The sequence below is a fragment of the Hymenobacter convexus genome (assembly GCF_030580955.1).
Lineage (GTDB): Bacteria > Bacteroidota > Bacteroidia > Cytophagales > Hymenobacteraceae > Hymenobacter.
This window is the reverse complement of the sequence record NZ_JAUQON010000004.1, coordinates 1-57671: the sequence shown is the minus strand read 5'-3', so window position 1 is coordinate 57671 and position 57671 is coordinate 1. Positions and strand designations below refer to the sequence as shown.

General features: G+C 63.4%; 47 protein-coding genes, 1 pseudogene and 1 riboswitch (1 of these 49 running past the window's edge). Of the genes and pseudogenes, 24 read left to right on the top strand and 24 right to left on the bottom strand.

Features of this window, described 5'->3' with window-relative positions; genetic code table 11:
- Positions 1-1460, bottom strand: the 5' portion of a protein-coding gene (locus Q4S41_RS09475; RefSeq protein WP_305030878.1) for a DUF349 domain-containing protein. 1006 nt of this gene lie to the left of the window's left edge; 1460 of the gene's 2466 nt are visible here — the first part of the coding sequence; the start codon lies at positions 1458-1460; the stop codon falls past the left edge of the window.
- Between the two features lie 90 nt (positions 1461-1550).
- Positions 1551-2108, bottom strand: a complete 558-nt coding sequence (locus Q4S41_RS09470; protein WP_305030877.1) for a YqgE/AlgH family protein — start codon at positions 2106-2108, stop codon at positions 1551-1553.
- 235 nt (positions 2109-2343) lie between these two features.
- Here Q4S41_RS09470 and pdxH point away from each other — a divergent pair, with 235 nt between their 5' ends.
- From pdxH to Q4S41_RS09450, 4 genes are all read left to right on the top strand, one after another.
- Positions 2344-2994: a pyridoxamine 5'-phosphate oxidase gene (gene pdxH, locus Q4S41_RS09465; protein ID WP_305030876.1), complete on the top strand. Its 651-nt coding sequence runs from the start codon at positions 2344-2346 to the stop codon at positions 2992-2994.
- 101 nt (positions 2995-3095) lie between these two features.
- Positions 3096-4430, top strand: a complete 1335-nt coding sequence (locus tag Q4S41_RS09460) for a DUF1015 domain-containing protein (protein WP_305030875.1) — start codon at positions 3096-3098, stop codon at positions 4428-4430.
- Positions 4427-5041 (top strand): Maf family protein, encoded by a 615-nt coding sequence (locus Q4S41_RS09455; protein WP_305030874.1) that lies wholly within the window; start codon positions 4427-4429, stop codon positions 5039-5041. Before Q4S41_RS09460 ends, Q4S41_RS09455 begins: the two co-directional genes overlap by 4 nt.
- Positions 5042-5097: 56 nt before the next feature.
- Positions 5098-6828: a hypothetical protein gene (locus Q4S41_RS09450; RefSeq protein ID WP_305030873.1), complete on the top strand. Its 1731-nt coding sequence runs from the start codon at positions 5098-5100 to the stop codon at positions 6826-6828.
- A 3-nt stretch (positions 6829-6831) separates the two neighbouring features.
- On the opposite strand, the gene Q4S41_RS09445 is transcribed toward Q4S41_RS09450, so the two are convergent.
- The 7 genes from Q4S41_RS09445 to sdaAB all read right to left on the bottom strand — a co-directional run bounded on the left by Q4S41_RS09445 (position 6832) and on the right by sdaAB (position 13337).
- Entirely contained in the window at positions 6832-7257 is a 426-nt protein-coding gene (locus tag Q4S41_RS09445; RefSeq protein WP_305030872.1) for an EamA family transporter, read from the bottom strand.
- An 11-nt stretch (positions 7258-7268) separates the two neighbouring features.
- Positions 7269-8141 (bottom strand): glycosyltransferase family 2 protein, encoded by an 873-nt coding sequence (locus Q4S41_RS09440; RefSeq protein ID WP_305030871.1) that lies wholly within the window; start codon positions 8139-8141, stop codon positions 7269-7271.
- Positions 8142-8166: 25 nt separating this feature from the next.
- On the bottom strand, positions 8167-8478 hold the full coding sequence (locus Q4S41_RS09435) for a hypothetical protein (RefSeq protein ID WP_305030870.1): 312 nt from the start codon (positions 8476-8478) through the stop codon (positions 8167-8169).
- Entirely contained in the window at positions 8475-9464 is a 990-nt protein-coding gene (locus Q4S41_RS09430) for an NAD(P)H-dependent glycerol-3-phosphate dehydrogenase (protein WP_305030869.1), read from the bottom strand. Before Q4S41_RS09430 ends, Q4S41_RS09435 begins: the two co-directional genes overlap by 4 nt.
- Positions 9465-9568: 104 nt before the next feature.
- On the bottom strand, positions 9569-10960 hold the full coding sequence (locus Q4S41_RS09425) for an efflux RND transporter periplasmic adaptor subunit (RefSeq protein ID WP_305030868.1): 1392 nt from the start codon (positions 10958-10960) through the stop codon (positions 9569-9571).
- Between the two features lie 101 nt (positions 10961-11061).
- Complete coding sequence (locus tag Q4S41_RS09420) at positions 11062-12588, bottom strand: TolC family protein (protein ID WP_305030867.1); 1527 nt, start codon at positions 12586-12588, stop codon at positions 11062-11064.
- A 68-nt stretch (positions 12589-12656) separates the two neighbouring features.
- Positions 12657-13337, bottom strand: a complete 681-nt coding sequence (gene sdaAB / locus Q4S41_RS09415; protein WP_305030866.1) for an L-serine ammonia-lyase, iron-sulfur-dependent subunit beta — start codon at positions 13335-13337, stop codon at positions 12657-12659.
- Positions 13338-13605: 268 nt separating this feature from the next.
- On the opposite strand from sdaAB, the gene Q4S41_RS09410 reads away from it, so the two are divergent.
- From Q4S41_RS09410 to Q4S41_RS09400, 3 genes are read left to right on the top strand one after another with little or no spacing between them, the layout of a single operon-like run.
- Positions 13606-14598 carry a tryptophan 2,3-dioxygenase family protein gene (locus Q4S41_RS09410; protein WP_305030865.1) on the top strand — a complete coding sequence of 331 codons (993 nt, stop codon included), beginning with the start codon at positions 13606-13608 and terminating at the stop codon, positions 14596-14598.
- Positions 14599-14635: 37 nt separating this feature from the next.
- Entirely contained in the window at positions 14636-15409 is a 774-nt protein-coding gene (locus Q4S41_RS09405; RefSeq protein WP_305030864.1) for a M23 family metallopeptidase, read from the top strand.
- Between the two features lie 44 nt (positions 15410-15453).
- Positions 15454-15741 carry a hypothetical protein gene (locus Q4S41_RS09400; protein ID WP_305030863.1) on the top strand — a complete coding sequence of 96 codons (288 nt, stop codon included), beginning with the start codon at positions 15454-15456 and terminating at the stop codon, positions 15739-15741.
- 6 nt (positions 15742-15747) lie between these two features.
- Here the strand turns inward: Q4S41_RS09400 and Q4S41_RS09395 are convergent, their stop codons facing one another.
- Entirely contained in the window at positions 15748-17070 is a 1323-nt protein-coding gene (locus Q4S41_RS09395) for an MFS transporter (protein WP_305030862.1), read from the bottom strand.
- A gap of 198 nt (positions 17071-17268) precedes the next feature.
- Here Q4S41_RS09395 and Q4S41_RS09390 point away from each other — a divergent pair, with 198 nt between their 5' ends.
- Both Q4S41_RS09390 and Q4S41_RS09385 read left to right on the top strand, forming a co-directional pair.
- On the top strand, positions 17269-18837 hold the full coding sequence (locus tag Q4S41_RS09390; protein ID WP_305030861.1) for an NAD(P)/FAD-dependent oxidoreductase: 1569 nt from the start codon (positions 17269-17271) through the stop codon (positions 18835-18837).
- Positions 18838-18954: 117 nt separating this feature from the next.
- A complete protein-coding gene (locus Q4S41_RS09385; protein WP_305012162.1) occupies positions 18955-19314 on the top strand; it encodes a CoA-binding protein in 360 nt (119 codons plus the stop codon).
- Between the two features lie 73 nt (positions 19315-19387).
- Here the strand turns inward: Q4S41_RS09385 and Q4S41_RS24640 are convergent, their stop codons facing one another.
- Together Q4S41_RS24640 and Q4S41_RS24635 are read right to left on the bottom strand one after the other, a co-directional pair.
- Positions 19388-19597, bottom strand: a complete 210-nt coding sequence (locus tag Q4S41_RS24640) for a TOBE domain-containing protein (protein ID WP_449271965.1) — start codon at positions 19595-19597, stop codon at positions 19388-19390.
- 306 nt (positions 19598-19903) lie between these two features.
- A pseudogene (locus Q4S41_RS24635) lies at positions 19904-20365 on the bottom strand (ATP-binding cassette domain-containing protein); the annotation flags it as partial.
- 312 nt (positions 20366-20677) lie between these two features.
- On the opposite strand from Q4S41_RS24635, the gene Q4S41_RS09375 reads away from it, so the two are divergent.
- The 5 genes from Q4S41_RS09375 to Q4S41_RS09355 all read left to right on the top strand — a co-directional run bounded on the left by Q4S41_RS09375 (position 20678) and on the right by Q4S41_RS09355 (position 27431).
- A complete protein-coding gene (locus tag Q4S41_RS09375; protein WP_305030859.1) occupies positions 20678-22945 on the top strand; it encodes a heavy metal translocating P-type ATPase in 2268 nt (755 codons plus the stop codon).
- A gap of 65 nt (positions 22946-23010) precedes the next feature.
- Positions 23011-23085, top strand: a riboswitch (Fluoride riboswitch).
- Positions 23086-23132: 47 nt separating this feature from the next.
- Complete coding sequence (locus tag Q4S41_RS09370; protein ID WP_305030858.1) at positions 23133-24428, top strand: chloride channel protein; 1296 nt, start codon at positions 23133-23135, stop codon at positions 24426-24428.
- Positions 24429-24557: 129 nt separating this feature from the next.
- Complete coding sequence (locus tag Q4S41_RS09365) at positions 24558-25112, top strand: RNA polymerase sigma factor (protein WP_305030857.1); 555 nt, start codon at positions 24558-24560, stop codon at positions 25110-25112.
- A gap of 51 nt (positions 25113-25163) precedes the next feature.
- A complete protein-coding gene (locus tag Q4S41_RS09360) occupies positions 25164-26237 on the top strand; it encodes a hypothetical protein (protein WP_305030856.1) in 1074 nt (357 codons plus the stop codon).
- A gap of 24 nt (positions 26238-26261) precedes the next feature.
- Entirely contained in the window at positions 26262-27431 is a 1170-nt protein-coding gene (locus Q4S41_RS09355) for an outer membrane beta-barrel protein (RefSeq protein WP_305030855.1), read from the top strand.
- A gap of 49 nt (positions 27432-27480) precedes the next feature.
- Here Q4S41_RS09355 and Q4S41_RS09350 read toward each other — a convergent pair whose 3' ends face one another.
- On the bottom strand, positions 27481-28239 hold the full coding sequence (locus Q4S41_RS09350; RefSeq protein WP_305030854.1) for an RNA methyltransferase: 759 nt from the start codon (positions 28237-28239) through the stop codon (positions 27481-27483).
- Here Q4S41_RS09350 and tamL point away from each other — a divergent pair.
- Entirely contained in the window at positions 28230-30875 is a 2646-nt protein-coding gene (gene tamL / locus Q4S41_RS09345; RefSeq protein ID WP_305030853.1) for a translocation and assembly module lipoprotein TamL, read from the top strand. The genes Q4S41_RS09350 and tamL overlap by 10 nt on opposite strands.
- A 90-nt stretch (positions 30876-30965) precedes the next feature.
- Here the strand turns inward: tamL and Q4S41_RS09340 are convergent, their stop codons facing one another.
- Positions 30966-33020 (bottom strand): alpha-ketoacid dehydrogenase subunit alpha/beta, encoded by a 2055-nt coding sequence (locus Q4S41_RS09340; protein ID WP_369811288.1) that lies wholly within the window; start codon positions 33018-33020, stop codon positions 30966-30968.
- A gap of 282 nt (positions 33021-33302) precedes the next feature.
- On the opposite strand from Q4S41_RS09340, the gene hemF reads away from it, so the two are divergent.
- From hemF to Q4S41_RS09325, 3 genes are read left to right on the top strand one after another with little or no spacing between them, the layout of a single operon-like run.
- Positions 33303-34235: an oxygen-dependent coproporphyrinogen oxidase gene (gene hemF, locus Q4S41_RS09335; RefSeq protein ID WP_305030851.1), complete on the top strand. Its 933-nt coding sequence runs from the start codon at positions 33303-33305 to the stop codon at positions 34233-34235.
- Positions 34236-34287: 52 nt separating this feature from the next.
- The gene (locus Q4S41_RS09330) at positions 34288-34893 is read left to right on the top strand and encodes a phosphatase PAP2 family protein (RefSeq protein WP_305030850.1); all 606 of its coding nucleotides are present in this window, start codon (positions 34288-34290) and stop codon (positions 34891-34893) included.
- A gap of 43 nt (positions 34894-34936) precedes the next feature.
- A complete protein-coding gene (locus tag Q4S41_RS09325; RefSeq protein ID WP_305030849.1) occupies positions 34937-35518 on the top strand; it encodes a flavodoxin family protein in 582 nt (193 codons plus the stop codon).
- Positions 35519-35543: 25 nt separating this feature from the next.
- Here Q4S41_RS09325 and Q4S41_RS09320 read toward each other — a convergent pair whose 3' ends face one another.
- The 7 genes from Q4S41_RS09320 to Q4S41_RS09290 all read right to left on the bottom strand — a co-directional run bounded on the left by Q4S41_RS09320 (position 35544) and on the right by Q4S41_RS09290 (position 42362).
- A complete protein-coding gene (locus tag Q4S41_RS09320) occupies positions 35544-35744 on the bottom strand; it encodes a hypothetical protein (protein WP_305030848.1) in 201 nt (66 codons plus the stop codon).
- A gap of 57 nt (positions 35745-35801) precedes the next feature.
- The gene (locus Q4S41_RS09315; RefSeq protein WP_305030847.1) at positions 35802-36398 is read right to left on the bottom strand and encodes a riboflavin synthase; all 597 of its coding nucleotides are present in this window, start codon (positions 36396-36398) and stop codon (positions 35802-35804) included.
- 160 nt (positions 36399-36558) lie between these two features.
- Positions 36559-36873 carry a hypothetical protein gene (locus Q4S41_RS09310; RefSeq protein ID WP_305030846.1) on the bottom strand — a complete coding sequence of 105 codons (315 nt, stop codon included), beginning with the start codon at positions 36871-36873 and terminating at the stop codon, positions 36559-36561.
- A gap of 143 nt (positions 36874-37016) precedes the next feature.
- A complete protein-coding gene (locus tag Q4S41_RS09305) occupies positions 37017-38696 on the bottom strand; it encodes a S8 family serine peptidase (RefSeq protein ID WP_305030845.1) in 1680 nt (559 codons plus the stop codon).
- Between the two features lie 54 nt (positions 38697-38750).
- A complete protein-coding gene (locus Q4S41_RS09300) occupies positions 38751-39572 on the bottom strand; it encodes a hypothetical protein (protein ID WP_305030844.1) in 822 nt (273 codons plus the stop codon).
- Between the two features lie 34 nt (positions 39573-39606).
- Positions 39607-40764, bottom strand: a complete 1158-nt coding sequence (gene mnmA / locus Q4S41_RS09295; protein WP_305030843.1) for a tRNA 2-thiouridine(34) synthase MnmA — start codon at positions 40762-40764, stop codon at positions 39607-39609.
- A 176-nt stretch (positions 40765-40940) separates the two neighbouring features.
- The gene (locus tag Q4S41_RS09290) at positions 40941-42362 is read right to left on the bottom strand and encodes a sugar transferase (RefSeq protein ID WP_305030842.1); all 1422 of its coding nucleotides are present in this window, start codon (positions 42360-42362) and stop codon (positions 40941-40943) included.
- Between the two features lie 155 nt (positions 42363-42517).
- On the opposite strand from Q4S41_RS09290, the gene Q4S41_RS09285 reads away from it, so the two are divergent.
- The 6 genes from Q4S41_RS09285 (at position 42518) to Q4S41_RS09260 (ending at position 51642) form a co-directional block, all read left to right on the top strand.
- The gene (locus Q4S41_RS09285; protein WP_305031287.1) at positions 42518-43180 is read left to right on the top strand and encodes a protein-L-isoaspartate(D-aspartate) O-methyltransferase; all 663 of its coding nucleotides are present in this window, start codon (positions 42518-42520) and stop codon (positions 43178-43180) included.
- A 139-nt stretch (positions 43181-43319) separates the two neighbouring features.
- Positions 43320-45533: a M43 family zinc metalloprotease gene (locus tag Q4S41_RS09280; RefSeq protein WP_305030841.1), complete on the top strand. Its 2214-nt coding sequence runs from the start codon at positions 43320-43322 to the stop codon at positions 45531-45533.
- Between the two features lie 160 nt (positions 45534-45693).
- Entirely contained in the window at positions 45694-47844 is a 2151-nt protein-coding gene (locus tag Q4S41_RS09275) for a M43 family zinc metalloprotease (protein WP_305030840.1), read from the top strand.
- A 170-nt stretch (positions 47845-48014) separates the two neighbouring features.
- Entirely contained in the window at positions 48015-50177 is a 2163-nt protein-coding gene (locus tag Q4S41_RS09270; protein WP_305030839.1) for a M43 family zinc metalloprotease, read from the top strand.
- A gap of 159 nt (positions 50178-50336) precedes the next feature.
- Positions 50337-50855, top strand: coding sequence for an acyl-CoA thioesterase (locus Q4S41_RS09265; RefSeq protein ID WP_305030838.1), 519 nt, complete (start codon positions 50337-50339; stop codon positions 50853-50855).
- Between the two features lie 52 nt (positions 50856-50907).
- Entirely contained in the window at positions 50908-51642 is a 735-nt protein-coding gene (locus Q4S41_RS09260; RefSeq protein WP_305030837.1) for a hypothetical protein, read from the top strand.
- A gap of 176 nt (positions 51643-51818) precedes the next feature.
- Here the strand turns inward: Q4S41_RS09260 and Q4S41_RS09255 are convergent, their stop codons facing one another.
- The 3 genes from Q4S41_RS09255 to Q4S41_RS09245 form a co-directional block, all read right to left on the bottom strand.
- Positions 51819-53234: a T9SS type A sorting domain-containing protein gene (locus Q4S41_RS09255; RefSeq protein WP_305030836.1), complete on the bottom strand. Its 1416-nt coding sequence runs from the start codon at positions 53232-53234 to the stop codon at positions 51819-51821.
- 166 nt (positions 53235-53400) lie between these two features.
- The gene (locus Q4S41_RS09250) at positions 53401-54903 is read right to left on the bottom strand and encodes a hypothetical protein (protein WP_305030835.1); all 1503 of its coding nucleotides are present in this window, start codon (positions 54901-54903) and stop codon (positions 53401-53403) included.
- Positions 54904-54964: 61 nt separating this feature from the next.
- Positions 54965-57671 (bottom strand): tail fiber domain-containing protein (locus Q4S41_RS09245; protein WP_305030834.1); only part of this gene is annotated, 2707 nt, incomplete at its 5' end.

Here is a 57671-nt window from a genome sequence, read left to right as displayed (position 1 = left end):
AACTCCTTGCGGCGCTGGTGCAGCACGTCGGAAGCGGCAATGAAACGCTGCCAGAGCGGCTCGCGCTGGTCGTTCGGCACCGGGCCGATGTTCTTCCAGTCGTCGTGCAGCTTGGTCAGCTCATCGAGGGCTTTGTTGATGCCGGGGGCATCGGCCAGGGCTTCGGCACGCTTAATAAGGCCTTCCTTGGCCTCCAGGTTACGGCGGCGGTCCAGGTCCTTCATCTGCAGGAACTGGCCCTGCTTGCTGTAGTAAATGTCGAGCAGGCCGTGGTAGGTGTCCCAAATCGACTGGCTGTCGGTTTGCGGCACGGCGCCGGTGGCCTTCCACTCGGCTTGCAGGGCCTTGAGCTTGGCTGAACTGTCCTTGGTTTCGGCCGCTTCCACGAGGCCGCGGAGCTGGTCGAGCAAGGCGCGCTTTTTAACGAGGTTGTCGCCGCGGCTGGCGTCTTCGGCTTTGGCGTCCTTGGCGCGGTTCTCGCGGAATTCCTGCAAAGCTTTGTTCAGCTCCTGCTGGCCTTCGGGCTGCTGGAATGCGAAGGCTTCGGCACCTTCGCCCCCGGCAGCAAACTTCTCGCGGGCGGCCGTGCGGGCCAAGCCCACGTTGGTCTCGTACTGGCGCGTGAGGTCCTGAATCTGCTTGCGGTTGCGGCGCGCATCGGGACGGCGGATAAGCTCCACCAGGTAGGCGGCCTGCGCGGGCAGGTCGAGGGCCGTGAAATCGGGGGCCGGCGTTTCAGAAACGTAAGTTTCTTCCGTTTCAGTGGATTCGGTCTCGCCGGTGGGCTCCCCTCCTGCCTCAATGGCGGCCACATTAGCGGGCGCGGCATTCAGCGGGGTTTCTTCCGAAGTGCTGAGGTGCGCCACGCCTTCGGGGGCATTTTCCAGGTCTTCGGCTGAATGCACCGTAACCGTAGGGACGGCCGGCGCGGAGTCTTCAACCGTCGTGGGCTCGCCCGTACCGCTGAGGCTGGTTTCGGGGTCGGCAATGGGCGCGGGGGTGGCGCTGGCAATCTGCTCCTGGGCGGGCAAGGCTTCGGGCATTGGGGTTTCAACCACGCTGGCGGCCATATCGGCGCCATAGTGAGCCACGGCGCGGGCTTGCGGAGCCGACATGTCATGGCCATCCACCGTGACCTCGTCGGGTACGTGGTGCGCCGTTTCTTCGGCCGCCTGGGCTTCGGGCGTACCGGGTGCGGGGGCACTGCCGGGCGCCGGAGCTGCCGGTGCTTCGGCAGGCGCTTCGGCCGTGCCGGCGCCTTCGGGCTCGTTGCCCGGGAGGGCGGGCGTGCCCTGGGCGGGTAGTTCGGTCTGGCCTTCGGCCGGCGCGGCTGGCGCAACAGCCTGGCCCGAACGGCTCTGAATTTCGGCCAGACGGCGTTGCAAAATGGTCATCCGGTCTTCGGCAGACTCGTTGGCGCCGCCGGCTTGCGGGGCAGTGGGGTTTTCTTCAGCAGCCATAAATCTTCGTAAAAGCCAGCCCAGGTACCGGGCCAGAGGAGCGCGCAAAAAAAAGTGGGAATGAAACTACAAAGAAGCCTCGGGGCGGCATCAATTCAAACGAGGGTCGACGGGGTAGTTGGCCAAAACCTTGAACCGCCCGCCTTTCTCCCGCAGAATGTCGCGCCAGAAGGCATCCGATGCCAAAGTAAACACTTTCCCGGCGCTTGCAAGGTGACGTATCCAACTCTGGGCCTGCATTTCGCCGGCCAACTGCCCCGCCGACCAGCCGGAGTAGCCGGCAAACAGCCGCACGTCATCGCCCGCAACCGCGCCGGTACTCATCAAGCCGAGCAGCAACTCAAAGTCGCCGCCCCAGTAAACTTCCTGACCCAAATCCTGCGCGCCGGGCAAATCGGAGCGGCGGTGCAGGTAATGCAAGGTGTTGGGCTCGACGGGGCCGCCCAGATAGATGGGCAGCTCACCCGCCACGGCCGACAGCTCGGGCGGCAGGTCGAGCACATCGCCCAGGGTGAGATTGGTGACGCGGTTGAGGACGAGGCCGAAAGTACCGTCCTCGGGTTCGTCGCGGCACAGCAGCACCACGCTCCGCTCAAAATTGGGGTCGCCAAGGAAAGGCTGGGAGATAAGCAGGGTTCCGGGACGCATGGCATGAAGATAAAAAGGTGAGGCAACGCAGCCCGGGGGCACCGCCGGGCCAAGCAAGGATAAGCCTTCGCAGCCGGTCGTAACTTGCGGCGACATTGCTGGGCGGCGTGCGCCCAGTGGGATTTAGTTAGACTGTGGGCCGGGCAAATTTGTTCCGTTGAACATAGCCGCTGAGGCGGCCCATTTAAGGTTGCGCGGCTGGCCGCACCACTCCCCATTTAAGATTCCTTGCTTCATGAACGACTCGCAGCTCGCCGATTTACGCAAAACCTATTCGCAGCGCACCCTCTCGGAGGCCGATGTGCTGCCCGATGCAGTCCGCCAGTTTCGGCAGTGGCTGGATGAGGCCCTGGCCGCCAAGCTCGACGAGCCGACGGCCCTGACCCTGAGCACGGTGGATGCGGGCGGACAACCGTCGTCGCGGGTGGTGCTGCTGAAAGGTTTGCCGGAGGATGCGGGCTTTCTGTTTTACACCAATTACGAGTCGCGCAAGGGGCAGGAACTGGCCCGGCAGCCGCTGGCGGCCCTCAACTTTTTCTGGCCCGGGCTCGAACGGCAGGTGCGCGTGGAAGGCCGGGTGGAAAAAGCGCCGGCCGAGATGTCGACCGAATATTTCCAGAGCCGGCCGCGCAGCAGCCAGCTCGGCGCCTGGGCCTCGCCCCAAAGCCAGGTAATTGGCAGCCGCGAAGAGCTGGAGGCGCGTGAACATGAGTTTGCCGAAAAGTTTGGGGCGCAAGACCCGCTGCCCCGGCCCGAAAACTGGGGCGGCTACATCCTGCGGCCGCACCGGGTGGAGTTCTGGCAGGGCCGCCCCAGCCGCCTGCACGACCGCATCGTGTATGAGTTGGAGGGCAATGCTTGGAAGCTTGCCCGGTTGGCACCCTGACAAAGAGGTTAGTTTGCGTGTTCACTGAGTACGCCACTCAATTTTACTGCCTTTCCGCAGGCCGGTAATCTTACCATTCATCCCGCAATACTTTTTTTCCATTGGCTGAAATTCAACCCGTGCGCGGCTGGCGCTACAACCCAACGCTAAGCGCCGACATTGACGCGTACGTATCGCCGCTGTTCGACGTGGTTTCGGACAAACAGCGGGAGGTGCTGTACCAGAATCCGCTGAATTCGATTCACCTCACCGTGCCGCGCGCCGATGACCCGGCTGAAGCGGCTGCCGAGCGCCTGGCCGAATGGAAAGCCAGCGGCGTGCTGCGGCAAGATGAATTGCCCGGCATTTATGCCTATTACCAATACTTCCGGCTGCCCGGCAGCACGTGGGAGTACTGCCGGAAGGGCTTCATGTGCCACATCCGGGCGTATGGCTGGGATGAAAACGTGGTGCTGCGCCACGAAAACACCCTGCCGGCGTCGGTGAATGACCGGGCCGAACTGCTGGCCCGCACCCAATTTCAGACCAGCGCCACCCACGGCCTGTACCGCGACGACGATTTTGAATTGGAAGCTTACCTGGATGAAGCCATGCGCTCGCCCCTCTACGAAACCGTGGAGGACTACCAGGGCGCGCGCGACGTGCTGGCCGTGATTCAGGACGCCGCCATCATCCGGCGGTTCCAGCAGGTGCTGGCTACGCGCGAGGTGATTCTGGCTGACGGCCACCACCGCTACGAGGGCTCGCTGGCTTACCGCCAGGCCCGCGAGCTGGCCGCCGACGGTACGGCCACCGGCCGCGAGCCCTGGAACTACCACCTCATGTACCTCACCAACGCGGCGGCCGACGACCTGCGGATATTGCCCACGCACCGCCTACTGCTCGAAATGCCCAACGGAGGCACCGTGGCCGATTTGGTTCGGGAAATGGAACCCTACTTTGTGGTGCAGCCCAAGGAAGACGCCCACGATTTGCCCGACATCATTGCCGGCAAGCAATGGGCTTTCGGGCTGTACGCGGCGGGCCGGGCCTACAAGCTGCGGCTGCGCCCCGAAGTTCACGCGCTGTTGAACTGGCCCACCACTGCGGAAGTAAAAGACCTGGACCTGACGGTTCTTCATTTCTTCGTTTTTCAGCAGGTGCTGGGCGTGATGGGCCTAGATGCCCAGCGGGCCTGGCCGGGCGTGGCTTATGTGCGCAGCCTACTCGACTGCCTGCAGCGCGTGGACCGCGGCGAGGCCGTGGCCGCCTTTATTGTGAATGAAGTGACCATGGCCGAGGTGGAAGCCGTGTGCCATTCCGGCGCTGTGATGCCCCCTAAGTCGACGTTTTTTTATCCCAAAACCATTGGCGGCTTTCTCTTCACCAGCATTGCCGACGACGAAGCGGGCAATCCGTTTGTCGAATTTTTCCAAGCCCCTGCCCTCTCCGCGTGAAACTCATTTTAGCTTCCAACTCCCCGCGCCGCCGTCAGCTGCTGACTGACCTGGGCTTGCGCTACGCAACCCGCCTAGTGGACGTGGACGAGGACTTCCCGGCCCACCTGCGCCGGGCCGAAGTGGCCGAGTACCTGGCCGCCCGCAAAGCGGCCGCCTACGTGGCAACCCTCGCCGCGGACGAAATTGTGCTCACCGCCGATACCATTGTGTGCCTCGACGACGACGTGCTGAACAAACCCGCCGACACGGCCGAAGCCACCGCCATGCTCACGCGCCTGCAAGGACGGGCACACGAGGTGTTCACGGGTGTGTGCCTGCGCTGCGGCGACGGGCGCGAAGTGGTGTTCTCCGACCAGACGACGGTCCACTTCCGCCCCCTTTCCCCGGCCGAAATCGCCCATTACATCGCCACGGCCCAGCCCTTTGACAAAGCCGGCGCTTACGGCGCCCAGGACTGGATTGGCATGGTGGGCGTGACGCGGCTCGAGGGTTCCTACTTCAACGTGATGGGCCTGCCGGTACACCGGGTGTGGACGGAGCTGGAAAAACTGATTGGCCCACCCGCGGCCTTGCAGGGTGCAGCCAGCCCCGAAACCAGCCAGCTTTAATGGACGAGCAGCTACCTATTCGTTTCCCATTTTGGCTACTGTTGGGATTGTTGGTCTTGGGCAGCTGTGCCGGCTACGCGGCCTTGGTGCTGAGCACCGTCGACTGGGGTGAAGCCCGGTCGCTGGACTTCATTTTCCCATTTTACGGGTGGCGCACCCGACCATTCACAGCTGCCGATTTTAACCTCTTGCGCCAGAGCCTGGGCCTGACGGCAACCGTAGGGGCCGTTGTGTTAGCGGCACTGGTAAGCAACGCTGCGGCCCGCCGTGAGCTGCAGCAGCTGCGTGGGGAAGCGGCTGTAAGCTGGTGCCACCTACGCCAGGGCTTGCAAATGACTGGCCGGGAGCGACGCTGGGCAATGGTGCTTTTTGCCGTGCTCACCGTGTTGCGGCTTTATTTCAGCCTGACCAATCCGGAATACGATGACGCCGTTTCTTACGAGGTTTTCGTCAATAAGGGACTATTTGCGACCACCGCTTACTACCCCATTCCGAACAACCATGTGTTCTCCAACACCATCAGTTGGGTGTTTTATCAGGTCAGCGCTGATTTCTGGTGGTGCATGCGCCTGCCCGTCTTACTCATCAGTACCGTGGCCACGCTGGGGTGGTTTGCCGCCCTCAAGCCCCGTATTGGGTTTCGGGCTGCCACTATTGCCACCGCGGCCTTTGCCTGGCTGCAGCTCAGCCTGTACCATGCCGGAGTCGGGCGCGGGTATTGGTTGGTTATCGGACTGGCAGGCATCGTCTTTTTTTGCACCCTGCGGCTAACGGAGGCCACACCCCGGCCCCGCGCGGCTTGGGTGGCGCTGGCAGCGGCGGGCATTTTGGGTTGCTACACCGTGCCCACATTTGCTTACGTGCTGGCCTCGGCATTTTCATGGCTGGGGCTTTGTTTCATCCGCAAGGGACGTTGGCGTCAGCTGTTCTTTGCGGGCTTGATTGGCGGGCTGATTGGCCTCGGCACTGCACTGCTTTACGCGCCGCTGCTGCTCGTTTCGGGCTTCGACAAGTTTGTGGGCAACGGCTACGTGGCCGCTTTGGAACCGTCGGTTTTCTGGGCGGGCCTGCCGGCTTACATCTGGCACAATGAAGGTTTTCTGGCCGGGCAGCGCACGCTGGGGGCGCTGATAACCTTGCCCATTCTGGCACTGACTGGGTTGCTGTTTTACCTGGCTCATACTGGCCAGTTGCCAGCGGAGCACGCCCAACGGCTGCGGCGGGTGGGCCGGCCGGCTTTGTGGTTTGTGGCCCTGCCCTACGGGGTAATCCTTTTTCAACACGTTTTCCCGCCCGAGCGGGTAATGCTCTATAAGGCCTGCTTTTTCTTTATTCTGCTCGGCCTGGTCGTGGATTGGTTGCTGCTACGCTGGCCTGCTTCCCAGCCGTTGCGCCGGGCACTGGTAATGCTTGCCATCGGCTTTGCGGCTTACGAATCCTACTCGGTTATCCGGGTGAACCCTGCCGCCCGCAGCACCAATGGCGCCTACTACGCCGCCCTGCACTGGCTGAGCACCCAGCCTGCCAGCACGGTGCTGGTACCCGAGCCCACCCACAATCTGTTCTTCCGGTTTTACGCCCACTCCCGGGAGCGCCAGCGCCCCTGGCACTTCGACAACCTCCAGCAGCCCCACGCGCGCTACCGCTACGTGGTGGCATTCCCTAACGACCGGGGATTCTTTAAGCCCCGGTTTCCGTTTGCGCCGGCCTACCACAACTCCGAAGTCGACATTTACGTGGTTCCGCCGAATTATCCCCTTCAAGCCAACGCCTGGCGGCACGACTAGCACCTAACCCCGCGCAACCAAAGCAATACCGGCCACAATCAGCACCAGCCCACCCAACTGGGCCAATGAAAGGGTTTCGCGCAGAAAGGCCAGGCCCATCAGCGCCGTGAGCAGCACCGAGCCCCCCACAATAATGGGCGTGCCCACCGACGCGTTTACGCCGCGCTGAAACACCGCGAAGGTCAGGATTTCGGCCAGCCCCACCCCCAGCCCGGCCAAAGCCGCCAGCCCCAGCCCGCGCGGGCTCAGCGGCAGCGGCGCGCCTTGCAGCTTGAGGTGCAGCAGCCACCCGGCTCCCAATGCGGCGGCCACCAGCTGCAATACCACCGCGCCCACGGCCGGCGGCAGATGATTAGAAGCCAGCTTAATGAACAGGTTGTAGAGCGCTAGGCAAAAAGCAGTGAGCAGGGCAAGCGGCAGCCAGTTCATACGCGACGGAATTAAACCAGTTGGTAATTGCGGTATTCGCCCAGGCGGTAGCCGGTGGCTTGCTCCAACCAGTGCTTCAGCCGGTCTTTGAGGCGGTAGCGGTTGCGGGACATGTCGTGGTCATACTGCCAGTTTTGCTCCCGAATGCGGCCCGCCATCACGGCCGGATGGGTGCCGGTGAAGCGCTGCAGCGAATCAACCTGGCTGTAGTCGAACTCGGCGGCGGGCGCCACGTTCTGGGCCACCCAGTCGTCGGAATGCCACAGTTTATTGAAGGTTTCCTGCTTGCGCTGCATGGCGGCGGGCGCCTTCACCCAGCCGTAATGGTGTACGGTGGCGTCGAGGAGTTTCACGCACAGCTTTTGGTTATCGGCCTTGCGGAAGCCCTGCGCGTCGCGGTACGAATACACGCCGATGCCGGGCCGCACGATGCGAATTTCGCGGCGGTACCAACGGTAGGAGTCGCCCACGTAGTCGTAGGAGCCATAAAAGTGGCGGTAGTTCAGCAGCAGGCCATCCACGGTTTTATCGTTCTTCCACCGCTCCATGCCGGCCCGGATGGCCGGGTAATCGGCCTCGTGCAGCACCTCATCGGCCTGCAGGTAAATGGCCCAGTCGGCATCGGCGGGAACGGCGGCCAGGGCCTTGTCGGTTTCCACGGCCAGCACCCGGCCGCCCTCGCGCAGGGAGTCATCCCAGGTGGTTTCGATGATGCGGATTTTAGGAGAATTGAGGCCTCTGACCAGGGCTAGGGTTTCGTCTTCAGAATTGCCGACGGCTACGACTACTTCATCGCACAGCGGCAGCAACGAATTGATGCTTTCGACGGCTGGATAATCGAATTTAACGGCGTTGCGGATGAAGGTGAAGCCGACGACTCTCATAAGCACTTCTTCTAACTGTATGTCATCATTTAGTGGTATCCCACTGGTAATATCGGCGAGGAAATCCCTCTTTCTCATAACGTTTTTGCATCAGGTGCTGTAAGCCAGAGCCATAAACAAGAAACGTGAGTATCAGAAAAAACACGGGCAGCAACATGCGCAATACTGTGTTTCCAACAAGCGAGGCGCGAAGGCAAACAATTGCCAGCACAAGCCAAACCGCCAACGCAGCAAACGCCATAACCGGAGCCATCCCAGTGATTAAACTGACATGAGTTCCAAGTAGCGCCATGGCCAAAGCAAGCGCTATTGCCGCTCCGGCGAGTAACTTTCTCACCGCAGCTTCTCTTTCAAAATCTCGAGCTCCACGGCCGGCGAAATCCGCTCATACAGAATGTTATAAGCCGCTTCCGTAATCGGCATGGTCACCTTGAGCTTTTTGTTTAGCTCGTGGATGGACTTTACGGCGTAGTAGCCCTCGGCCACCATGTTCATTTCCAACTGCGCCGATTTTACGGAATAGCCCCGGCCCACCATGCTCCCGAAAGTGCGGTTGCGCGAAAACTGCGAGTAGGCCGTCACCAGCAAATCGCCGAGGTAGGCCGAGGCCGACAAGTCGCGCGGCTGCGGGTTCATGGCCTGCAGGAAACGGCGGATTTCCTGCACCGCGTTGCTCACCAGCACGGCCAGGAAGTTGTCGCCGTAGCCCAGGCCGTGGGCGATGCCGCCGGTGAGGGCAATGATGTTTTTCATCACCGCGCAATACTCGATGCCGTCGAGGTCGGCGGCCGGGTGGGCGCTCACGAAACGGTTACGCAGCAGCTCGCAAAACTCCAAGGCCAGCCCCGCGTCGGGCGAGCCGATGGTGAGGTAGCTCTGCTTTTCCAGCGCCACTTCTTCGGCGTGGCACGGCCCGGCGATGACGCCCAGCTGGTGCCGCCCCAGCCGGAACCGCTCGGCCACGTAGTCGGTCACGAGCTGGTTTTTACCCGGAATCATGCCCTTGATGGCCGACACCACGCGCTTGTGCTTCAGCGCGTCGCGGTCGAGCTTATCGAGCACCGGCTGCACGAAGGCGGCGGGCACGGCCAGCACCAGCCAGTCGGCCTCCTCAATGGCATCCTCCAGGTCGGTGGTGGGGTACACGCGGTTCAAATCGAACTGCACCGCCGAGAGGTAGCGCGGGTTGTGGCGGGTGCGCAGCAGGTGCTGCACGTCGTCCTTCGAGCGCAGCCACCAGTCGACGCGCGCGCCGTTTTCGCTGAGAATCTTCGTAAGCGCAGTGGCCCAGGAGCCGCCGCCGAGCATGGCAATTTTTTCCAAGAGAAGAGCAATTGGGGTGGGAAGTCGGACGCAAAGAAAGCACGAACGTCATGCCGCGCGGCGCACAGCATGACGTTCGGGGCAGGCAGCAGGCCGGTTGGGCCTTATTTGTCGGCGTCGGGGCTATCTTTCAAGGCCTCTTTGTTCAGCGTCTTTTCATCCTTAATGTCGACCACTGCTTTGTCCTTAAGCGTCTTGGACACGGCCCGAAACGGCCCGCTCACCACCTGGTCGCCGGCCTGCACGCCGCTCAGGATTTCAATGCTCTGGAAGTCGCTGATGCCGGTTTTCACGGGCGTCATCACCGCCTTGCCGTCTTTCACGAGAAACACCACTTCCTGAATTTCGGCTTTGGCCGTCGGCTTTTCCACCACCCGGCCCTTGGTGGGGCCGGCCTCATCAGCCTTCTTTTCCGCCTTTAGGGCCGCCGAATCGGAGCGCGTCGTCACAGCGGCCAGCGGCACACTCAACACACCGTTTTTGCGGTCGGTAATGATGTCGACCGAAGCCGTCATGCCCGGGCGGAACGGCACGATGGTTTGGCCGCGCACGGTGCGCACCAAGTGCTTGTAGCTCTCCGGCAGCAGCCGGATGCGCACCTCGAACTCGGTCACCGCTTCGGTGGTGAGGGCGTCTTTGGCCGTGTTGGCAATGTTGGTGACGAGGCCGCGGAACTTCTCGTCCGTGCTGCTGTAAGCGTCTACTTCCACTTCCACCGAGTCGCCAAGGTTCACGTTGTTCACGTCGTTTTCGTTCACGTTCACGCGCACCTCCATGTTGTTGAGGTTGGCGATGCGCATGATTTCGGTGCCGGCCATTTGGGTGGTGCCCACCACCCGCTCACCTTTTTTCACGTTAAGCTTGCTCACCGTGCCGCTCACCGGGGCGTAGATGGTGGTTTTGTTGAGGTTTTTGCGAGCTTCTTCCAGCGAGGCCGAGGCGGCGTTCACGGTGCTTTGCGAGGCCCGGATTTGCTGGCGGGCACTGTTGATTTCTTCCTGCGAGGCATTGTAGGCCGCCTGGCTGGCCTCGTAGTCGGCCTGCGAAATCACTTTCTGCTTATACAGCGAAGCGTTGCGGCGGTAGGTGAGCTCCGTCTGTTTGGCCGAAGCCATCAGTTGCTGCAGGCGGGCCTGGGCCTGGCCTACGTTGGCGCGCTGGGTGCCCACCTGGGCGCTTTGCATGTTCACCTGGGCCTGGTAGTTGTCGGGCCGAATGCGCAGCAGCAGCTGGCCTTTCCGCACCGAGTCGCCTTCCTGCACATATAGCTCGGTGATTTCGCCCGATACGTCAGGCGAAATTTTCACCTCGGTCTCGGGCTGCACCTTGCCCGAGGCGCTTACTTTTTCTACGATGTTGGCGGGTCCGGCTTTCGATACCAGCACTTCCACGCCGGCGGCTTTGCCCACCCAGCCTTTTTTCTTGGCGACGGAGTAGCCCACCATCAGCACGAGCACCAGTCCCAGGAGAATGTAGAGTAAACGGTTGTTTTTCATAAGGTTTCATTCAACATTTATCAGTTAACATTCAACAGCCTATCTGCTTATCAGCCAGAAAACAACGGTCTGTTAAATGATAAATGCTACTTGTTAAATGATTAAAGAGAAAGAGGCTTGCCCTGATAAAAATCGAGCACCTTGCGCCGGAAAATGTAGCTGTACTTGGCCTGAATGCGGTTCGATTCGGCGAAAGTCAGGTTGTTTTTGGTGATGTTGAACTCGGTGCCGTTGAGCAGGCCGTTGTTGAAGCGGATTTCCGAGTTGCGCTGCGTGAGCGTGAGGGCCATTACCTGACGTTTGGCGGCGGCGTACTGCAGCTGGGCGGCGCGGGCATCGGCGTAGGCCTGCTCGATGCTTTGGCGCAGCGTGAGGCGGGCCTGCTCGGCGCGCACGCTCTGGGCCTGCTCGTTGATGATGGACCGCTGCACGCCTGTGCGCACCTGCAGGCCGTTGAATACCGGAATGTTGAGCGAGAACTGAATCTGCTGGCCCAGGTTCTTGTTTAGCTGGTCCCAGAAGCCTTGCGGCAGGCTAATGATGTTTCGCTGGTAAGTTGTCACGGTGAGCGGGGTCTGCACCCCGCCGTTGTTCACAAAAAACGTGGAGCGCCGGGCCGTCGAGTCGTTGCCAATTGACGTAACCGTGCGCACCGACGAATAGCCCGAAAACACCTGCCCCGTCAGGGCCAGGCGCGGGTAGTAGCCGCCGCGGGCCAGGTCGGTGCCGCGCCGTGCGCTCTCCACCCGCAGCTCGGCCGCCTTGATTTCGGGCAGCCGGCCTGCGGCGCTTTGGTAGGTTTGGTCCAGGTCGAGCGCCAACGGCGACTCCTCGTCGGGGTCGGGAAACTGCGGCACCTCAATCTCGAAGTTTTTGGCCGTTGAGGCGTCGAGGTTAAGCAACTGCATCAGCGAGAGCCGGGCCAGGGTGGCCTGGTTTTGGGCCGTCACCACATTCAACTCATCGGTGGCCAGCTGCGACTGGCTGTCGAGCAGCGTGCTCTCCGGTATGCTGCCGGCTTTGAGCAGAATTTTGGTGCGCGTAATCTGGGCGTTGTCGCTTTCCACTCGCGTCTGGTTCGCCCGCACCAGCTCCTGAGCCAGCACCAGCTGCAGGAAAGCTGAGGCTACGTTCAAACTCAGGTCGTTACGTGCCTTTTCGATGTCGGCCAGGCTGGCCTTGTAGTCCAAGTCATTGCGCTTGATGGTATTGCGCAGCTGAAAACCCTGAAATAGCGTGACCTGCGCCACGCCCGCCAGGTTATTGGCCCGCACCGTGTTGCTCTGAAACTCGAAGGTGAGCGGGTTCACGCTCGTGCCATACTGCCAGCTCTGCGAGGCGCTCAGGTTGGCCGAGGGCAGAAGCGCGGCCCGGCTCTGGCGCAGCACCTGCGCGTTGTTTTGCGCCTGCAGCTCACTCAGGCGCACGTTGAGGTTGTGGGCCAGGGCGTAGTCCACGGCCCGTTGGAGCGACCAGGGGCCGGTGGGCACCTGGGCCGCGTTGCTGAGGGCGCTGGCCGGCGGGGCGGCCGTTGTTTGGGCCCTCGCGGCAGGGGCCAGCAGCACGGTGGCCGCCAGCCCAGCCAGCGCCCGGCGCCGGAGCGCCGAAGAAGTAGTCCGTCGTTTCATCTTGCAGAAAAGTGGGGTGTCGGAGAAAGAGTAATCGGCAAATTTCGGTTTTTATTACACCGGCCGCGCTAGTCCAGCGTCGGAATGTAAGTAATGCGCTGCACCCAGCTCAGCTGCTGCAGGTAAGCCAGCGTTATTTCCTTGATGGGGCTATCCATCTCGATAAACTGCCGGGCGGCGTCGTTGCGGCCCTTGCGGCTCACAAACATGGTGGCAATGTTGCACTGGTCGTGGGCAATGACGGACGCAATAAAAGCAATGGAGCCGGGCACGTCGTTGGCATCGATGATGAGCGTGTGCAGCGAGCCCGAAAAATCGGCCGGAAAACCGTCCACCTCCACGATGCGAATCACGCCGCCGCCGCGGCTCTGGCCCACCACTTCCACGCGGTGCCCGGTGGCGCCGTCCAGCAGATTCAGCTTGATGGTGTTGGGGTGCATGGTGGAGGCATTGCCCACGCTTTGGAACGTAAACTGCAAGCCCGCTTCGGCCGCGTGGTCGAAGGCCGTGCGGATGCGGGTGTCGTCGGGCGCGTAGCCCAGCAGGCCGGCTACAATGGCGCGGTCGGAGCCGTGGCCTTCGTAGGTGCGCGCAAACGAGTTGTAGAACGTGATGACCGCCTCGGTGGGCAGCGCGCCCAGAATGCGGATGGCCGCGCGGGCAATGCGCACCACCCCCGCCGTGTGCGACGAGCTCGGCCCAATCATCACCGGACCAATCATATCAAAAATACTGGATTTTTCGGCCATGCGCGGGGCTCTGCTGGAGGATTGCGGGGCTAAAAGTAGCGGATGGCGCCTGAATCCGGGCCAACCGCCCCGGCGCCGGACAGGCCGGCGCGTGCGGCCGGGCCATAATTGGCCCGGTATCTGAGGGGCAAAGACGGCGGGAAAGCAGAACCGTTGCAAATTGTTCGGCACGCCGCTTACTATTGGTCATTGTAACCACAGTATTTTGACGATATTTGTCGCGCCTCCACCCAAGGCATTTCCCCACCTCACCCCACCCTCCCCCAACATGTCCGCCCCTCCCGCCCCGGACGAATTTTCTCCGGCCGTGCTGGCGCAGTTGCGCCGGCTTCAGGAAAAATACGTCCCCGACGGCCAAGACCTGGCCGCTTACCTTGAAGGCCTCTACCACGCCAAGTACATCAACTACTGGGATTATATTGAGTTAGACACGTTACTCTCCCTGCAGCGCCCGCTCACCAACCTGCCCGATGAGCGGATTTTCATCATGTACCACCAGATTTCGGAGCTATATTTCAAGCTCTGTCTCTGCGAGTACGAGCAAATTGGTAACCTCCAAAAGCCCACGCTGGGCGAAGTGGTGCTCCGCCTGGGCCGCATCAACCGCTATTTCGATAACCTCATCGATTCCTTCGATGTGATGGTGGACGGGATGGACAAGCAGCAATTTCTCGATTTCCGCATGGCACTCATGCCGGCGTCGGGCTTTCAGAGTGTGCAATACCGTATGATTGAGATTGCCAGCACCGCCCTCGAAAACCTCACCGACCAGGTGAAGCGCCAAACCCTGGGCGAGGCCTCGGCCCATGATTTTGACCAGCTCCTGGGCTGTATCTATTGGAAAGCGGGTGCCACCATCGAATCCAGCGGTGCCAAAGCCCTCACCCTCATTGAGTTCGAGCGCAAGTACACGGACGACCTCGTGCGCCACGCCGCAGCTTTCCACGACCGCAACGTGTGGGCCGTGGTGCAGCGCCTGCCCGCCGAGGACCAGCACCACCCCCGCCTGGTGCGCGCCATGCGCCAACTCGACGTGAGCGTGAACGTGAACTGGCCCCTGATGCACTTCAAATCGGCGGTGCGCTACCTGCACCGCAACCCGACCGACGTGGCCGCCACCGGCGGCACCAACTGGCGCAACTACCTGCCTCCCAAGTTCCAGCGCCGCATTTTCTACCCGCAACTCTGGAGCCAACAGGAACTCGACGACTGGGGCAAGGGCTGGGTGGAAAGCGTACTGGAAGAAGGCGTAGGCGTGTAGTTGCCCGTTCTATTCTCCGATATTCAGGCGGTGCCTTATGCTGGATAAACGCTGGATAGCGGTAGCGTTAGCCTTGAGCAGCTCTTGGCCCGCACACGGCCAAGCCCAACTGGCCAATGTGTATCATGTAGATAACCAACAAGGCGTGGTTTTCCTATACGCGGAAAACCACGCCTTTGTGCCTTACACGATATTCCTCAAGGCGCAACTGGTGAATATGCGGAGCACCGACCCACTGCCCCTGCGCTTGGTAGTATTTCCGGCCAAGCAGCCCCAGCTCCTGACGACGTTTACCTACACGCCGGGCCAGGTGTATTCCTACCACTACGATTACCCGGCCCAGCTAGGCATTTATTCTTCGCGCCCCGCCGACACGACCTACGTGTACGGCTTTCCGTGCGATTCGGTGAAAACCCTTCGGACTGGCGCAACAGCGGCTAAGGGCAAGAGCCCGGGCAGCACGCACCACGATTACCGGTTCGATTTACCAGCGGGCCAGCCCGTGCTTGCGGCCCGCAGCGGCATTGTGGTCAACTACCGGGAAGATTGCGCTAGGAATACCCGGTCCAAAACCAATTTTATCACGGTGTTTCATGAGGACGGCAGCTATGCCAATTACCTCAATATTGCCCCGAGCAGCGTGGGCCTGTCCATTGGCCAGTACGTGACAAAGGGCCAGCGCCTGGCCACCTCGGACGCAGGCCACAAGCCCACACCCTTGCTATTTGTGGTGGGCTACCCGGGCGAAACCGCGCCATTGGAACTGCCGGTTCGCTTCGGCCGCCAAAACCAGGAGCCGGCCCGGCCGTAAACCCCAGCGCCACGTGCCCGGTCTTACCTGGGTGAGCCGCCGCCATGAACGAATCTGAACAGAAAATCATCGACACCTCCCTCGACCAAGCCCGTACCCTGCACGAAAACATCCGGCAAATGTGGGATGGCGATACGCTGGCTACATTTTATTACGGCGTGATTTCCGGCACCATTGCCCGCAACGGGCCCGAGGTAGCCAAGGCCCTTTCGGCCATGCTCGCCGAGGTGTATGCCAATACCACCAAGTCCCACGTTGACTTGGGTAAGCTGGCCAACGGCTTCGCCAATGGCCAAACGGATGGCTCGTCCGCCACGGTTGAAACTACCTGAGTTGGTTTAATCGTGGTTCATCCGGCCTTTTTCGGCCCGGGTTTCGCCCATGCGCCAGTACACAAGCAGGGAAATCAGGGCGCAGGTGGTGACGTACCAATAGAACCATTCTTCCACGCCCTGGTCTTTGGCAAATAGGGCTACGTATTCGGCCGTGCCGCCGAAAATGGCCACCGTGAGCGCGAAAGGCAAGCCCACGCCCAGCGCACGGATTTCGGTGGGAAAAAGCTCCGCTTTCACCACGGCACTGATGGACGTGTAGCCGCTGACTACAAACAGCGCAGCTACCAACAAGCCCGCCGCCACCCAGGCATTGTGCGTTTGGGCCAGGGTACGCAGCAGCGGCACCGTGCCCAACGTGGCACCAATGCCAAACATGAGCAGCACCGGACGCCGCCCCACCCTATCGGATATGGCCCCCAGCAGCGGCTGGAACAACAAAGCAACTGTCATCACCCCAAACGAAATCAGTGTGGCCGACTCCTTGGAAAAACCCGAGGTGTTGACCAGGAATTTCTGCGCATAGGTGGTGTATGTATAAAAAGCCAGGGTGCCACCCAGCGTAAGGCCAACCACCGTGAGTACGGCTTTGGGGTATTGCAATAACACTTTTAGCTGGCTGGGCCGGGTACGCGCGGGCAAGGTTTCGTCATCTGCTTCGGGCCGGCCGTGCTGTTGCTGCTCGGCAAAGGCCGCCGTCTCGCCCATGTGCGTGCGCAGGTACAGGGCACCCAGGGCGGCTACGGCCCCAATCACAAACGGAATACGCCAGCCCCATTCGCCCAACTGCGCCGGCGACAGCACCTGCTGCAAGCCCAATAGCACCACCAAAGCCAGTAGCTGCCCACCCATCAAAGTCAGGTACTGAAAGCTGGACCAGAAACCGCGGTGCTGCGCCCCGGCCATTTCGCTCAGGTAAGTGGCCGAAGTGCCATATTCGCCGCCCACGCTCAGGCCCTGCACCAGCCGGGCCAGCAGCAGCAGTGCAGGCGCCAGCACGCCAATGCGGGCATAGCCGGGGGCCGCGGCTATCAGCAGCGAGCCGCCAGCCATGAGCCGCACCGAAAGCAGCAGCGCCGCCCGGCGGCCGTGCCGGTCGGCATACGCGCCCAGCAGCCAGGCACCCAAAGGACGCATCAGAAAGCCCACGGCGAAGATGGCGGCGGTATTCAGCAGCTTGGCTGTGTCGTTGCCGTTGGGGAAGAAAACCGGCGCGAAGTAGAGCGCGAAGCCCGAGTAAGCATACCAGTCGTACCATTCGACCAAGTTGCCGATGGAGCCACTTATAATGGAACGGAGCCGGGAGATGGGCGCTTCAGTTGGAGTCATGCAGCAAAGAAGGCGATATCGATTCAGTATTTCGCTGTTCCACTTTCCAGGACGGTTGAGTTTATACGAGAAAAATCTTACTCGCATTTCGCGGCATATTGTCCCCCTTTATTACCACTACTGCTTGAATCTTAACTTTGCAGGAAGCAAGGGTCTTGCCATTGACACTGAAGGATAGCCACCTTTCAAATTACACAAATGTTAAAACAAGAATTAGAGATTCTCCTTTCCCCAGCGCTGGCATTTGACGAATTTGCGCGATACGAAGCCCTTCTAAACCAAGCGGGCCTGCGCCCCGGGGAAGCCGATTATGTACATTTACGCAGGCGGTCTATTGATGCCCGTGGCCGCCAGCCACTGGTACGGCTCCGCGCGGACATTTACCGAAATGGCACACCCGCCGACTTATTTGGACCCTGGTTTGTTTATCCAAATGTTAAACAAGATGCACGTCGGGTTTTGATTGTTGGCGCCGGTCCGGCAGGCCTTTTCGCTGCCTTACGCTGCTTGGAACTGGGCCTGAAACCCATCGTTTTGGAACGTGGATTGGACGTGCGCGCCCGCCGGCGCGACCTCGCGGCCATCAACAAGGACCATTTGGTGAATACGGATTCCAACTATTGTTTTGGCGAAGGTGGGGCAGGCACGTACTCCGATGGCAAGCTTTATACCCGGGCCACCAAGCGCGGCGACGTGGGCCGCGTGCTTCGGCGGCTAGTGCAGCACGGCGCCACGCCCGACATCCTGGTGGATGCCCACCCCCACATCGGCACCAACAAACTGCCGGCCGTGGTGCAGGCTTTGCGCGAGGCCATCATCGACGCCGGCGGCGAGGTGCGATTTGGGACGCGCGTGATGGACTTGGTGCTGGACCAGAACCGGCTGCGGGGCGTTGTCACGGTGGCGGGGGAAATGCTGGAGGCCGAGGCCACCATTCTAGCCACCGGCCACTCGGCCCGTGATATTTATGAGTTGCTTGACCGGCGCGGGGTACTCATCGAGGCCAAGCCGTTTGCTATGGGCGTGCGGGTCGAGCATCCGCAGGAGCTGATTGACCGGGCCCAATACCGGCAGGCCGACCGTGGCTTGCTGCCCGCCGCGTCGTATTCGCTGGTGCACCAAACCGAAGTGCAGGGCCGGCAGCGCGGGGTGTTTTCGTTTTGCATGTGCCCCGGCGGGTTCATCGTGCCGGCGGCCACGGCGCCCGGCGAGGTGGTGGTGAACGGCATGTCGCCGAGCCGGCGCGACTCGCGCTTTGCCAACTCCGGTATTGTGGCCGCTGTGGAGCTGGAAGATTTGGATGTGCGGCAGTATGGTGCCCTGGCTGGCCTGCGCTTCCAGCAGGCGCTGGAGCAGCGGGCGTGCCAGGCCGCAGGTGGCACGCAGCAGGCCCCGGCTCAGCTACTCGGCGACTTTCTAAAGAAAAAAACATCGGGCCAACTACTCGATACCTCCTACCAGCCGGGGCTGGTGTCGGTACGCATGGACGACGTGCTGGGCCCCGTGCTGGCCGAGCGGCTACGCCGGGGCTTTCAGGATTTTGGCCGCAAAATTCCGGGTTATGCCACCAACGCGGCCCAGATTGTGGGTGTGGAAAGCCGGACTTCGGCGCCGGTGCGCATTCCGCGCGACAAGGATACGTTGCAGCACCCGGTGGTGCGGGGCCTGTTTCCGTGCGGCGAAGGCGCGGGCTACGCCGGCGGCATTGTGTCGGCGGCGATGGACGGCGAGCGGTGCGCCGAAGCGGTTTTGGCCGTTTTGTCGTAGAAGTCCAGATGGCCGCTGCGCCGGGCGCTGCACGCATCGTCAACCGGCTTTGTTGTCCTTATTATATATGACGTTTCCGGGGCGCTACGTGCGTCCGTTCACTGCAATCCTTTTCCCATGAAAAAGACCCTTGTTCTTGGCGCTTCCGATAACCCGGCCCGCTACTCGTTTCGCGCGGCCCACATGCTCAAAAACCACGGCCACGAAGTAGTTCCCGTGGGCATTCGCAAGGGCGAAGTAGCCGGAATGGCCATTCACACCGACCGCCCGCAGGAAAAAGACATCGATACTGTGACCCTTTATGTAGGCCCGCAAAACCAGCCCGCCTGGTACGACTACATCCTCGACCTGCAGCCCAAGCGCATTCTGTTCAACCCCGGCACCGAAAACCCCGAGCTGGAGCGCCTAGCCCAGCAGCGCGGCATTCAGACCGAAGAAGCCTGCACGCTGGTCCTGCTCTCGATTGGCCAGTATTAAATGCTGAAACCAACTTTTGAAAGCGCTGCCAATTAGAATTGGCAGCGCTTTTTTGCTGTTCATTTTTAGGGAGTTAAGCTTGTAGTGCCCAGCCCGCACCGGCCGCCAGCGACAAATAAACGGTTTGGCCCACGGCCCATGAGTCGGCGGGCTGGCGCACCCGCACGGTGCTTTCGGGCACGGCCACTTCGACCTCGAAATGATTGCCGAAATAACGAACCGCTCGCACCACGCCTTTCAAGCCTGGTTTGGCCGCCGATATAATGAACTCTTCGGGGCGCACCAGCAGCGCGGCACCAGCTGGGAGGCGGGGCACGAGCTTGCGGCGGTCGGCGCCGCGCACTAGGTTGTAGTCGCCGAACAAGGCGGCGGTGTACTCGGAGGTGGGCTGGTGATAAATCTGGGCAGGCGGGCCTTGCTGCACAATGCGGCCCTGGTGCAGCACCAGGATTTCATCGGCCCAGGGCAGGGTGTCGGCGGCATCGTGCGACACCAGCAGGCAGGTGATGCCCAGGCGGGTGCCCAACTCCTCGATGATGGTTTGCAGGGTCCGCTTGTGCACGCGGTCGAGGTTGGAGAAGGGCTCGTCGAGGAGCAACAGGCGCGGGGCACTGAGCAGCAGCCGGGCCAGGGCCACGCGCTGCTGCTCGCCGCCGGAAAGCTGGTCGGTGCGGCGCTGGGCTAGGTGGTCGATGCGGCAGAGGGCGTAAAGGGCCTGGGCTTCGGCTTCGGGGCGCTGGTTGGCGTAGCGCAGCACCTGCTCGACGCGCAGGGAGTGCGGCAGGTCGGATTTTTGGGAGAGGTAGGCCACGCCCGGGTGGCCGGGCACGAGGGTTTCCTGAGGTCCACGCACCCGGTCGCCGCTGATGCGGATTTCGCCGGCCGTGGGCTGAATGAGGCCAGCAATGATTTGGAGCAGGGTGCTTTTGCCGGTGCCCGACTCGCCGGCAAGGGCCAGCTTGCGGTGAGCAGGCTGGCGAAAGCTGATGTTGTGTAGCACTGAATTGCCGTGTTCTTCCAGGCTGATGGCCGAAACCGTGAGCAACTCCATGCAAATCAACTAAATCGGGGTGCAAATGAAAACCAACGGCAGCGCTGCCAGGAAACCGGGCCGCTCAATGCCGCTGCAAGCTACGCAGATAGCCCGCAAGCCCTGTTTCCAGGCATTAAATCCAGGCTCCACGTTTCGCCCAAACGATTAAGTGAGGAGGCACAAAAGTGAAATTTCGCAAGTTTTTAGCCTGATTCCGTACCTGTCACCGCCAGGTTGGGCAGTTGCTTTGTTACGTTAAACAACCGGCTACATACCCTTTGCTCTAATTCAAATTTTGGGTTTGTCTGGTTGAGCATTACGTCTATCCTTATGTCACCCTCATCCGCAAATACCACCCTCGACATTGAAGGCATGAGCTGCGCTGCCTGCGCCTCGGCCGTCGAGAAATCGTTGGCCCGCACGCCCGGTGTGCAGAGCGCCGTGGTAAACTATGCCACCGAAAAAGCCACCGTGCATTACCTGCCCGAGCTGGCCACCCCCGCCGCGCTCAAAGCCGCCGTCGAAAACGCGGGCTATGGCGTGGTAGAGCGCGCGCCCAGCGTTGGCGTGGCCGAGCGCAATGCCGAAACCGACCAGCAGAAGGCCGCGGCCTACACCCATCTCAAGCGGCGCTTTTGGGTGGCGGCGGGCCTGGCGGCGGTGATTATGCTGCTGAGCATGCTGATGCTATGGCCCGCCGCCATGATGCGCCTGAACATGCAGTGGCTGAACGCAGCCCTGCTCCTGCTCACGCTGCCGGTGCTGCTTTACAGCGGCCGCGAGTTCTATAGCTCGGCCTGGAAAAGCTTCCGCCACCGCACCGCCAACATGGACACGCTCATTGCCATTGGCACGGGCGCGGCCTTTATATATAGCGTGGCGGCCACGCTGGCGCCGGGCTTTTTCAGGCAGCGCGGGCTGGCGCCCGAGGTATATTATGACACTACGGCCACCATCATTGCCCTCATTCTGCTGGGCAAGGTGTTGGAAATGCGGGCCAAAACCCGGACGTCGGCCGCCATTCGCGCGCTGATGAACCTGCAAGCCAAAACGGCCCGCCTCGTGCGCCCCAACGGCGAGGAGGTAGACGTGCCCATCGAAGAAGTGCAGCTGGGCGACATCGTCCTGGTGCGGCCCGGCGAAAAAGTGGCCACCGACGGCCTCATCACCGAAGGCCAGTCGGCCGTGGACGAGGCCATGCTCACCGGCGAAAGCCTGCCCGTCGCCAAAAAAACCGGCGATGCCGTGTTCGGCGCTACGCTCAACAAAACCGGCGCCTTCCGCTTTCGCGTCACCAAAATCGGGGCCGACACCCTGCTGGCCCAGATTGTGCAGCTGGTGGAGGACGCGCAAGGCAGCCGCGCGCCCATTCAGCGGCTGGCCGACCGGGTGAGTGCCGTGTTTGTGCCCACAGTAGTGGTTATTGCCCTGCTCACGTTCGCCATGTGGTTTACCTTGGCGCCGGCCGAAACCCGGCTACCGCTGGCGCTGGTCAATTTTGTGGCCGTACTTATTATTGCCTGCCCCTGTGCGCTGGGGCTGGCCACGCCCACCGCCATCATGGTAGGCACGGGCAAGGGGGCCGAGTACGGCGTGCTCATCCGCAACGCCGAGGCGCTGGAAAAGGCCTACCAGGTAACGACCGTGCTGCTCGACAAAACCGGCACCATCACCCGCGGCGAGCCGGCGGTGACGGATTTCTGGGCCGCGCCTGGCCAGTCGGTGCCCGCCTTGCTGGCACAGGTGGCGGCCGTGGAGCGCCAGTCGGAGCACCCGCTGGCGGCGGCCGTGGTGCGCTATGTCGAAGCGGAAGGCGCTTCGCCATTAGCGGCAACTGATTTCCAGGCCATTGCCGGGCGCGGCGCGGCGGCTAGCGTTGCCGGAGCGGCCGTGCACATCGGCAACGCGCGCTTGCTGACCGAAGCAGGAATCAGCCTTCCTTCGGCAATTACGGACCAGGCCGATATTCTTCAGCAGCAGGCCAAAACGGTGCTTTACGTGGCCGTGGCGGGCCAGGCGGTGGCCGTCGTTGGGGTGGCTGATGTGGTGCGGGCCAGCTCGGCGGCGGCCATTAAGCGGATACAGGCGCTCGGGCTGGACGTTGTAATGATGACCGGCGACAACCCCGCCACCGCCGCCCAGGTAGCGGCCGAAGTCGGCATCAGCCGCTACCTCGCCGAAGTATTGCCGGCCGACAAAGCCGCCCAGGTGAAGGCCTTGCAAGCCGAAGGCCGTGTGGTGGCCATGGTGGGCGACGGCATCAACGACGCCCCCGCTCTCGCGCAAGCCGACATTGGCTTGGCCATGGGCGCCGGCACCGACGTGGCCATGGAAGCCGCCGGCATCACCCTCATGCGCTCCGATTTGCAGAGCGTGGTCACGGCCATTGAGCTGTCGCGCCAAACCATCCGCATAATCCGGCAAAACCTGTTTTTTGCCTTTATCTATAATTCCCTGGGCATTCCCATCGCGGCCGGGGTATTGTACCCGGTGTTTGGGGTGCTGCTGTCGCCCATGCTGGCGGCCGGCGCCATGGCCCTAAGCTCGGTTTCGGTTCTTACCAATTCCCTGCGCTTGCGCCGTTTCAAGCCGCTGTAATCATTGTAAAAAAGGAGCGGTGCCGCGCTATTTGTTTACATAAGCCGTGGCTGCGTCTATATTTGCCGCACTACGGTGATGGATTTCCACCGCGAACCGCCGGAGCCCGCCCGCTCCGCGCTGATGATTCCTACCGCCCGGCCGGCCGCTTTTGGCCACGCCGCCTAGCTCATCTTGTTCGCCGCCCATGCCTGCTCGCTCCGATTTTGTCCACTTCCTTCCCGCCCGCCTCCGGGCGGCTGGCACGAGTGCGGCCCTGCTTTTTCTGCTGCGCTGGCTCCTCATCAGCGGGCTGATTGGGGCGCTGGCGGGCACCGCCTCCGCCGGCTTTTTATTGGCGCTGGACTGGGTTACGCAATGGCGCGAAGGCCACCCGTGGGCGCTGGCGCTGCTGCCCGGAGCAGGCTTGCTCATCGGCCTGGCCTACCACTATTTTGGCGAGCAGGCGGTGCGAGGCAACAACCTCATTCTGGATGAAATCCACCGGCCCAGCCAGCGCATTCCGTTGCGAATGCTGCCATTGGTGCTGGGTGGCACGCTGGCCACGCACCTGGCCGGCGGCTCGGCGGGCCGCGAGGGCACGGCCGTGCAGATGGGCGGGGCCCTGGCCGACCAGCTCACTCGGTGGCTCGGCCTGCGTCCCCGTGACCGGCGCCTGTTGCTCATCGCGGGCATGAGCGCGGGCTTTGCCTCGGTGTTTGGCACACCGCTGGCGGGGGCGGTTTTCGGGCTGGAAGTATTTCTGCTGGGCTCTATTCGCTACGAGGCGGTGCTGCCCAGCTTTCTGGCCGCCGTGCTGGCCGATGCCGTAACGCGCGCCTGGAGCGTGGGCCACACGCCCTACCCCGTGCTGGCGGCGCTGCCGCTCACTGCGACGTCTTTGGGCTGTACGCTGCTGGTGGGCGTGCTGTGCGGGCTGGTGGCGCGCGGTTTTGCCGGGCTCACGCATGGTATTGCGCGCTTTTTTGGCCGGCTAGCTTACACGCCTTTGCGGCCGGTGGCGGGCGGCATAGTAGTGGCTGGGCTATTATGGATGTTTGGAGCAAACCGGTTTGGCGGTCTGGGCATTCCCGTGATTGTGGAAGCATTTCAGCACCCGCTGCCGCCCACCGATTGGGCGTTGAAGCTGGCGCTCACGGCACTCACGCTGGGCTGCGGCTTCAAAGGCGGCGAAGTGACGCCGTTGTTTTTCATTGGGGCGGCGCTGGGCAGCGCGCTGGCGCTGGTGTTGCCCCTGCCGGTGGCATTGCTGGCGGCGATGGGTTTTGTGGGCGTCTTTGCCGGCGCGGCCAACACCCCACTGGCCTGCACCCTGATGGGCCTGGAATTATTCGGCGGCCAAGCCGGAATCTACCTGGCCCTGACCTGTGTAGTGGCCTATCTGTTTTCCGAGCATCGAGGCATTTACAGCTCGCAGGTAGTTGGCCAGGCCAAGCACCTGCGCCTGGGCCGTGAGCAGGGCAAGCGGCTGGGGGATTTGTGAAAAAACGCAAAAGGAACGCCAGGTGAGCATGATGTTTCTTTTATTCCTTGATTAACTATTTGCTTTCAGCAGGCAACCCTTTCCCCACCTTTTGCATCTGACGCGCTAACTCACCACCTTTTCTGCGTTTTGCCCACTCCTACCGTGACCGAAGTTGACCTTATAGCCGCTTGCGTGCGCGGCGAGCACCGGGCCCAACGCCAGCTCTACGACCAGCTGGCCGGACTCATGCTCACCGTTTGCCGCCGCTACCTCAAGCGCCGCGAAGACGCCGAGGAAGCCCTGATTTTAGGTTTTGCCAAGATGTTTCGGGCCCTGCCCAACTACCGGTTTGAAGGCAGTTTTGAGGGTTGGGTGCGGCGCATCATGGTGAACGAGGCGCTGATGCAGCTGCGCCAGCGCGAGATGATGACGGTTTCGTTCGAGGACTTTGCCCAGCCCGAAAACCTGGCCACCACCGCCGCCACTGCCGATACCCAGCTCCAGGCCGAAGACCTGATGCACCTGCTGGCTACCCTGCCGGCCGGCTACCGCACCGTCTTCAACTTGTATGCCCTGGAAGGCTACGGCCACCAGGAAATTGCCGAGTTGCTGGGCATCAGCGAAGGCACCAGCAAATCGCAACTCAGCAAGGCCCGCGCCATGCTCCAGCGCCGCGTCAGCTTTGCCGCCGTCACTACCTGAGTGCCCAAGGCCCGGCTTTTTTCAACCACGACTACTTGACTACCGATAGATATGCCTCCCGAAAATATTGACGATTTATTCCGCGAAAAGCTCGACGGCCACGCCTCGCCGCCCGGCGACGACCTGTGGGCCCGCCTGCAAGCCCACGTGCCCGCCGACGCAGCGCCGGCCGCCGAGTCAGCCCCCGAGCGCCTGGACCAGCTTTTCCAAAACGGCCTGCACCAACATGCTACCCCGCCCCGCCGCGAGCTGTGGGAACGCCTCGAAGACGAGCACCTGCGGCCGCGCAAGCGCCGCGCCGCCGCGTGGTGGCCTATGGCGCTGGCAGCGGCCGTGGCGCTGTTGCTGCTGGTGGGTGGCGCCGGGCTGTGGCTGGGCTTGCCCACCGGCAATATGTCGGCGGGCAGTGTGGCTTCGCAGTCGCCGCAATCCAGAAAATCCAGCACCACCGTACCGGCAGCTGCCGGTGCTAGTGGCTCCGATGCGATTGATAACACGGGCCGGGGCGCCGAGCCTGAGCAGCCTGGGGTAGCAGTTGTGACTCCCGAGGCAGCGCTTGAGAATACTATTTCGGTGCCGCTGCAGAAAAAGGCAACCCGCCAGGCAACCCGCTCCGACGTGGTTGCATCTACCGCATCAAAGGCCAGCAAGGCAGCCCGCGAGCAGTCTTCCCGCCATTTGAACGGAACTACCCGGCCGCTGGACGCAACGACCGACCAAGCCCAATCATTGGCCCGCACGACAACCCCGCCCGCTACCCGCCCGGCCCCCACTTCCGCCGCTGACGAGCCCCGGAAAGCCTTGGAAGATGCCCCGGTAATTGCCCAAACCACGAAACCCTCTCCGGCGGCAACTATCGTCCCGGCCGCTACCAACGAGCTCATCACCGTCGATGTGCGCTCCGGCGACGCGGCGGCGCGGGCTGCCAAAGCCACGACGTCGGCCCTGGCGTCGGCCGAAGCACCGGTTGAGCGCAAACGGCTGGGCGGGCGCCTGCTCCAACAGGCCGGCCACCTGGTGCGGGGCGAGCAAGTCAACCTGGCCGAAGCCGTGGGCCTGCCCGAAAACCTGACACTGCGGGCCAACGTGGGCGGCCACACGGTTTCGAAATCCATTCAATTGTAATTCACTTTTTCTTTCTCAGAAATCATGCAACGCGCTTTTCTCCCCTCTTTTCTGCTGCTCACTGCCCTCACGGCCGGCCTGAACGAGGCCCGCGCCGCCCGCCTGACGCTGCCCGCCACGGTGCAGGACACCATTGTGATGCGCCTGCCCAACCGGGCCACCCTCACCCTGACGGTGCGCGACGCGGCCCAGTTGCGCCAGCTTAAAAACTACCACCTCGACTCGCTCACCACCCGCCTGGCCACCTACATCACGCAAGCCGAAGCCGCCGCCAAGGTGGGCACCACCAACCAAGTGACCATGCGCTTCTACCCCGACAAGGACCAGCCCGGCCAGAACCTGCCCGAGGAAATCCGCATCACGGCCCACAAGCCCGGCACCGATGGCCAACACGGCCCCACCAAAACCCAGGTCTTTCTGAACAAGAAGTTCGGCATCACCACCACCAAGGACGCCGACGGCCAAAACTCCTTCAGCATCGGCACCGACGGCAACGTGAGCGCCAAGGCCAAGGGCGATTCCACGAAACGCACTAGCCGTAAAGACCGGGGTACGGTGTATTTCAACTTCGCTACCGGGCTCAACGCCTTTGCCAATTCAAAGGCTAATAGCGTCAGCTCCGGCGCCCCTGCGCTCACCCTTTGGGACTTCTGGGGGGGCGCGGGCTACACCACCTTCGGCCTCGATTTTGTGCAGCCTTTGGCTTACAGCAAGCGCGCCAAGCTGGCCCTCACCTTCGGCCCCGAGTTTGCGACCAACCGGTTTGAGCTGCGCGGCAACGACCAATGGCTGCAGACCGGAAGCGCGACTTTGGTCGACCGTGCCCCGGACGCCAAGCAGATTGATAAGTCCAAGCTCACCATCAACTCCATCAACCTGCCCGTGATGTTGCGGCTGAAGCTGCGCAACAAGGACGACCGGCGCACGCTTTCGGCCGGCATCGGCGGCTTTGGCGGCTACCGCGTGGGCGGCAACATTACCACCGAATACAAAATTGCGGGCAACGACAACAAGCACGAGGACAAGCTCCGCGGCGACCTCAACGTCAATGACTGGCAGTACGGCCTGCAGGGCGAGCTAGGCTTCCACGCCCTCCGCTTCTTCGCCAAATACAACCTCAACGAGGTGTTTCAGGACAACAAAGGCCCTCAAACCCACGCCCTCAGCTTCGGCCTGCGCGTGATTGGTTTCTAGAAGTTGACTTGCTGAATAAAAAGCGCCCCGGAGACTCCAGGGCGCTTTTTTATTGCCCCCGGAAAAAATTATCCAGCAGAATGGCGGCCGAAATAGCCACGTTCAGGCTTTCGGCCCGCCCGCCGGCGCCGCGCGGGATGTGCAGCTTGCGCGTAAGGGCCGCCGCCACGGCGGGCGTGAGGCCGTGCGACTCGGAGCCCATCACCAGCACGCCGGCGGGGCGCAGCTGCACGCGGTGCACGTTGTCGCCCTCCAGGTCGGCGCCGAAAATGCCGGTACCGGCCGGCAGGGTGGGCAGCCAGGTGCCAAGGTCGCGCTCCCAAACGGGCACGCGGGCGAAAGCGCCCATGGTGGCCGACACAGTTTTGGGCGCAAACGCGTCGGCGCAGCCGGGGCTGAGCACCACGCCGGCTAGGCCGTACCAATCGGCCAGGCGCAGCAGGGTGCCGAGGTTGCCGGGGTCGCGCACTTCGTCGAGGGCCAGCAACAAATGGCTCTGTGGCAGCGTTGGAGGCAGCGGGGCTTCGGCGGGCAGGCGGGCCACGGCCAGGGCGGTAGTGTTGTTGGCCAGGGTGCCCAGCTGGGTAAGCTCGGCTTCCGACACGAGGGTGAGCGGCAGCCGGGCGGGCAGCGAGGCACGGTTTTGGGAAGCAAATTCGGCCGTGGCCAGCAGGTGTTCGGTTTCCAGGTCGGAACTTAGCAGTTCCAACACGCTTTTTCCGCCTTCCACCAGAAACGCGCCGTGGCGTTGCCGGTACTTCTTTTGGTGCAGCGACTGCACGTATTTGCCAAGTGCTTTTGAAACCATTGTTATCAACCTATTCTGCGAAGCTACGGCCCTGGCGCCGGCTGGGGCCGGTGCTGGGCCTGGCGCTGCTGGCGGCGTGCTCGCCGTTTAAGCTGCTGCAGCCGGGCCAGCGCCTGCTCAGCCGCGTCGAAATTAAGGGCGTGGACCAGGCCGACAAAGAACGCCTCACCGCGCTGGCCCAGCAAAAACCCAACACCCGCTTTCCGCTCCCCAAGCTGGCCATCTACCAACTGGGCCACAGTTTCTACGATTCGGCGCGCATCAAAAACAAGCTGCGCGACATCCAGACCAGCTACGCCGACAAGATGAAGGCCGCCGGCACCGACTCGGCCAAGCTGGGTAAGCTCATTGGCCAGCGCGAGCGCAAGGTGAACCGCAAGCAGCTGGCCCTCGACAAGGGCAACGCCATCATGCGCCTGGGCGAAGCCCCGGTGGTATACGACACGGCCCTCACCCGCCGCTCGGTGGAGCAGATGACGACGTTTCTGCATGCGCAGGGCTTTTTTCGGGCGCGCGTCGCGGCCACCGACACGGCCCGCTACCGGCGCGGCATCATCATTCGGGGGTTGCAGGCGGTGGGCTCCATCTTTCCCAGCAAGCCCGACTCGCTGGATAAGGTGAAGCGCTACCGCCGGGTCACGGTCACGTATTCCATCAACGAAAACAAGCCGTTTCTCTACCGCCTCCAGGCCCCGAGCATTCCCGATTCGGGCGTGGCCGCCGTGGTGCGCCGGGGCCAGGGCGCCTCGCTCTTGAAGGAAAACGAGCGGTACAACGAAGACCTCATCGGCCAGGAGCGCACCCGCCTCGAAACGCTGCTGAAAAATGCGGGCTACTTCGATTTCCGCCAGCAGTACATCACCCTCGAAGCCGACACCAGCTACGAAAAATACACCGTTCGGCTGCGCACCTTCATTGCCAACCCCGCCCCCGGACAGGCCCACCGCCTCTACACCGTGAAGCAGGTGCGCTTTATCACCGATGCCGGCGTGGGCCGCACCCTGCGCAATGCCGCCGGCGACACGCTGCGCCGCGCCGGCACACCCGGCGCCCTACGCGCCCGCCCCAGCCTGGGCCTGCGCACCGATACCACCGTGACCGACTCGATTCGATTCGCGGCCTACGACCAAAAGTTCAGCACCAGCCTGCTGGCCCGCAAGGTGCTGGTACGCCCCGGCCAACGCTACAACCTGACCAACACGCTGCAAACCCAGCGCCTGCTGGCCGACCTGGATATGTTCCGGTTCAATACCGTGAACTACCGCAAAGTGCCCGACCCACCCGCCGCCGACAGCGCCGGCCTGCACCCGAGTACCGGTGAGCTGGTGGCGGTGATAAATGCCTCGCCGGCGCCCAAGTTTGCCATAACCGACGAATTGGGTGGCACCTACGTGGCCACCCTGCCCGGTCCTTTCCTCAACGTGCGCTTGAAGACGCGCAATCCCTTCGGCGGGGCCGAAGTGCTGGAACTGGGCGTGCGGGCCGGTTTGGAAGGCCAGTACAACCGCATCACCGGCATCAACGAGTACACCCGGCAGTTTGGGGCAACCGCGGCCTTGGTGCTGCCCCAGTTTCTGGTGCCTTTCCGCACCAACCATTTCCTCACGCGCTACAATCCCAAAACCCGCTTTTCGCTGTCCGACACCTACGTGCAGCGCCCCGAATACACCCGCACCAACCTGGAATTCTCCTTTGATTACGTTTGGCAAAAATCGATTTTTCACCAATATGTTATTTCGCCGGTCGTCATCAACCTGGTAAACACCAGCAATATAGACAAGACGTTCGAAAGAAATCTGTTCCTTTTGGCGGCGCAGGGCTCGCCGCTTTTTCGGTCGTTCACCCAGTTGTTCGAGCCGAGTATCAGCGCCACGTCCTTATACAATTCCAACGACTTTAACGAAACGCGTGATGCGCAATATTTTCGCCTCTTCGGCGAGATTGGCGGCCTTTCGCGCAACTTGTACCGGAATGCGCCTTGGTTCAATTTGCAGGTTTACAACTTTGCTAAGCTGACGGCTGACTACCGCCGCTACCATCACCTCACGCCCCATACCTTCTTTGTGTGGCGCCTCAACGGCGGCATTGCGCAGGCGCTCAGCACCACGAATGTGAAAGTGGAGCCGCTTGACCAACCGGCTTATTTCGAAGAGCAACTGATTATTCCGTACGACAAGTACTTGTTTGCTGGCGGCAGCAACAGTGTCCGGGCCTGGCGGCCGCGGCGCCTTGGTCCCGGCAGCTACACCACGTACCGGCTGGTGGATGGCGGCAACGTGCGCGACGACACCTCCGAGCAACCCGGCGAGTTGCTGCTGGAAGGCAGCGTGGAGTACCGCTTTCCGATTTATTCCTTTATCAACGGGGCACTGTTCACTGATTTTGGCAACGTATGGACCATTCAACGCGACCCGCGGCCGGGAGCACAGTTCAACTTCCAAACCTTTGGCAAGCAGTTGGCCGTGGGTAGCGGCGTGGGCATCCGCTTCGATTTCACCTTCCTGATTCTACGCCTCGACGTGGCCGCGAAAGTGTACGACCCCACCGCGCCGGAATCCAAATGGGTTATCAACCGCTTATACAAGGACAGCGCCTACGGCGCTGCCTTCAACATCGGTATTGGCTATCCATTCTAATTGGTAATTTGGTAGAAAGGCGGTTCGGGGGGTGTAAAGGTTGGGTTGAGCACACCAACCTTTACCCCCCCCGAACCGCCTTTCTATATCTTAATACCCCAGCAGTTCTCCCAGCGCCGCCGATACTTTCAACGCGCTCGGCAGCATCTGCTTTTCCAGTTCCACGTTGAGGGCAATGGCCGGCAGGTTGGCCGCGCCGAGCGTAAATACCGGCGCATCCAGCGCCTCGAAGCAGTGGCGCTGAATGCGGCCAGCCAGGCTTTCGGCAAAGCTGTTCAGCAAAGGCTCTTCGGTGAGGACCAGCACCTTACCGTGGCGGCGCGTGGCAGCCGTCACGGCGTCGAAATCGAGTGGGTTGAGGGTGCGCAAATCGAGGATTTCGACCTGGCCGGCGAAGTCGCGGCTGGCGGCTTTGGCCCAGTGCACGCCCATGCCGTAGGTCACTACCAACGCCGTTTCGCCGCGGCGCAGCTTTTCCGCATCGGCTTCCTGGGCCACGGCGGCCAGGCCCAGCGGGATGACGTAGCCAGCCGCCGGCTCCACGGTTTTGGCATCTTCGGTGCCCGGCACCTTGCTCCAGTACAGGCCCTTGTGCTCCAGCATCACCACCGGATTGGGGTCGAGAAAGGCGGCGCGCATGAGGCCTTTCATGTCGGCCGCGTTGCTGGGGTACACCACCTTAATGCCCCTAATGGTGAGCAAAGTGCTTTCGATGGAGCCCGAATGGTAGGGCCCGCCCCCGCCGTAGGCCCCGATGGGCACGCGGATGAGCGCCGGAATCGGAAACTTGCCCATAGTGAGGTAGCAGGATTTCGACAGTTCCTCCACCAGTTGGTTCAGGGCGGGCCAGATATAGTCGGCAAACTGGATTTCGACGATGGGCCGGGCGCCCACCGCCGCCATGCCGGCCGTGCTGCCCACAATGTAAGCTTCCTGAATGGGCGTGTTGAACACCCGGCCATCGCCGTACTTCTTGGCCAGCAGCGCGGCCTCCCGGAACACGCCGCCCAGCTCGCCGCCCACGTCCTGCCCGTAGAACAAGGCTTCGGGGAATTCGCGCAGGATGTCATCCACGGCGTGCAGGGCCGCGTCCACCATCAGGGCCTTTTCGGCGCCGGCGGGGCTGCGCTCGCCGGCTTCGGCCAGCACGGTGGGCGGGGCAAACTCGTGGTCGGCAAAGGTAGCGGGGTCGGGGTTGGGGGCCGCTAGGGCTTCATTCCAGTCGGCCAGCACCGTGGCGCGGGCTTCGGTTCGCAGGCCGTCCAGTTCCACCGCCGAAAAACCGCCCGCCAGCAGCTGCTGATGCAGGCGCGGCAGCGGGTCTTGGGTTTGATGCGTAGCTAAATCATGGCGGTACCATTCGCGGCGCACGCCGCTGGTGTGGTGGCCCAGCAAGGGGCACTTGGCGTGCACCAGCACCGGACCGCGCCGGGCGCGCACGTGCGCAAAGGCCTCGGCCAGCCCGGCATAGGAGGAACCAAAATCAGCCCCGTCCACCTGCAAACGCCGCAGGCCCGGAAAGCCGGCCGCAAACTCGTAGGCGTTCATGGCGCGCATCTCGCGTCCGGTAGCCGAAATGCCCCAGTCGTTGTCCTGCACCAGATAAATAATGGGCAGCTGGTGCAAAATCGCCATTTGCAGCGCCTCTGAGACCTCGCCCTCCGTCATTGCCCCGTCGCCAATCGAGCATAGGGCCAGCGAAGCGTTTGTGGTCAGCCGTTCGCGGGTCGTTTTGAAAGCATCACTGCTCGTGGCCAACTGTTCGCCACCTACCGATTCCAAATACTTGATGGCGTGCGCCATGCCCGTGGCCGGAATGGCCTGCATGCCCGTGGCCGAGCTTTGGTGCGGAATAACGGGCACGCCCGCCCGCCGCAGCGAGGGGTGCGAGTAGTACGTCCGGCCGCCGCTGAACGGGTCGTCGGCTTTGGCCAGCAGCTGGAGCATCAGTTCATACGGGCGCAGGCCGAGGCCCAAGAGCATGGCATCGTCGCGGTAGTAGGGCGCCGCAAAATCCGTTTCCCGTAGGTGAAAAGCGGCGGCCAGCTGCACGGCTTCGTGGCCGCGGGCGGTGGCGTGCACGTAGCGGGCGGCGGTGGCTTTTTGCTCTTCGTAGAGGTCGGCCATGGCGGCGGCCGTAAGCATCAGGCGGTAGGCGCGGCGCAACAGCTCGGGGTTGAGCGGGGCCGGGCCGGCCGCGGGCGTGGCCGTGAAGGCGGCGGCCGCCGCCGCCGCCGCGCTGGCTACGCGGGGGTTGGGCTGGTCGGTGGTTTCGGGAGCGGTGGGAGCAGCAAAATCAGACATTAGCGGCGAAACGGGTGAGACTGCAAAAGTACGCCCGGCGGGCGGCCGTATCTTTGCCGGAGCTTCTCCGGGCGCATCATTTCATCCGGCGCGGCATTATTGGCCAACCTTTGCGTGCTTTCCGTGGTGAATTCTTCTGTGCTGCCTGCTTCCTCTCCCACCATCCGGCCCGAAATCGAAGCCTGGCTGGCCGACTTTCAGCTGCGCCTGTGCCAGCAGCTGGAAACGGCCGACGCCAGCTCCGCCCACTTCCTCACCGATGCCTGGCAGCGCGAAGGCGGCGGGGGCGGCCGCTCCAAAGTGCTGGAGCACGGGCGCATCCTGGAAAAAGGCGGCGTTGGCTTCTCGGCTGTGTGGGGCAGCATGAGCGAGGCCGCCGCCCGCCAGCTGCACATGCCCGACCCGCATTTCTACGCCACCGGGGTGAGCGTGGTGCTGCACCCGCGCAGCCCGCGCGTGCCCATCATCCACATGAACGTGCGGTATTTCGAGGCCGGCAACGGCGAGGCGTGGTTCGGCGGCGGCATCGATTTGACGCCGATTTACGTGGACGAGGGCCAAGCCCGGCGCTTTCATGAGCGGCTGCGCGCCGTGTGCGACCGCCACAACCCCGCCTACTACCCCAAATTTACCCGCTGGGCCGACACCTATTTTTACCTGCCCCACCGCCAGGAAACGCGCGGCGTGGGCGGTATTTTCTACGACCGCCTCACTGTGGGCCCCGACGGCACGGCCGAAGCGCTGTTTGCCTTCATGCGCGACGTGGCCGAGTTGTTCGGCCCTTTCTACACCGAAATAATGGCCGAAAACGAAGCCCTGCCCTATGGCGAGCGCGAAGAAGCCTGGCAAAGCCTGCGCCGGGCCCGCTACGCCGAGTTCAACCTGGCCTTTGACCGGGGCACCCGCTTCGGCCTCGAAACCGGCGGCCGCACCGAATCAATCCTCATGAGCCTGCCCCCGCGCACCGGCTGGGCCTACAACCCCGCCCCGCCCGCCCCCGGCACCCCCGAGGCCGACACGCTGGCTTGGCTGCGCCAAGGCGTTGATTGGGTGTAGCTTGGGGCGAATAATGGAGTGGTGAGTAAAAACGTAATTCGGTTGTCAATAAATGCTTTTTCTCACTAATAATCACTCATTCCTCGATTCGATAAAGGCGTTGGACCGGGCCGTGCTTTTGGCCATCAACCGCGCTAATTTCCCGGCGCTCGATACCGTGATGGTGCTCGCCTCCAATCGGTTGGTGTGGTTCCCGGTGTATGCCGTGCTCATTGGCTGGCTCATCTACCATTTTCGGCGGCGGGCCTGGCTGCTGCTGCCGCTGGTGGTGACGGCCGTGGCGCTGGCCGACAGCATCACCAGCCGACTGTTTAAGCCGTTTTTCGGGCGGCCCCGCCCCTGCCACGACGCTGCCCTGTTTGCCCAGTTGCACCTGCCCGATGGCTGCGGCGGGCAGTTTGGCTTTTTGTCATCGCACGCCGCCAACTCCATGGCCCTGGCCGTTTTCCTGACCGTAGTGCTACCGGCGGGCCGGTTCCAAAAAATAAAAATCGCCCTATTTAGTTGGACTGTTTTACTATCGTACAGCCGGATGTACCTTGGGGCTCATTATCCCACTGATGTGCTTGGAGGAGCCGCCATTGGCGCCTTGCTGGGCTGGGGGGCGGCCCTCACTTATCAGCACCTTGCCCTCCGGTGGTGGCCCGCCCGAGTATAATTTTCTGCAAATGGATACTGCCGCGCGACGATTCTTATTCTTATTGTCCAGCACTCGTCGCATGGGCAACAGTGAGCAGCTGGCCTACTGCGCCGCCCACCATTTGCCCCAAAATGCCACCCAGCAGTGGCTGCATCTGCAAGATTATCCGCTGCCCTACTTCGTGGATATGCGCCACCACACGCCCTATCCGCAGCCCATCGGCAATGCCCAGGTGTTGCTGGAAGCTACTTTGGACTGCACCGACCTAGTGCTAGTGGCGCCCCTCTACTGGTACAGCCTGCCCGTGCACGCCAAGCACTACCTCGATTACTGGAGCGCGTGGCTACGCACCCCCAACCTTGATTTTCGGGAGCAAATGCGCCGCAAAACCCTGTGGAGCATAGTAGTGAGTAGCGGCGACCAGTCCGAAACCAATCCGCTGGAGCAGTCGCTCATGCTCACTGCCAACTACTTGCGCATGACGTGGGGCGGCCTGCTCTACGGCACCGGCTCGCGACCCAACGACATACAGGACGATAAACAGGCTCTGGAGCGGGCCAAAGTGTTTTTTCAAGGCAACAAAAGCAGCCCTGAAAAGCCATCAGTGCTTATGCCCAGAATGAAAATAAGCCCGCAGGATTAACTGCGGGCTTATTCATTCAAGAGGTTTATTCGGCCGGCTGGCGGTTGCCCGTGTGGCCGTCGCCCCGGTCGCCGTCGCCGGGCTTGCTGGTCTTTTTGGAATTGTGGCGGTCGTCTCTCGACAAAGATTTGTGGAGTTCGACGGACTGCTCAATCTGACCGTCATCGTCGCGCCGAACGTAGCGCTTATCACCCTCGTGGGGTTCCAATAATTCGCGTTTAGACATGATGCGAAAGGACTTACGTGGAAGATTATTTTCCTACGCAGTCGCCGGCCGAAGTTGTCAGGCCGTTTTGCCCAGCAGCTTGGCCACGTACTTGCCCACGATGTCGAACTCCAGATTTACGGTTTCGCCGGCTTGCAGCTGCTGAAAGCTGGTGTGCTCGTAGGTATACGGGATGATGGCCACGGTGAAGCCGTCGTCGGTACTGTCGAAGCACGTCAGACTGGTGCCATTCACGCAAATGGAGCCTTTCTCGACGGTGAGACGGCTGGGGCCGGGCGCGTGCTGAAACCGAAACAGCCAGGAGCCCTGCTGGTCGGTCACGCTGGCGCAAGTGGCCGTGGCGTCGACGTGGCCCTGCACGATGTGGCCGTCGAAGCGGCCGTTGGCGGCCAGGCAGCGCTCCAGGTTCACGTGGCGGCCGGGCGTCCACTGGTTCAAGTTGGTCACGCGCAGCGTTTCATCGATGGCGGTCACGACGTGCGTGCCGGCCGCCGCATCCACGGCCACCACGGTGAGACACACGCCGTCGTGGGCCACGCTTTGGTCAATTTTTAATTCGGCGGCGAAGGGCGAAGCCACCGTGAAATGGCGGTTGGTGCCTTCGTCTTGAACGGCCACAATGGTGCCGAGGGCTTCAATAATTCCGGTAAACATAAGCGAGGCTGAAACGGAGGTTGGCGGAGCTAACTTGTCAGGTTCACCCACTCGCCAAACACGGCGCCGGGCCTGCAAACCGCTCCATTTATGAACAAAGAACGGCATCCCTTGTCGGAGATGCCGTTCTGGACTACAAACCGCCTGGTGGGCGAAAGGGTTATTTATCGACTTTGTCCATGGCACGCCAGTCCAGCTCACCCGTTTCCTTGCGGCGCAAAAAGTAGCTCTGGTCGTCGTCCTTGTTTTTGCCGAAGGTGAGGTCGGCGCGGCACGAGAGGCATTTCACCGAGGTGTACTTGTATTTGCCCTGCGCCACGCGGCTGGTCAGGTCGAGGTTATCGGAGCCGCAGAGGCCGCAGGCGGCCACGTCGGGGAAGCTCAGCCGGTCGTATTCGGCCACGGTTTCGTGAAAATTACTGCCCTCCACGGTGAAGTGAAACTGGCGGCGCCCAATGCGCTTGGTGGTCATCATCTGCAACATTATCCTGCAATCAAACGGGTGAATTGATGCTTTAAAATTACGAATTATCCTCCTCAAAAACAAGCCAATATGCCCGTAATATGGCATAAAAAAAGCTCCCTCGAAGGAGCTTTTTTAGAAGGCTTATGATGAGGCTATTGCTGGGTGAATTTCACCGTCTTCAGGGTGGTGCCGGCACTCACTTCGCAGGTGTAAACGCCCCTGGCCAGCCGGGCCGTTCGCAAGGATACTTCGGCGCCGCGGGTGGCCGGCAGCTGCTCTTGCTGCACCACGGCGCCCCGCGCGTCGAGCACACGCACGCGCAAGGGGCGGCCCTGCAGCACGGCCGGCAGCACCAGCGTGAGCGGCCCGTCGCCGCTGGGGTTGGGGTACAGGCCCAGGGTTTCGGCGGCCGACGCTTCGGCCTTGGCCGCCAAGGGCGCATTGGGATGCAGGGCGTTATAGGCCGTCACGAAATTGGGAATGCCGTAGCCCAGCTCGTTGTCGGGGTTGTTGGCCTGCGAGGCCGTGCTGCGCAGGGCCACGATGACCTGTTGGGCCGTGAGCGTGGGGTTGGCCTGCCAGAAGCCGGCCACCATGCCTGCCAGAATGGGGCAGGCATACGACGTGCCGCTGCCCCGAAAAGCCGCGCCATTGGGCCCCAGCACCGCCGCGGCCAGGCCCATGGCGGCCAGCGTAGGCTTGGTGCGCCCGTCCGACGATGGCCCGTAGGAGCTGAAATAGGCGCGATTGCCCAGCGAATCAACGGCCGCGACGGACACAATAGAGTCGGCATCGGCCGGGGCCGAGATGTAGTGCCAGGGGTCGTCGCCCTCGTTGCCGGCGGCGCTCACCACCAGCATGCCCACCCGCGCCGCAAAGGTGGCCGCCCGCGTGCTGATGGCCGTGCGGCCGTTCATGTCGGCGTAGCTGTAGGAGGGCGAGGGCGCATCGAACGTGGTATAGCCCAGCGAAGAACTGATGACGTCGACCCCGGCCGAATCGGCGTATTCGGCCGCCGCCAGCCAGTTGGCTTCCTCAATAGGATGCTCCGAGCCAGCATCTTCGGTGATGCACAGGTGGAACGTGGCTTTGGGCGCCGAGCCAATGTAAAAGCCCGATTGACTGGCCGCAATGGCCGATACGCAGTTGGTGCCGTGGTTGTCGCGGGTGTACACGCTCTTGTTGCCATCCACAAAGTTGCGAGTGGCCGCCAGCCGGTTTTCCAGATAAACGGGCTGCAGGGCCGCAATCTGGTCGACGCCGGGGAAGCCGGCATCGAAGACGGCAATGTGCATGCCATCGCCTCGGAAACCGGCGTCGTGCATGGCCGTGACCCCGATTTGCAGGTTCTGGCGGTAGGCCGGGCCGTACTGGGCCCGGGTGGCCAGGGTACGGTTCACCAGCGGCGGGGCCTGCACCGGCGATGGGTGGGGCACCGGGGCCTGGTAACCGCGGTTCAGAGTGGTGGCGGTGCGCACGATGGGCAAGGCCTGAATGCGGCCCAGCGTGGCCGAATCGCAGGAAACCACCACGGCATTAAACCACCGCGACGTGTAGACGATGCGGGGACTGCCGGCCACGCTGCTGATTTGGGTGACGTAGGCCGGGTTCACGGGCAGGTCGCGCGGGAGCACCGCAATGCCCTGCCGCGTGCGCCGCGCCACCGAGCGGGCCGACAGAAATGCCTGGGGCTGCGTCACGGAATACGGCGTGCCGGTTTTGTCGCGCAAGTACACCAAGTGCCGACGCACCTGGCCCTGGGCTTGCGCCTGCGGCGCTGCCAGCCCATTCACACCGGCCACGACCAGCGTCAGCAGCAGCCATTTTGACATCAAACTCATGAAAATAACCCTTAGGCTTTCAAAATAATGCGTGGTGCGCAGCGGCTAACGGGTGCGGTAGTCAATCAGCGTTTCGCGCCGGGAAGTGGCCAGAAAGTAGTTGCTGTCGTAATAGTCCACTCTTTGGGTAACGGTGTTATTGATATAGAAATTGGCGAAAAAGAAGCGACGCCGCAGCACCGGCCCCACCCCTTTGGCAAACACCTGCTGGTAGCCCCTGCGCTTGAGGGCGCTATTTTCGGCGGCCGTGCCGGTGTTGTTCACCGTCACGGTGGGCTCGTATGCCTTCACGGGCAGGCCCGAGGTGCCACCGCCCGTGGTGAAGGGCAGCCCCACCCGGCTGTACTGCCGGGTTTCGGCCAGGAAGGTGGTATCGATGTTGTTGAACGCGTTGAGGTTCCAGGAGCGCCCCTGCCGCACCGGGAAAATGAGCTCGGCGGTTTTGGCGTTGTTGCGGTTGAGTGCCACGAAATTGGCGTTGGCCGTGAGCACAAATACACTGTCGTCGCGGAAGCTGGTCGTATTGGGGCCCATCTTGGAGCGCACCAGCCGGTAGGCCGGCTGCCCGCTCGCGTCTGTGAAAACGTCCGTGATGGTTTCCTTGAACTGGTAGTTGCTTACGGTGAGTACGCTCGGCGTCGCGAGTGAATTGCCCGAAGCCAAGGCCTGGCTCCAGGTGCTGTCGGCCACGGCATAGGTCCAGTAGTTGCCCACGGCGATGGGATAATAACCGGCTCCGGTGTCAGGAATGGCTTCCGTGTCATTTTTGCACCCCGCCACGCCGGTGGCCAGTGCGCAGGCAACAACGGCCAGGGCCCGGCGCCTGTCGATAAACTTATGAAGCCAGCGGAGAAGCGGTGAGTGCATAGGGAAGGAAGTAGAAAAAGAGGAATAACGCGCCTTATTGCCCGGCCGTTGCGGCGGCATAAGGTAAGGGGATTTCGCCAATTACGTGGCGCTCAATCCAGCCGCCGCCCAGCACATCGCTGCCGTCGTAGAACACGGCGGCCTGCCCGGGCGTGATGGCGTGCACGGCCTCCTCAAAATACACCCGGATTTTGCCGTCCACTTCTTCCAGAAACGCCGGGGCGCCGTCGTGGTTGTAGCGCACTTTCACCACGGCCGGCACCAGGCCGCGGCCGGCCAGGCTGGCCTCCTTGCCCATGTTGAGCTTGCCCACCACGGTGGCGGTGCTGGCCAGTTCGTCGTAGTTGCCGAGCACCACTTCGTTGGTATCGGGCCGGATTTCGAGCACGAAGGCCGGGTAGCCCAGCGCCACGCCCAATCCTTTGCGCTGCCCGATGGTGTAGAACGGGTAGCCCTCGTGCTTGCCGATGACACGACCGTTTTTGGTCACGAAGTTGCCGCCGGCCACGCGGGCCTCCAGGCCCGGCACGCGGCGGCGCAGGAAGCCGCGGTAGTCATTGTCCGGGATGAAGCAGATTTCGTAGCTCTCGGGCTTGTTCACCAGCTCGGTGAAGCCGCGCCGGCGGGCTTCATCGTAAATCTCGGTTTTGCGCATGCCGCCCAGCGGAAAAAGCGTGCGGCTCAGGCTCTCCTGGCTCACGCCCCACAAGGCATAGCTTTGGTCTTTGTTTTCATCGAGCCCTTTGCTCACCACGAAGCGGCCGGTTTCGGCGTCTTTGCGGATGTTGGCGTAGTGGCCGGTGGCGATGAACTCGCAGCCCAATTGGTCGGCGCGGCGCAGCAGGGCGTCCCACTTGATGTGGGTGTTGCAGAGCACGCAGGGGTTGGGTGTGCGGCCGGCCAGGTATTCGTCGGTGAAGTTATCAATCACGAAATCACCGAATTCGTCGCGAATGTCGATGATGTAGTGCGGGAAGCCCAGGGTCACGGCAATGTCGCGGGCGTCGTTGATGCTGTCGAGGGAGCAGCAGCCGGTTTCCTTTTTGGAGCCGCCGGCGCTGGCATAGTCCCAGGTTTTCATGGTCATCCCAACCACTTCGTAGCCTTGCTCGTGCAGGAGCACGGCGGCCACGCTGCTGTCAATTCCGCCGCTCATGGCGACTAGTACCCGTCCTTTTGTTTCGGTATTCATAGTGTGGTGCAATTCACCCGGAGCTTGAAAGGTTCCGGCCGGCACCTGCAAAGGTACACCGTTGGCAAATCGTTCGTCATCCTGAGCGCAGCGAAGGACCTTCTCACGTCCCGCACCAAATGCTCAAACGTGAGAAGGTCCTTCGCGGTGCTCAGTATGACAAATGCCTCTTAAGCCTATTTGCCCCGTCCTTCCACAATAATCTTGAGCGTGTAGAGCAGCACCCGAAAGTCCATGGCCAGGCTCATGTTTTCGATGTAGAGAATGTCGAATTTGAGGCGTTCGACCATCTGAGCCACGGTTTCGGCGTAGCCATACTTCACCTGACCCAGGGAGGTGAGGCCCGGCCGCACGCGGTGCAGGTGGCGGTAGTGGGGTGCAATTTTGACAATCTGGTCGATGAAGAACTGGCGCTCGGGGCGCGGGCCCACGATGCTCATGTCGCCCTTGAGCACGTTCCAGAACTGGGGCAATTCGTCCAGCCGCACCTTGCGCATGAAGCGGCCCCACTTTGTGATGCGCGGGTCGTGGTCGGAGCTCAGGGCGGGGCCGGCCTTCTCGGCATCCACGAACATAGAGCGAAACTTGATAATGCGGAACGGCTGCCCGTTGCGCCCGATGCGTTCCTGGCGATAGAAAATCGGGCCGGGCGACGACAACCGCACCATGATGGCTGTGAAGGCATACACCCAACTGGCCAGCAGCAGAAACAGCGCCGAGCCCACCACGTCAATCACCCGCTTGAGGATGACCTGCCACACGGGCAGCAAATCCTGCTTGATTTCGATGAGGGGCGTGCCAAATAAGTGGTTGACTTTCACCGAACCCAGTAGCATCTGGTACAAGTCGGGCAGGATGCTGACGCGGGCCGGCGTGCCATCCAGCAAAGTCAGAATGTCCTGAATGAGCAGGTGTTCGCTGGGTTCGATGGCGATGACAATCTGCTCGATTTTGAGGGCCCGCACCAGGGCCGGCAGGCGCTGATAGGAGCCGCGGGCGGGCAGCTCGGTGGCCAGCTCGGGGTCCACGGTGTCGCCGACGGGCGCGAAGCCCACCATGCGCAGGCCCAGGTGCTTGCTGGTGCGCACCAGCTCGTGAAAGGTATTCAGCGCCAATGCATTGGAGCCCACCAGCAGCGTTGGAAACGAAATATCGCCTTGGCGGATGGTACGCTGCACGCTGCTCACGGCGATGGTGCGCAGGAAACCCGTGATGAAAAAATGCAGCAGGTAGTAGGCCGAAAACGTTTTGTAGTAGGCCTTGTAGTTCACCACGCCCTGGTCATCGAGCAACAGGGTGAAAAAGATAACCACGGCCCCGAGCAGCGACACCCGGGCCAGGCGCAAAATTTCGCCGAGGCGCGATTTGCGGTAGATGTCGCGGTATTCGCCCACCAGCGTATAGAGGAACGTCCAGAACACGGCAATGAAAATGGCCGAGCCGGTGAGGTCAAACAAGGCGCCTTCGGTGAAGCGGTAGCCCGTCAGCTCGTTAAGCAAGTACTTGCGCACGAGGTAGAAACACATCCAGGCCAGCAGCGCCGCCCCAAAGTCGGCGGCCACAAGCTTGATATACTGAAAGCGGCGAATGAGCTGCAAAACGGTGACAAAAGGTGTATTTTCGCGGCCAGTGGACAAAAACCGCGCCGGGCAAAGGTAGGACGCGCACCGGGTTGCCAGCACCGGCCGGCAACCGGGGGCGCCTTGTTGCGGCCCGTCGGCTTATTTTCGGCTTTCATTTTTTCGATTTCGCCATTTCACCGCTTCAGGATTCTTACCGCCACCAGGGCCAGCGGCGCGCGTTGGCCCGGGAGCTGCGCCAGCGCGGCATTCACGACGAGCGGGTGCTGGCGGCGCTGTCGGCCGTGCCGCGCCATCTGTTTTTTGAGCCCGCCTTCCAGGACCATGCCTACCAGGACAAGGCCTTTCCCATTGGCGAGGGCCAGACCATTTCGCAGCCCTACACAGTGGCCTTCCAAACCCAGCTGCTGAACGTGCAGCCTACTGACCGGGTGCTGGAGGTGGGCACCGGCTCGGGCTACCAGTGCGCGGTGCTGCTTCAGCTTACGCCCCACGTCGAGAGCATTGAGTTCAACGAAGTGCTGTTTGCCCGCACCCGGCTGCGGCTGGCGGCGCTGGGGGCCGGCGGAGCCAACCTGCATTGCGGCGACGGCTCGGTGGGCCTGCCGGCCCGCGCGCCCTTCGACGGCATTTTGGTGACAGCCGGGGCGCCCGGCTTGCCGCCGGCCCTGCTGCGGCAGCTGCGTGTGGGCGGCCGGCTGGTGATTCCGGTGGGCGACACCCAGGCCCAGCGCATGGTGCGCGTGACGCGCGAAGGCCCCGAAGCTTTCGTGCGCGAAGAGTTTGAGGAGTTTCGCTTCGTGCCCCTGCTCGGGGCCAGCGGCTGGCGCTCCTGAATAGCGCCTTCATCTTTTACCCATTTCTAGGGCTTAAATTGCTCACCGAAAGCAACGCCGATGGACTACTGCTCCACCCCCCGGCACCGCGGCGCTGCTCTCGGCCCTCTTCTTTTTTATCCCTCCCCTTCACCCCCGCATGCTGAAACTTTTACGCATGGCCCGGCACTGGCTGCTGGGCATTGGCGCTATGGCTATGTGCCAGGGCGTGGCCGCCCAAACCCCGCAGGGGGTGAGCCGGAGCTACCCGGAGCACCGCACCGGCATTCGGTGCGCCTTCGATAGCGCCCAGCAGGCGGCGTTTGCCCGGCAGCCAGGGGCCGAGCTGGCCTACCGGGCGTTTCTGCAGCAGGTGGCGAAGCTGCCGGCCGATGCGCGGGCCCGCTTGCTGGCCGCACCCGACGTGACGGTGCCCGTGGTGATGCACATCATTCACACGGGCGGCACCGACAACATCACCGACGCGCAGGTGAACGACGCCGTGCGCGTCATCAACGAGGATTTCAGCAAAACCAACCACGACACGGCCGACGTCATCCCGTTTTTTCAGCCGCGCTACGCCAACATCGGGTTCCGGTTTCGGCTGGCTAAGATTGACCCCAACGGCAACTGCACCACCGGCATCACGCGCACCTATTCGACCGATACCAACATTGGCGATGACCGGGTGAAAAGCCTGATTGCGTGGGACCAGAGCAAGTACCTCAACATCTGGATTTGCACCAGCGCCAACGGCGCGGGCGGCTACGCCTACCTGCCCTGCACCGGCGGCAACGTGGACGGCATTGTGATTCGGAACGCCCAGTTTGGCAGCATTGGCACCTCGTGCGGAGCCAATTTGTGCATTCGGTCGCTGACGCACGAAATCGGCCACTACTTCGGCCTGCCCCATACCTGGGGCGGCAGTAACACGCCGGGCCTGGCCAGCAACTGCGGGATTGACGACGGCATTGCCGACACGCCCAACACCATTGGCTCTCAAAACAGCTGCAACTTGGCCTTTGCCCCCTGCACCGACCCCATTACCGCCCTGCCCGTGCTGGCCAACGTGCAGAACTACATGGACTACGCCACCTGCACCCGCATGTTCACCACGGGGCAGCGTGCGGTGATGCGGGCCTCGCTGCAGCTGGGCTGCCGCCAGGTGCTCACCAGCGCGGCCAACCTGCTGGCCACCGGCACCAACGACGGCTACAACGCCGTGCCCTGCGCGCCGGTCGTGGCCTTCGAACCCTCGGCCACAATAGTTTGCGAGGGTGCGACGGTGTCGTTTTCCGATTATTCCTACAATGCCGACCTCACGGCGGCGGGCGTCACCTATGCCTGGCAGTTTCCGGGTGGGGTGCCCGCCACGTCGTCGCTCCGCAATCCCGACGTGACCTACCCCACCGGTGGCACCTACAGCGTGACCTTGACGGTGACGGCCGCCGGCCGCAGCGGCACCCGCACGCGCACCGGCCTCATTCAGGTATTGGGCGGCAATGTGGGCCTGCCGGCGCCGCTGGCGGAGTCGTTCGAAAACCCGGCTTTCCCGCTGAATTTTACGGCGCCGGATTCGCGCAACTGGTCGAATTCCACCAACTCCACGTCGGGCGCGGCCCGCTGGATACGGCAGGCCAGCAACCCCGGCGGCCTCCAGGCCAGCGACGGCACGGCCTGCATGGCGGTGCGCAGCTCGCTGCTGCCGGCCGGCACCCAAACCCGCCTGCAATCCCCTAACATCAACCTCAGCGCCTATTCGGCCGCCAATCCGCCGGTGCTCACCTTCGACCGCGCCTACGCGCTGCGGCCCACCCCCATCAATGAATACCTAAACGTGCAGTTCAGCGACGACTGCGGCCAGACCTGGATAAACCAGGGCAACATTTTTCCGGCGGCGCTCAATACCCTGGACACGGCGCGGGTGATTGGCTTTATACCCACGTCGGCGGCGCAGTGGAAGCCGCTGGTGGTGCCCATTCCGGCCTCGTTCATTTCCAGCCATTTCCAGCTGCGCATTCAAATGCTGAGCAACGGCGGCAACACCATCTACATCGACCATCTGGCCATTCAGGCGGCCAGTGCGCTGGCCAGCCGTGCGGCGGCCAGCAACGGCGCGCTCCGCGTGTTCCCGAACCCGCTCACGGCCGAAACGGCGGTGGAATTCACGCTGGCCGCCCCGGGCCCGGTGCAGCTGCGCCTCACCGATTTGATGGGCCGACAGGTGCTGGCGCCGGTGCAGGCCGCGGGCCGGGCGGGACGCCAAACGCTGCCCGTGCTGCCCGGGGCCGCAGCGCGTCCGGCCGCGGGCATCTACCTGGTTGAACTGACCACTACTGCCGCGCGTTGGACCACAAAAGTTGTTATTCCGTGATTTCGGGCACGCTAAGGCTGGCTCAGCGACTAACTATTTGGTGCCATTGAATCGTGTTTTCATCACCGCTACCACTCATTGCAGCTTTTTTTCGTCCTCTTCGACTTTCAATCTTCTTCCCCATTCACCCCTTATGCTGAAAAGATTTTTACCCTCGGTAATGGCTGCGGCCCTTGCCTTATCCGGCCTGGGCGCCCAGGCCCAAACGACTGCCGGCAATGCCAGATGGTGCGGCACCGACGAGATGCAGGCGCGCTACTTCGCCGAGCACCCCGGGGCCCGCGAGGCCCAGGCGATTTTCGACAAGCAGCTCACCGTGCTGGCGCAGGCCCAGGCCCAGCAGCGCACCAACTACGTCGTCGACGTGACCATTCCGGTGGTGGTGCACATCATTCACGCGGGTGGGGTGGAGAACATCAGCGACCGGCAGATTGCCAGCGCCATCGCGCAGCTGAACATCGACTACCAGAAGCAGAACGCCGACACGGCCAACACCATTCCGCTGTTCCGGCCCATAGCCGCCTCCATTGGCTTCCAGTTTCGCCTGGCGAAAAAAGACCCCAATGGCAACTGCACCACGGGCATTACCCGCCACTACCTGCCCAGCCTGCTCAACGACAACCAAAGCGGTGCCGTGCAGGCAGCCGCGCTTTGGGACCCCAGCCGCTACATGAACATCTGGGTAGTGGGCTCGATTGGCGTGACGGACCCCAACGGGGGCTACGTGGCGGGCTATGTGAACCCTCCGAATACCCCCACGAACCCCCGCGATGGTTTTGTGGTGCGCGCCGACTATTTTGGTACGCAGGGCACCAGCTCCCTGGCCCGCACCCGGGCCGCCACCCACGAAATCGGCCACTATTTCAGCCTGGCCCACCCCTGGGGCTCTACCAATAACCCCGGCACCGGCGACTGCACCGGCACCGACAACGTGGCCGATACGCCGCCCACCGACGGCACCCAGAGCTGCAACCTGAACTACGCCCCCTGCGGCCCGGTTGCCAACGTGCAGAATTTCATGGACTATTCCTTCTGCTTCACGATGTTTACCCAGGGCCAGCGCGCCCGGATGCGCGCGCTGCTGGCGGCCAACCGGACCACGCTGGTATCGGCGGCTAACCTGGTGGCGACGGGCACGAATGACGGCTACGTGGCCCCGGACTGCGCCCCCATCGCGGCCTTCGGCATCGCGCCGGGCACGAGTGCCAGCGTGTGCATCAACACGCCGGTGAGCCTGCGCGATTACTCCACCAACTTCTCGGCCACCGGCGGCACGCTTTCCTACTCCTGGTCCTTCCCCGGCGGCACGCCCGCCACGGCCACGGGCCAGAACGTGAGCGTGAGCTACGCGGCGGCCGGCTTCTATTCCGTGACCGAGACCGTGACCAACTCCGTCGGCAGCTCGACCAGCACCCAGACCAACCTCATCCGCGTGGAAGGGCCCGGCGGCGGCGAAACCGCCCCGCTCGCCCAGTCTTTCGAGGACCCGGCCTTCCCCGCCCTCTACCCCGCCCCCACCCTGCGCAACTATGAGCTGTCGGGCGCGACGTCCACGGGCGCGGCCAGTTCGTCCTTCGTGTGGCGCCGCCAGACGGCTGTGCCCGCCGCCGACGGCAGCGCCTACCTGAGCGTGACCAACCGCACGTACCCGGCTGGGGCCGTCACCACGCTCATCACGCCCAACATTAACCTGAGCGGCATCACCAACGCCACGCTGCGCTTTGCCCGCGCCTACGCCCTGCGTTCCAACACCGACAACACCCAGTTGCGTATTTCCTTCAGCTCCGATTGCGGCACTACCTGGTCGAATCCCGCTCCATTGGACGCGGCGGCACTGAGCACGCAAGGCCTGACGCCGATTGACGGCTACGTGCCGGCCAGCAGCGCCGAGTGGCAGACGCTGGACGTGGCCATCCCGGCCCAGTTCCAGGGCAGCGGCCTGTTCAAAGTGCGCTTCCAGCTCGTGAATGGCACCAGCCAGGGCAACACCTTCTTCTTTGACTACCTGCGCATTTCCAACCCGCTGGCTACCAAAGCCGACGCCAGCGCCGCCCGCGGCATCGCCGTGTACCCCAACCCGCTCACCCGCGAAACGGCCGTGCACCTGAACCTGGCCGCCGCCGCCAGCGTGCAGGTAAGCCTGACCGACGTGCTGGGCCGCGCCGTGCTCACGCTGCCGGCCAAAACCTACGGCGCCGGCCCCCAGGCCCTGGCCCTGAACCCCGCCGGCCGCCCCCTGCAGGCCGGCGTCTACCTCGTGCAGGTTTCCCTCAACGGCGAAACCTTCACCTCCAAGCTCAACGTCGAGTAAACGGGGAGTGATAAGCAAACTTGAAAAAGCCCCATTCCAGCCGAATGGGGCTTTTTTGTGCCCGTCATGCTCGTTTTCCTGATGTATATTTGCTGAGATACTGATTCTGAGCTTCATTATCACATGTAAGGTTGTCTCTACTTGTTTTCTCTCTCACCTCACCACCCCTAATGAAAAAAGTATTACCCTCGGTCCTGACTGCCTGGCTGGCCCTAACCGGCCTGAGTGCCAAGGCCCAAGCACCGGCCGGCATTTCGCCCAACTGGTGCGGCACCACAGCCGAGCAGGAACGTTACTTCGCCGCCCACCCAGGCGCCCGCGATGCCCAGCGTCTGTTTAACGAGCGCATCGAAGCGCAGTCGAAGATGCAGGCCCAGCAGCGTACCAACTACGTGACCGATGTGACCATCCCGGTGGTGGTGCACATCATCCACTCCGGCGGGTCGGACAACATCAGCGACCGGCAGATTATGAGCGCCATCGACCAGCTGAACCTGGACTACCAGAAGCTGAACCCCGACACGGCCGATATTATTCCGCTGTTCCGGCCCATTGCGGCTTCGGTGGGTTTCCGGTTTCGGCTGGCCAAGAAGGACCCGAACGGCAACTGCACCACGGGCATCACCCGGCACTACGCGCCGAGCATTGCCACCGACGACGGCAGCGGCGCCGTGCAAGCTGTTTCGAACTGGGACCGCAGCCGCTACATGAACATCTGGGTAGTGCGCGGCATTTCGAGTGGCGCCGCCGGCTACGTGTCGCCGCCGAACACTCCGACCAACACCCGCGACGGCTTCACGGTGCTGAGCACCTACTTCGGCACGCAGGGCACGGGCAGCCTGTACGTGGGCCGGGCCGCGACCCACGAAATCGGACACTACTTTGGACTGTCGCACACCTGGGGCGCCACCAATAACCCCGGCACCGGCGATTGCACCGGCACCGACAACGTGCCCGACACCCCCCAAACCGACGGCATCTACAGCAACTGCAACCTGAACTACGCCCCCTGCGGCCCGGTTGCCAACGTGCAGAACTTCATGGACTATTCGTACTGCTTCCGCATGTTCACCCAGGGCCAGCGTACGTTCATGCGCAACGTGCTGGCGGCCAACCGTTCGGTGCTCACCTCGGCGGCCAACCTGGTGTTTACGGGCACGAATGACGGCTACGTGGCCCCGGACTGCGCCCCCATTGCGGCCTTTGCCGTGACGCCGGGCTCCACCGCCAATGTGTGCATCAACACGCCGGTGAGCCTGCGCGACTACTCCACCAACTTCTCGGCCACCGGCGGCACGCTTTCCTACTCCTGGTCTTTCCCCGGCGGCACGCCCGCCACGGCCACGGGCCAGAACGTGAGCGTGAGCTACGCGGCGGCCGGCTTCTATTCCGTGACCGAGACCGTGACCAACTCCGTCGGCAGCTCGACCAGCACCCAGACCAACCTCATCCGCGTGGAAGGGCCCGGGGGCGGCGAAACCGCCCCGCTCGCCCAGTCTTTCGAGGACCCGGCCTTCCCCGCCCTCTACCCCGCCCCCACCCTGCGCAACTACGAAACCAGCGGCACAACGGCGGCCGGGGCGTCCAGTTCGTCCTACGTCTGGCGCCGCCAGACGGCCGTGCCCGCCGCCGACGGCAGCGCCTACCTGAGCGTGACCAACCGCACCTACCCGGTCAACGTGACCACCACACTCATCACGCCCAACATCAACCTGAGCGGCATCACCAACGCCACGCTGCGCTTTGCCCGCGCCTACGCTCTGCGCACGGCCAGCGACAACGTGCAGTTGCGGGTAGGCTTTAGCTCCGACTGCGGCCAGACCTGGCAGACGGCGGCCACCCTCACCGGCGCCAACCTCACCACGCAGGGCCTGACGCCGATTGACGGCTACGTGCCGGCCAGCAGCGCCGAGTGGCAGACGCTGGACGTGGCCATCCCGGCCCAGTTCCAGGGCAGCGGCCTGTTCAAGGTGCGCTTCCAGGTCGTGAATGGCACCAGCCAGGGCAACACCTTCTTCCTCGACCACTTGCGCGTCACGTCCGCCTTGGCTACCAAAGCCGATGCCGGGGCCGCCCGCGGCATCGCCGTGTACCCCAACCCGCTCACCCGCGAAACGGCCGTGCACCTGAACCTGACCGCCGCCGCCAGCGTGCAGGTGAGCCTGACCGACGTGCTGGGCCGTGCCGTGCTCACGCTGCCGGCCAAAACCTACGGCGCCGGCCCCCAGGCCCTGGCCCTGAACCCCGCCGGCCGCCCCCTGCAGGCCGGCGTCTACCTCGTGCAAGTCTCCCTCAACGGCGAAACCTTCACCTCCAAGCTCAACGTCGAGTAAGCACTCCCGACCAGTTTTGCTTCCAAAAAGCCCCATCCCTTTTCGGATGGGGCTTTTTTGTGAATGCTCCCTGGGCTTGAACGTACCTTTGTGGCCTGGTCGGGGGTTTCATTTCACCTTCGGCCTGGTCCATTGCCTACTGAACCTCAACGCCCGCACATGCGCAAGCAAAAACCGGTGGCCGACTCCTTCGTCATCATGACCGAGCTAGTGCTGCCCAACGACACCAATACCCTGAACAACCTCATGGGGGGCCGCATGATGCATCTGATGGACATTGCCGCCGCCATCTCGGCCCAGAAACACTCCAACCGCATTGTGGTCACGGCGTCGGTCGACAACGTGTCGTTTCGCGACAGCATCCGGCTGGGCAACGTGGTGACTCTGCAGGCCCAGGTGACGCGGGCTTTCAGCTCCAGCATGGAGGTGCATATCGATGTGTGGGCCGAAGACATCCCGAGCGGCACCAAGCTCAAAACCAACGAGGCCTTCCTCACCTTCGTGGCCGTCGACCAGTCGGGCCGGCCCATCGATGTGCCCGAAGCCGTGCCCAGCACGCCCGAAGAAATCGCGCTCTACGAAGGCGCCCTGCGCCGCCGCCAGCTGCGCCTCGTGCTGGCCGGCCGCATGCAGCCCGCCGAAGCCAAAGAACTGAAGGCGCTGTTTGCGCTGGAATAGCGCGGAATAAAGTTGTATATTTTGCCTCGTTTCCCACCGATGCCTCGCCGCTATGTCTGCTGAAAAACTGGCCTTTCTGCAAAATTTCTATACCGACGTCACCCTCTACCTGCCCACCGAGCCGTCGGCCGCTACGGCACCAACAGCGCCGGCCAGCGCACCCGTTGCGGCCGCCCCACCCACGGCAGCTCCCACCAACGCGGCCCCACCTAACCCTTTGGCCGACCGCCTGAACCGGCCCGACAACGCCCCCGCCGCCCGGCCGGGCCTGCCCAAGTCGATTCCCACGGCCAGCCAGGTGCAGCTGGCCGACCGCCTGGCCGGCGCCGCCGCGCCCGCACCGGCCGGCCCGCCCCCACCGCCCGCCCCGGCCGGCGTGGCCCCGGTGATGCTCACGCCCTTCACGGCCATCGGCAACAACCCGCAGGGCGTGGTGATGCTGTTTCGGCTGCCCAACGAGCAGTTTCAAAAGCTGCACCGCAACGTGTTTCTCAACAAGATGCTGCAGGCCTTGAACATGGTGATGGCCGACGTGATGCTGGTGAACGTGGAGTCGGAATTGCCCGTGGCGCTGGTGAATTTGCGCCAGATGCTGGCCGCCACGCAAATCATCGCCTTCGGCCGAAACCTGCTCGACACCACCGTGCGCAACACCCAGATTTACGAGCCCGTGCTGTTTCCGAGCCTCAACTTGGCCTATCTGGCTTCGGCCACCGTCGATTTGGTGGAGTATGATGTAAGTTTGAAAAAGCGGCTCTGGCCGGGGCTGCAGCGCATGTTTAGCTAATGCCCACGCACACCGGCCGGAGTCATGCCCGACTAACTACTAGTGGACAGCCGTTATTCAAACCATGCTCGCGGGCTGCGTTTTGAGAACTCGCAATGAAAAAGGCCCCAATCTAATGATTGGGGCCTTTTTCATTGATACTGTTTGGCAATACCTGGACAGCTATCCGTCCACGGCTATTCCACGGTCAGGCGCAGGGCCTTGCTGCCGGTGCGCACCACATAAACGCCCGTGGCCAGGCTGGTCGGCAGCACCAAGGCGGCCGCACCCTCGGCATCGGCCGTTACGTTGAGTACGTGCCGGCCCAAGGCGTCGAAAACGTCCACCGCCGCACCTGGCTCGGCGCCGGTGAGCGTGGCCGCCGCCCGCGTCGGGTTCGGGAAGAGCACCAGCCCAGCCGGGCTGAGAGAAGTCACGGCCACCGTGCGCACGGGCGAGTAGCTGAATGTGCCGTCGGTGTCAACCTGCCGCAGGCGATAATACACCAGATTGGTGGCGTAGCGGGTAATAACCGGGTCGACCAACTGGTAATTGTGAGCCGACTGGCTTGTGCCCGCGCCGGCTACCGTGCCGATGCGCCGGAACGTGCGGCCGTCGGCGCTGGCTTCCACTTCGAAGTGGTCGTTGTGCAGCTCCGAGGCCGTGGCCCAGCGCAGTAGCGCATCCGCGCCCTGCGGCGCGGCCGTGAAGGCCACCAGCGTGACGGGCAGCGGCGCAGCCAGCCCGCCGAGCGTGAGCCGGTCCAGGGCCAGGGTGCTGAAGGAGAAGCTGCGCGTGCTGCCGCTTACCGTGGCCGGACCGGCGCTGCCCGTGGCCGCCCAGTTGCTGGTGCCCTGCGGCGCCCGCCAGGCCTGGGCGCTGGCAAAACTCGCGATGCCGTTGTCGTCGTCGACCAGCCAGCTCAGCGTCACGGACACAGGCGCGGCGGGGGCCACGGCCGCTTCCACGGTCCAGATGCGGTCAATGCCCTGCGCGGTAGTCGTGCCCAGGCCCACGGCCCGGCTCAGGTTGTTGGTCTGCAGCCCGGCGGTGCGGGTGATGGCCACCGCGCCCAAGCCGGTGCGGTCGAGGGCCGCGCCGTGGCCGAAGTCGAGCACGCCGCTGCCGGCGGACCGCTCGATGCGCAGGTTGCCTTGCACGTACTGGCCGGTTTGTTCGCCCGCAAGTGTAGCCCCGTTGGGCAGGGTGAGCGTGGCCGCGGGGGCCGTGCGCAGCAGCCCGCTTTGCAGGATGAGGGCAGCGCCTACAGTCAGATTGGCGGGCAAAGCCAGCGTGCGCTGGCCCACGGCGCCGGTGTTGGCCAGCACGAGCGTGCCCACCGTGGCCGCGCCCGGCGTGAGCGTCTGGTTAGCCGCGCCGCTGAAGACGAGCTTGCCGGGCGAGGCCAGCGTGCCGGCGTTGGTCAGGTCGCCGGTCAGCTCCACGGTGCCGGCATTGCTCAAGCTGCTGCCGGTATTGTTTTGCACCGCGCCGGCTACGTAGAGCGTGGCCCCGGCTTCGACGGTGATGGTGGCGCCGTCGTTGGTGAGGCCGGTCTGGGCCAGGCCGGTGAGGGCGGGCAGCAGCAGGGCGAGAGTAAAGCGTTTTCTCATCTTAATAGACATTCTGTATAAAAGCAATTACACCGGAGCGGATGGGCGGGGCGGCTACTACCGCCGGGCCGGGACCAATCCAGCCGCCGCAGCCGGGCCTCGAAAGTTTCCGGGGTAGCGGTGGCAGCTGGGGTGGGCCGCAACCATTTACCGCCCGGCCGGCGGGCTACTGGCGGCTGATAATCCACCAATTGGTACCGTCGCTTTGCGCCACGATGCCACGCCCCCCGGCGCTGCTGTTCAGGCCGTAGGAACCGAAGGAGCCGCCGGCGTCGCGGAAGGCCGCTGAAACCACGTAGCCGCCACCCGTAGTAAGCAGGTTGTAGAGGCGGCCCACGTTGCCCGGGCCAGGAGTGGGCAGGGATATGTTGCCGCTCACCAGTACCGTATAGTCATTATCGGCAACGGTGCCGCTGCTCAGGGTGCGGATGCTGGCCGCCACCGAGCCGGCTACTTGCAGCGTGCTGGTGGGCGTGCTGGTGCCCACGCCCACGTTGCCGTCGGCGCGCACGGTGAAGTTGGGCGTAAAGGTGCCCGTGGGGATGCCGCCCTCGGCGTTGGTGCCGGCCATGCGGCCCACCACAAACTTGTCGTTGACGTCGGACACGTCGCCCACCACTACGCGCAACTCGCTCTGGTCCACGGCCGGGTTGAGGCGGTACAGGCCTACCGGGTCGGTGCTGAAGCCGGGCCCGACAAACTCGATGGCCTGGCCCGTGCCGGCTACGTTGCCGCCGTCGTCGCCGAGGCGCACGTTCCCGCGCACGTCGAGCGCCTGGGTGGCAGGCGCAGCGGCGGTGGTGCCGATGCCCACCCGGCCGCTGCTGGTGATGGCCAGGCCCGTGCTGCCGCCGTTGCCCACCAGGTAGTAGGGGCCCAGGTCGAAGTTGCCGCCGGCCGCCGTGGTCGTAGCTGTAGCCGTAGGCGTCTGCCAGGTGCCGTAGCCGCTGCCGTCCGAGGTCAGCACCTTGCCCGCCCCCTGAGTGCCGTCGACGATGCGGATGGCCGAGCCGAAGCCGCTGACGCCGGGGTTCTGGCAGATGCCCACCCAGCGCAGGGGCGTGCCGGTGGTGCTGCCCGCCGAGAAAAAGCCCGCCCAGCCGCCGCCTTTGTAAGCCGTGGCCCAGATGCCGAAGTCGTTGGCCGAGTTGGTGCCCTCGGGCAGCTTGCCGTAGCCCGAGAGGACGGTGCGCGAGTATTTCGTCCCGGCGAAGTTGCTGCGCGTGATGAGCGCGGCGCTCTGCGTGCCCACGCTGGCGTTGAGCTCGACCTGGGCGGTGGAGTCGCCCAGGGAGGTGCTCGCGGTGCCCAGCAGGCGCTGCGCGTTCAGGTTCAGGGTTTGGGTAGCGGTGTGGTTGCCCAGGTTGTCGGCCCCGAGGCGCACCCAGCCGGTGCCGTCGTAGGCGTAGAGGCCGGGCGTGTTGTCGGTCTGGTAGATGACGAGGCCCGGCACGGGGGCGGCCACGCTGCCGGTGCCCATCGCGGTGCGCTGGGCAAGCGTGAGGCGGGGCAGCAGCAGCCCCTTGCTGGTACTGCTAATTTCGAGCGCTGCCGCCGCATTGGGGGTCGTGGTGCCGATGCCAACGGAGCCGGTCTGGGCGTGGGCGAGGCGGGGGGCGGCCAGCAGCGCCAGGGCGGCCAGCGGGGCAAACAGGTATTTGTTCATCATATTAACAAAGGGAGGAAATCCATTAAAAAGCCGGAGCCGATGCAGGCCACGGCCGCGGGCACTACCGCTGGGCCTGCCCGCCGGCCGCGCTTTCCAGCCGCCGCAGCCGGGCCTCGAAGGTTTCGAGCGTGGCGGTGGCCTGGGCTTTGTCGGTGGCGGCTTGGGCTTTCACCGTTTGCAGTTCGGTGTGGGCGGCGGCATTCTGCGCCTTCAGGGCCTCAATCTGCTGCTGCTGCTCCTTGAGGGCCTCGATGAGCACGGGCGTGAGCTGGGCATAGTTCACGGCCTTGTAGCCGTCCTTGTCGGTGCTCACCAGCTCGGGGTAGATTTTCTCCACCTCCTGGGCCAGCAGGCCCACTTGGGGGGCGCCGGCCGTGCCGCCGTGGCGCACGCCCAGCGCGTTCCAGTCGTAGCGCACGCCGCGCAGGGCCAGCACCGAGGCCAGGGCGCTGCCGATGGGCCGCACGTTGGTTTTGAAGCGCTGGTCGGAGGCCGTGTTGAAGGCCGTGGCCTGCACCCCGCCGCCCACGTTGAAGATGTTGGTGGGCTTGGTGGCCGTGCCGCCGTAGTTCAGGTTGAGGGTGCCCGACAGCGAGATGAGGCGGGTGGAGTAGTCGAGGCCGGTATTCTCCACGAAGTCGAGGTAGGGCGACTTGCCGTTGCCGCGCAGCTCGATGCTGGGGTTGCCGCTGCTGCCCCCGCCAATGAGCACGCCCAGGCTCGTGATGCTGGCTATTTCGGGCCGGTCGATGTGCAGCCCCCCGGCGGGGCTGGTGCCGATGCCCACGTTGCCGCCCACCGTGGCGCTGCCGGCCGCGAGCTGGCCGCTCACGGCGGCGTCGCCGTTGCTTTGCACCGTGAAGCTGGGCGTGAAGGTGCTGCCCGGAATGCCGCCCTCGCCGGTGGCGCTGCTGCGGCCCACCACGAACTTGTCGTTGGCGTCGGCGCCGTCGCCCACCACCACGCGCAGCTCGCTGGCGTCGGCGGCGGGGTTCACGCGGTAGAGGCCCACCGGGTCGGTGTTGAAGCCCGGGCCCACAAACTCCACGGCCTGGCCCAGGCCGGTGGCGCTGTTGCCGCCGTCGGCCCCCAGGCGCAGGTTGCCGCGCACGTCGAGCTTCTGGGTGGGGCTGGTGGCGCCGAGGCCCAGGTTGCCAGTGCCGTCGAAGCGGGCCCACTCGGTGGCCACATTGGCCGTGGTGGCGCTGCCGAAGCGGATGCCGCCGCTGCTGCTGCCGCCCTGCTGGTTGAGCAGCCAGGTTTCGCCGTCGCCGCCGCTGCGGTTCCACTGCAGGTAGGCGCCCTGGTTGCTGATGGCGCTGTTGCTGCGGGCCAGGATGCCGCCGTCCACATCGAGCTTCTGGGTGGGGGTGCTGGTGCCGATGCCCACGCTGGCCCCGTTGCCCAGCACCACGGTGTTGCTCTGGGCCAGGGTCACGTTGGCCCCCAGTGCGGTGGCGTTGGTGAGGGCCGTGCCGCCGCCGCTGTTGTAGCCCAGCACCGTGTTGTTGCTGCCCGTGAGGTTGCTGCTCCCCGCGAAGTAGCCGACGTACACGTTATTGCTGCCCGTGGTGGTGCCGGCCCCGCTCACGTTGCCCACGAACAGGTTGTTGGTGCCCGTGGTGTTGGAATAGCCGCTGTGGTAGCCGTCGAACTGGTTGTTGCTGCCCGTCGTGTTCGAGTAGCCGCTGTCGTAGCCGTCGAACTGGTTGTTGCTGCCCGTGGTGTTGGAGTAGCCGCTTTCGAAGCCGCTGAACTGGTTGAAGTTGCCCGCCGTGTTGGAGTAGCCGCTGGTGTAGCCGCTGAACTGGTTGGTGAAGCCCGTCGTGTTCGAGTAGCCGGCCTGGAAGCCCTCGAACTGGTTGTTGTAGCCGCGGGTGTTGGCGTAGCCGCTCCGGTAGCCGTTGAACAGGTTGTTGTAGCCGCTCGTGTTGGCGTAGCCGCTCTGGTAGCCCACAAACTGGTTGGTGTTGCCGGTGGTGTTGGCCTGCCCGGCCTGGTAGCCCAGGTAGATGCCGTTGCCGGGGCCGTTCTGGCCCAGGTTCAGGCCCCCATCGGCCCGCACGCCCACGCCCACGCCGCTGATGCTGGCCCCCGTGCCGATGAGGGCGTTGCCCTGCAGGTTCAGGGCGCGGGTGGCGGTGTGGTTGCCCAGGTTGTCGCCGGGCACCGTCACGGCGGCGGTGGTCTGCACGGTGCCGTCCGGAAACACGAAGCCGCCGCTGCGGCTGGCCACCCGGCCGGATACGTCGAGCGCCTCGTTCGGAAAGGGGGTGCCGATGCCCACCGTGCCGCTCAGGAACGAGTCGCCGGAGACAAACAGGGCGCCGCCCACCACTTGGTTGCCGTCCACGGTGGCGTTGTTGCTCACGTGGGTGTCGCCGTTCACGTCCAGCTTCTGGCCGGGGTTGGTGGTGCCAATGCCCACGTTGCCGTTGCCGTTCACGCGCAGCAGCGTGGTGCCGGCCGTGCCGGCGGCCGTGCCCTGGCTCACGTCGAGGGCGGCCACGCCGGTGCTGGCCACCTTCACGGCCAGGCCCGGGGCGTTGGCGTTGTTGTTGGCGTTGTAAAACACCCCAGCGTAGCCCGCTGCGCTGGTGCTCACCCAGCCCAGGCCCTGGCTGCTGATGCCGTTGCCGTCGGTGCCCAGCACGTTGGCGGCCGTGTTGGCCAGCTGGCCGGCGGGGGTGCTGGTGCCCACGCCCACGTTGCCGGCCACGTAGCCGTTGCCGGCCACCCGGAAGCCGCCGGCCTGGTCGGCGCCGGTC

What these genes read in the sequence shown, in the direction of transcription:
- Q4S41_RS09470 (WP_305030877.1), bottom strand. Translation starts at nt 2,108, where the DNA reads ATGCGTCCCGGAACCCTGCTTATCTCCCAGCCTTTCCTTGGCGACCCC.
- pdxH (WP_305030876.1), top strand. Translation starts at nt 2,344, where the DNA reads ATGAACGACTCGCAGCTCGCCGATTTACGCAAAACCTATTCGCAGCGC.
- Q4S41_RS09445 (WP_305030872.1), bottom strand. Translation starts at nt 7,257, where the DNA reads ATGAACTGGCTGCCGCTTGCCCTGCTCACTGCTTTTTGCCTAGCGCTC.
- Q4S41_RS09440 (WP_305030871.1), bottom strand. Translation starts at nt 8,141, where the DNA reads ATGAGAGTCGTCGGCTTCACCTTCATCCGCAACGCCGTTAAATTCGAT.
- Q4S41_RS09425 (WP_305030868.1), bottom strand. Translation starts at nt 10,960, where the DNA reads ATGAAAAACAACCGTTTACTCTACATTCTCCTGGGACTGGTGCTCGTG.
- Q4S41_RS09420 (WP_305030867.1), bottom strand. Translation starts at nt 12,588, where the DNA reads ATGAAACGACGGACTACTTCTTCGGCGCTCCGGCGCCGGGCGCTGGCT.
- sdaAB (WP_305030866.1), bottom strand. Translation starts at nt 13,337, where the DNA reads ATGGCCGAAAAATCCAGTATTTTTGATATGATTGGTCCGGTGATGATT.
- Q4S41_RS09410 (WP_305030865.1), top strand. Translation starts at nt 13,606, where the DNA reads ATGTCCGCCCCTCCCGCCCCGGACGAATTTTCTCCGGCCGTGCTGGCG.
- Q4S41_RS09405 (WP_305030864.1), top strand. Translation starts at nt 14,636, where the DNA reads ATGCTGGATAAACGCTGGATAGCGGTAGCGTTAGCCTTGAGCAGCTCT.
- Q4S41_RS09400 (WP_305030863.1), top strand. Translation starts at nt 15,454, where the DNA reads ATGAACGAATCTGAACAGAAAATCATCGACACCTCCCTCGACCAAGCC.
- Q4S41_RS09395 (WP_305030862.1), bottom strand. Translation starts at nt 17,070, where the DNA reads ATGACTCCAACTGAAGCGCCCATCTCCCGGCTCCGTTCCATTATAAGT.
- Q4S41_RS09390 (WP_305030861.1), top strand. Translation starts at nt 17,269, where the DNA reads ATGTTAAAACAAGAATTAGAGATTCTCCTTTCCCCAGCGCTGGCATTT.
- Q4S41_RS09385 (WP_305012162.1), top strand. Translation starts at nt 18,955, where the DNA reads ATGAAAAAGACCCTTGTTCTTGGCGCTTCCGATAACCCGGCCCGCTAC.
- Q4S41_RS09375 (WP_305030859.1), top strand. Translation starts at nt 20,678, where the DNA reads ATGTCACCCTCATCCGCAAATACCACCCTCGACATTGAAGGCATGAGC.
- Q4S41_RS09370 (WP_305030858.1), top strand. Translation starts at nt 23,133, where the DNA reads ATGCCTGCTCGCTCCGATTTTGTCCACTTCCTTCCCGCCCGCCTCCGG.
- Q4S41_RS09360 (WP_305030856.1), top strand. Translation starts at nt 25,164, where the DNA reads ATGCCTCCCGAAAATATTGACGATTTATTCCGCGAAAAGCTCGACGGC.
- Q4S41_RS09355 (WP_305030855.1), top strand. Translation starts at nt 26,262, where the DNA reads ATGCAACGCGCTTTTCTCCCCTCTTTTCTGCTGCTCACTGCCCTCACG.
- Q4S41_RS09350 (WP_305030854.1), bottom strand. Translation starts at nt 28,239, where the DNA reads ATGGTTTCAAAAGCACTTGGCAAATACGTGCAGTCGCTGCACCAAAAG.
- Q4S41_RS09340 (WP_369811288.1), bottom strand. Translation starts at nt 33,020, where the DNA reads ATGCTTACGGCCGCCGCCATGGCCGACCTCTACGAAGAGCAAAAAGCC.
- Q4S41_RS09330 (WP_305030850.1), top strand. Translation starts at nt 34,288, where the DNA reads ATGCTTTTTCTCACTAATAATCACTCATTCCTCGATTCGATAAAGGCG.
- Q4S41_RS09320 (WP_305030848.1), bottom strand. Translation starts at nt 35,744, where the DNA reads ATGTCTAAACGCGAATTATTGGAACCCCACGAGGGTGATAAGCGCTAC.
- Q4S41_RS09315 (WP_305030847.1), bottom strand. Translation starts at nt 36,398, where the DNA reads ATGTTTACCGGAATTATTGAAGCCCTCGGCACCATTGTGGCCGTTCAA.
- Q4S41_RS09310 (WP_305030846.1), bottom strand. Translation starts at nt 36,873, where the DNA reads ATGATGACCACCAAGCGCATTGGGCGCCGCCAGTTTCACTTCACCGTG.
- Q4S41_RS09305 (WP_305030845.1), bottom strand. Translation starts at nt 38,696, where the DNA reads ATGTCAAAATGGCTGCTGCTGACGCTGGTCGTGGCCGGTGTGAATGGG.
- Q4S41_RS09300 (WP_305030844.1), bottom strand. Translation starts at nt 39,572, where the DNA reads ATGCACTCACCGCTTCTCCGCTGGCTTCATAAGTTTATCGACAGGCGC.
- mnmA (WP_305030843.1), bottom strand. Translation starts at nt 40,764, where the DNA reads ATGAATACCGAAACAAAAGGACGGGTACTAGTCGCCATGAGCGGCGGA.
- Q4S41_RS09280 (WP_305030841.1), top strand. Translation starts at nt 43,320, where the DNA reads ATGCTGAAACTTTTACGCATGGCCCGGCACTGGCTGCTGGGCATTGGC.
- Q4S41_RS09275 (WP_305030840.1), top strand. Translation starts at nt 45,694, where the DNA reads ATGGCTGCGGCCCTTGCCTTATCCGGCCTGGGCGCCCAGGCCCAAACG.
- Q4S41_RS09270 (WP_305030839.1), top strand. Translation starts at nt 48,015, where the DNA reads ATGAAAAAAGTATTACCCTCGGTCCTGACTGCCTGGCTGGCCCTAACC.
- Q4S41_RS09265 (WP_305030838.1), top strand. Translation starts at nt 50,337, where the DNA reads ATGCGCAAGCAAAAACCGGTGGCCGACTCCTTCGTCATCATGACCGAG.
- Q4S41_RS09260 (WP_305030837.1), top strand. Translation starts at nt 50,908, where the DNA reads ATGTCTGCTGAAAAACTGGCCTTTCTGCAAAATTTCTATACCGACGTC.
- Q4S41_RS09255 (WP_305030836.1), bottom strand. Translation starts at nt 53,234, where the DNA reads ATGAGAAAACGCTTTACTCTCGCCCTGCTGCTGCCCGCCCTCACCGGC.
- Q4S41_RS09250 (WP_305030835.1), bottom strand. Translation starts at nt 54,903, where the DNA reads ATGATGAACAAATACCTGTTTGCCCCGCTGGCCGCCCTGGCGCTGCTG.